The sequence below is a fragment of the uncultured Gimesia sp. genome (assembly GCF_963976445.1).
GTDB lineage: Bacteria > Planctomycetota > Planctomycetia > Planctomycetales > Planctomycetaceae > Gimesia.
This window is the reverse complement of record NZ_CAXBKP010000033.1, coordinates 1-57,327: the sequence shown is the minus strand read 5'-3', so window position 1 is coordinate 57,327 and position 57,327 is coordinate 1. Positions and strand designations below refer to the sequence as shown.

The window sequence follows — 57,327 nt, the reverse complement described above, 5'->3', positions numbered from 1 at the left end:
TCCTGCGGGCGGCCACATAGGGCCGCACCCTACCGCAACACGGGTCGGAAGTGTTGTTCTGGAGTTGAACCGAGCACCGTCGGACAAGCCGAGCGGTGGAACTATGTAGGAAGCCTCCGTCGGATCGACTGGAAAAATGGTACGTCTGCCCTGACGGTTTCCTGTTGCCCCGTGATTGTGTCCTGGCATACGAAGTTTTTTCGTATGCTTGCGTGTCTTATCAAAAATCCCGTGTGCCACGGACCGGCTCGTCCGGCCGTGCAAAGCGATTAACCGTCCCTACACCCTACATAAAGACAGCATCGGATTGAAAACAAGGCAACTACTCAGGAGAGGAGAACTTGAATCACACCAACATAAACTAATACAATGACGATTCTAATCACTTAGAGCAGGGCAACCATGCCCTTCAAAAATGGGGAGTCGCATGAGTATCAGCTACATTGTTGTCCCCGTCTCACAGCAGCTTCTCGAATGGGGGCGTGAGTGTGGCGTACCGATTTCGCTGGACACGCCTGACGGCCGTTCGGCTACGATGGCTGATCTCACTACGGAACTGGAATTTTTAGGCGGCTTCACTTTTACTATGCAGGGAACGGAAGACAAATTCAACGCCCAGGTCGATTCGATCGAAACGTACGACTAGGAATACGAGTCCCCCGACCCGCTCATGAATAAAGCCTTCGCCGGCACGCACACCAGCCCGAAGGAATCAGTCAGCATCGACCGGCTCAATTCCAAAAAGCAAAACCTGTCCCTCAACTTTCATGGCGAAATCAGACTCATACTTTCAATTAAATTCTAAACCGTCTCTCATAACTGTTGGGATGAAAGCCGAAAGCCTGTCGGGAGAGTTACTCGTTTTCAAGTTTCTTCTTGCGAAAATAAAAGTACAAAACGGCAACACCGAAAAGCAAAAGATTCACAGTAATAAGTATGTAGTAAGAGCGACTGCTTTGCGTTCGTCTGGAAACCTCAGATAAATGTGATGAAACCATATCATTTATAAGAATCGATACTCGAACCATTGCACTTTAAATCAACTCTTTCCGTGGTACAAACTTCTGGATATTAAAATGAATTCATCATTAATTCTAACACTAACACTCACAGTCATGTTGCAAATGACACTGCTTTCCCTGTTTTACTTCTGGTGGGGACCAAAATTAAAAACGAAACCAGATCAGGCTAAGACCTTGAGTTTTTCCAGGGTCATACCTTTCCTCATTTATATCGCCGGTGTTTCCATCATTGGGTTTCTGCCGATGCTACTCTTGAATTCAGGAACTCCTCCCCCATTGCGGCGCTCCGTTCCTCAAAATTCGCCACCGCCACCACCTTTAATCCCCTCCGAAATCGAGCCCACAACAGAAACAGACAAGGATACTCCTTTACCCAAACAGACCCAATAAGGTCTCCATTTCGAAGCAGCCTATGATCTCTCAGTTCAACTGATGACGGTCGGCTGCGAAAAGAAGTTCGGAATCTAACCGCGACCGTTTCAGTTGTCCTGCCGCCGCGTTTCGAGAAGCGATTCTTTCTTCTGAGCTGATTTGCATGCTGACTCATGCACGCGTTCTCAATGTGTATCTATTCTGCCCCGTGACCAGCGAATACACTTCTTCTCCGTTGCTCGGAGGAATGCCGCTCCCGTTGCTGGGAGTGGCTGCTGATTTTCAGCCGAGTCTGTTCCCACTTATTTGTGGGATGACGTTGGTTTTTGCAGGTTGAGAATTGTCATGGCTGCTGTTTCTATTTTTGTCTGGTGGATTATTTGGTTGGCTGTGGTGCCGTTGTATCTTGTGGAAGGACGCACTGGAGTCAAGCGGGGATCGGGAAACGATACCCACTTGAAGTCTCATGAAGACTCTGTGATGTCCCATGAGATGTCATTGAAGGGCTGCGAAGTCGATCGATGCGATAGGGAATATTCGGAAGCAGTCGCGGCGATTTTGAGAAAATGTGTCTCAACACAGAGACTTTTATGGTGCGAATATCAACAGGCTGCGGCGTGTTTAGCAGTGCTGATCTTGTTTGCTCGCGCACGCGACGCAATCTTCGGAATCGGCGCGGCTCTGTCAAGAAGCGTTCAAATACCACAAAACGGGGCTCAACGTGGTGCCTTCAAATAATCAAGCCGACTTTTTCGGTACGACACCAGAAGTCAGGCAGCGGAGCGCCGTTCAGGAGACGGTTCGTTCTGCTGCGCGTCTGCGGACTATCGGCGTTTATGCGATGTCGGCGATATCCTGCATCGTCAAGACCGAGCGCAGTTCCAGATTTTCAGCCTGGAGCGCTTCGGCTCCCCCTGTCTGGCGGTCAATCACACAAACGGCACAAACCGGTTCGATTCCCGAGGAGCGGAGTTTTGTCAAAGCGTCGAGGATCGCGCCGCCTGATGAAACGACATCCTCTACCAAAACGACGTTCTTTCCCGTCAGCTCGATGCCTTCCGCGAATTTGCAGGTTCCATACGTCTTGGCTTCTTTGCGAATGAAAGCAGCGGGCAAGCCTGTGACCTGGCTCAATAGGCTGACCACGGGGATCCCGCCCATTTCCAGTCCGGCGAGTACTTCCGTATTCTCCGGGAGCAGGTCTGCCATTGCTTCTGCAATCTGCTTCAGTAAAACCGGATCGGATTCGAACAGATATTTATCGAAGTACGTGTCTGATGTCACGCCGGAACGGAGTGTGAATGTTCCCGAGAGTTGCGCACAGTTTTTGATTTGCGTCGCGAGCTGCGATCGATTTGACATGAGCATCACCTTCCTGAGTTCAGCGGTTTCCGGGAAACGCTACGCGCTCCGCGATTCATCGACGGGGATCAATTTGGGAATCGGGATCTGCAAGCCAACCACGCCACCATGTTTTTTTTGTAGTGTCGAGAACCGGCATTTCAGAAACGAGTATAACGCCGACGGCGGATTCATTTTCAGATACTGTTTCACCAGGACCGCCATGTGGGCGTCGTATTCTTTCTGGCTATGCGAGTGCACGTGGTAGTGGCCTTCCAGGCGGCGGATGTCGCCGTCGAAGGCCGGGCTGATGTGATACAGTTCGTGGATGACGGTGATCAGCTTTTCCTCTAAGGAATGATTCAGAAAGCGAGGCAGATAAAATGTCAGGATATACAACATCTCCTGTTGGTCCTGGTAGATCCGTTGCACGGTCCACTTCCGGCCGTATCGGGTTGTCTGGAGATCGCCGTTATCGAATCGCAACGGCGTTAGTTTTGCCTGCATTCCGTAAGGCACATTGCGGCGGGCCTGCGCGAAGGCGACTGCGATGCGGTCCATATCCACGTGTTGAAATTCAGGCAGCCGCCTCGAAATATCATGGCACAGATGATACATGGCGTGACTGAAATTAAAGGGCGTTTTCGTTGACATGCTGGGCCAGCCTGGATCCAGGTTTACTTTAGTGTCTTGAGGACAGTTTGAATCTAGTATGAGAATGAGGAAGACGCTTGTTTCAGGCGTAAAAAAAGCTAAGAGCATGTTTAAAATACTCTTAGCTTCAGCATGTTAGCGAGAATCCTGAAATCAGGAAAGTCGAATTTATTTTCGACCCGGCTTACGCCTCTTTCTCTGTGTCTTCTTCTGTTTTGGCTGCTGCAGCTGATTCTTCTCCTGCTTCGTCAGCAGGAGCTTCTTCCGTCACAGCTGGTTCTTCTGTCGCAGCTTCTGAAGTAGAATCGAGTGACTCACTTCGCTTCGTTGGTTTGACGCGATCACGTTCGCCAACGAATTCGATAATGGCCTGCACGCCGGCATCACCCAGACGAACGGTTGCCAGACGAACGATGCGAGTGTATCCGCCGGTTCGTTCAGTGAATCGCTCTGCGAGTTCATTAAACAGAATATCAACGGCTTCATTGTCACGCATGTCAGCGAATGCCCGTCGGCGATAGCTCAATGCGGGAGCCATAGCCTGGTTCCACTGATTCCACTGCTCAGATTCGCGCCAAGTCTTCCATTCGCTGGAATTCTTTTCAGCCGAAGTCGCAAACTGCGCGGCATTCTCGGCGTGCGGCTGTGCTTTCTTGGCCAGTGTGATCAGCTTTTCGATGAGCGGACGCAGTTCCTTCGCCTTCTGAACGGTTGTTGTAATCCGTCCTGAGACCTTAGGAGCGTTTTCTGCTTCCTCATCAATTCGCACTGTCTTAATGAGGCTCACCGCCATATTGCGGAACATAGCCTTACGGTGTGATGCATTACGGCCGAGCTTTCGGCCTCTCATTCGGTGTCGCATGTCTTAACTCTGAATTATTCTGATTGCTAAGAGTAAATGACTCGTTGTTTATATTCTGGTAACGCGAAATCAATCAAGATTAACGCGATTGTGATGAGGAGCTTGGAATCTTCATTCCCAGACGCAGACCAATTTGACTCAGTCTTTCACGAACCTCAACTAATGTTGTTTCTCCGAAATTACGTACATGCAGCAAATGGTCTTCCGACTTGCCGACCAGATCGCGGACAGTGTTAATGCCTTCTGATTCGAGGCAGTTAGTCGCACGTACGGAAAGGTTCAGCTCAGCCAGGCTCTGGTTCAGTTTTTCTTCCAGTTCCAGGTCGATGGGAGCATAACCTGTTGTATCGAGCATTCCCTTGAGACCACCTTCAGGTGGCATTTCCGGACCTGGCTCGCGGTAGGTAATAAACGGATTGAGGTGTTTCCGGAGAATTTTGGAAGCTTCGACCAGAGCCATATCTGGTTTGACAGTTCCATTGGTCCAGATTTCCAGAATCAGCTTGTCGTAGTTTGTACGCTGTCCGACACGGGTATCTTCAATCCGATATCGCACACGAACGACGGGAGAAAACGTCGCGTCGAGTGGAATGACTCCCACTTCGGTTTCATGCTGTGAATGTTCTGAAGCAGGAGAGTAACCACGGCCGTTTTCAATAGTCAGTTCCATATTGAGTGGCACGTCATCGGTCATGGTGGCAATCACCAGATCTTTGTTGATGATATCAACTTGATCGTCGGTAATGACATCAGCGCCAGTGACCACACCACGTTGATGCTTTTCAATTCGCAGCGTCTTGGATGTAGAGCTGGAGTTCTTGACAATCAATGATTTCAAATTCAGGCAAATCTCAGTGATATCTTCAACGACACCGGGAATGGTCGTGAATTCGTGTTGAACGCCTTGGATTTTGACACGTGTTACAGAACTGCCTTCTAAACTGGAAAGCAGGATACGTCGTAAACTGTTGGCAATTGTTGCACCGAATCCACGCTCAAATGGTTCGGCTACAAACATACCATAAGTAGATGTCATTGAGTCCCGGTCAGGGATGACACGGCTTGGTAATTCCAGTCCTCGCCAACGGATTCGCATTGAAATAATCTCCAAAGAACACAGCAAATAGAACCTGATTTTGGAATCATCGTTCTAGTAATTTATTATAATCCAAGCTGTTTTTGCTTACGCAAAAATGGCTTTATATCGTCTGTAAGGTAACGATTCAGACTCTTCGTTTTTTCGGTGGGCGGCAGCCATTGTGAGGCAGCGGTGTGATGTCTTCGATTGCCCGGATGGCAATGCCAGCTGACTGCAGACCGGTGATCGCACTTTCTCGTCCGGAACCAGGTCCCTTGACGCGAATTTCCATCTCTTTCACACCAAACTTCGCTGCTTTTTCAGCACAGATTTCCGCTGCTCTTTGTGCAGCAAACGGAGTGCTCTTGCGACTGCCTTTGAAACCAGAGGTTCCCGCAGTTGCCCAGCAAAGCACATCGCCGTTCAGATCGGTCACTGTGACGGTGGTGTTGTTAAACGTTGCTTTGATATAAGCAATCGCTTTTGTGATGTGACGTTTCACTTTTTTTCGTTTGACTTTAGCCACTCTGCAACTCCTGATGTTTCTGTCAGCATGGAATCAGAAACTGAAACTCATTATTTTGTGATGTTGAAACATGTCGCGGATACTTACAACGACATTCTATTTATTGTTCTGATCTGTTTATGACCAAGTCTGGAGTATTCGAAACACTCAGGCCTAGTTTCGGGCATCCTTAACACCTTTTTTACCAGCAACGGTTTTCTTACCACCTTTGCGGGTTCGGGCGTTGGTTTGTGTATTTTGTCCGCGAACGGGAAGACCACGACGATGGCGAACTCCACGATAAGACTGGATGTCTCGCAAACGAGCAATATCCTGTTGTGTGGCGCGACGCAGTTGCCCCTCTACTGAATAGTCGGTATCCAGCATATTCACAATCCGACTCAACTCATCATCGGTCAGGTCTTTTGCTTTGAGTTGAGGACTGATACTTAATTTGTGGCATATGTCGAGTGCCGTCACGGTTCCGATACCATATAAATAGGTCAGGGAAACATAAACAGGCTTTTCGTTTGGAATATCAACACCGAGAATACGAGGCATTTTTATTTCACTCCGCTGGATGTAAAAACTGAGATCAAATCAATAAGACGCAATTCGAGACGATTACCCTTGTCGCTGCTTATGGCGTGGGTTGGAAGAGCAGATCACGTAAACGCGACCTTTCCGTCTGATGACTTTACAGCTTTCACAAATCCGCTTAACACTAGCTCGGACTTTCATCGTACTACGATTTCTCTATTACTATGGTTCATGATTTTCGAGCATACAATGAGCAATTCTGAACCGCTCATTAGTTGTAACTCGTGTAAAATTAAATAATTATGCCCATAAAATGAGCCAACTCCGGCTTCGTATCAAACCTGAACAATTTCCGAAGCGGAGCGAATTAGGAAATTATAAACGTCGCAAGCCTGAATCGACAAGCGAAACACCCCTTTTTTGGTGAATTTCGCGATGACTGGCCCGTTTATTCTTTACAGATCGCTCTCAAGTAGTCCTGAATAGTTCCGCATCACCAGATGACTGTCAATTTTATTGACCAAATCCAGTACCACGGAAACCACAATCAGTAATCCGGTTCCACCGTAAAAACTCGCCACCAGGAAGTCCACTCCCAACCAGGTCGAAACCAGAGTCGGAATAATCGCTACCAGTGACAGAAACGCTGCCCCTACATAGGTAATTCTTACCATTACCTGTTCGAGATAAGCGGCAGTTCTAGCCCCTGGTCGATAACCGGGGATAAAAGAACCGTAGTCTTTCAGGTTTTCTGCCATATCTTTCGGGTTAAATGTAATTGCCGTCCAGAAGTAACAGAAGAAGTAAATCAATACTACATAAGACATTGTGTAAACAAAGCCACGGCTCATTGGCTGAAAGGCTTCGTCCATCATCGCCCAGAATGTAATGGTGGGCCAATATTCGCTGATTGCATGAAACAGAAAATAAGGGAACATCAATAAACTGGAAGCAAAGATGATTGGCATCACCCCTGCCTGATTCACTCGTAGTGGAAGCGACTGACGTTGACCGCCAGAGACGCGTCTGCCGCGGACATGCTTAGCACTCTGAATTGGAATCCGTCTTTGGCCTTGTGTGATCGCAATCACCCAGACCACCACGAACACAAACACCAGAGCCAGGATCAACAACCGGTCGATACCCGTATCTGTACCGAGTGCGATTCCCTTTTCGAAGGCAGGTTCGATTAAACTCCAACCGGCCTGAGGCATCCGAGCCAGGATTCCTGCCATAATCAATAAGCTGATCCCATTGCCAATCCCGTAGGCGTCGATCTGCTCACCGATCCACATTAAAAACACGGTCCCGGTGGTCATGGTTATTGTCGCGATTATCTGATAGTAGAAGCCTTGATAGCCATCCAGAATCAGACTGGACCCCGAACCGAAACCACCGGCCAGCGTTCGAATCCAGAAATAACTTTGCACCAGACAAATGACAACTGTTGCATAGCGTGTATATTCATTAATTTTCTTACGGCCCGCTTCCCCTTCTTTCTGAAGGCGTTCCAGAGGTGGGTAGACTGTCCCCATTAACTGGAAGATAATCGAAGCAGAGATATAAGGCATGATGCCCAGGCCAAAGATGGTACTCTGGCCAATATTAGAAGCAGAAAATAGAGAGATGACCTGCATCACCTGCCCCAGTCCGCCTTGCTGACTTTGTAAGTCTTTTAGAGTTTCTGCGAGTTGCGCCTGATCCACAAAAGGGAGGGCGATCCAGAACCCCATGCGATAGACGGCTAACAATCCCAGAGTCAGTAGGATTTTATTACGAAGCTCGGGAATTTTGAACAGAACTAATAATTTACCGAGCATGGGTAGCGATCCTTTGTGTCATAATTCAGCAGAAGATTTTGTTTGATCAAATTCAGATCTGTTTCCAAACGAAAATTACGTGTGTTTTCAACTGCTGAAATCAAGTCCTTGAATGAATGCACTTATGACAAAATTCGACTAATCGTTCCCCCGGCAGCTTGAATCTTTTCTTCAGCTGACTGGGAAAACAAGTGAGCGGCCACAGAAAACTTTTTGCTGAGGTCGCCGTTACCTAAAATCTTCACCTGATCGAAACGTCCTTTTGCCAGACCTTTGGCAGACAAAACTTCGGGGGTGATTTCTGTACCACTCTCAAACGCCTGCTCCAGAGCAGCGACATTTACAACAGCCACTTTCTTAGCAAACTGCTTGTTGTTAAATCCACGCTTGGCTACCCGAATCGACAGTGGGGTTTGCCCCCCCTCGAAGCTGGTACGACGCGATGAACCAGAACGGCTACCATATCCATTTTGCCCTCGGCTGGAAGTTTTACCATGACCTGAACCAGGTCCCCGACCAACTCGTTTGCGTTTTTTATTCTTTTTAATTCCGCGATGGACGTCATCAATAAGCATTAGACTTCTACTCCTCTCAAGCGTGCAATATCATCTCGGGTCCGCAGTTTTGAGAGTCCATCAATTGTGGCTTTCACAACATTGATTGGATTATTGGAACCACGACTCTTTGTATAAATATCTGTAATACCGGCAGCTTCTACAACAGCACGCACGCCAGCTCCGGCAATAATACCGGTACCAGGACGAGCTGGTAAGAGCAATACGCGGGCAGAACCAAATCGTCCGACCACTTCATGTGGAACCGTGCGTTCCACAACGTGTACCTGAACCATGCTCCGATTAGCCTGCTTCACAGCTTTATCAACTGCCAAAGGTACTTCGATGGCTTTTCCATATCCCCAGCCAACACGGCCTTCTTTATCGCCAACAACTACCAGAGCAGTAAAACTGAACCGGCGTCCCCCTTTGACCACGCAGGCACAACGGCGGATTTGAATGACTGTTTCTGGCGTTTGCTTCGAACCTTCTTTTGACACGGTATCTTCTCCAACCCGTATTGAGTGTTGTCTCTATTAAAAATCCAGTCCCGCTTGTCGAGCAGAATCAGCCAGGGCAGCAACTCGCCCATGATATCGATACGGTCCACGATCAAAGGCGACTTCTTTAATCCCCTTTTCGACGGCCCGTTCGCCAATCAATTTTCCCACTTTCTCGGCGGCAGCGATGTTTCCACCATTTTTGATTTCACCAGCAATATTCTTATCTTGCGTGCTGGCGGAAGCCAATGTGGTACCTGCCGTATCATCGATCAACTGTGCATAAATATGGTTGTTGCTTCGATACACAGAAAGCCGATAACGACCAGTACGACGAACCGTATTGCGAATACGGAACGAACGTCGTTGCTTCTGCTTTTTCAGGGTTTTTTCTAATTTCATTTTACCGTCATTTTCTAAAAACAGCTCAGCCACAAGGCTAGACCACTAACAGACTGCTTAAAAACTATTAGCTAGCAAAGGCTTTACCAGCTTTACGCCGTACATATTCACCTTCATACCGAATTCCCTTACCTTTATAAGGTTCAGGAGGACGCACGCTACGAATATTCGCAGCAAACTGACCAACAGCATGTTTGTCTGTCGAGGTCACAACAATATTTGTACTGCTGGGAAGGTCGCAGGTGACTCCCTTGGGAACATCCAGAACGATTGTGTTCGCAAATCCGACTTGAAGACTCAGCTTCTGACCATTCAAAGTCGCCTGGTAACCAACACCTTGAATTTCCAGTTTCTTTACGAATGGAGTTTCAACACCTTGGACCATATTCGCAATCAAAGCCCGTGTTAATCCATGCAGGGCACGGCTCTGTCGATCATCGTCAGGACGAATGACATTAATCACGTTTGTTTCCGAATCAAGTTCCACCTTCATGGAAGGATGGCATGTAAACGATAACTCACCATGTTTTCCTTTGATGGAAATGGATCCGCCATCAATCTTGACTTCCACTCCGCTGGGAACAGGAATTGGTTTTTTACCGATTCGAGACATAAGTTCAAATTCCAGTTAAATTAAATGCGTGGCTCTTAACAAGCCAGCCTGTATACACTTTTGAATTACCAAATGGTACAGAGTAATTCGCCGCCCACACCCTCTTTTTTTGCTTCACGATTGCTGAGCACGCCTTTGCTGGTTGAGAGAATACTGACTCCCAACCCCTGCAGAACTTCCGGCATAGACCGTAAATCCTGATAAGCACGACGCCCAGGCTTACTGTCACGAACGATTTTTTGAATCACGCGTTCCCCATTGGGACCGTACTTCAAGTTCACTCGCAACACATTTTGTGGGCTGTTTTCAATGACTTCGTAGTCCCAAACATATCCCTCACGTTGTAAGGTAGCGGCGATCGCAACCTTAATTTTTGAGGCAGGGATATCTACAAAAGGTCGTTCAATCTGCAGTGCATTACGAATTCGTGTCAGCATGTCTGCAATAGGGTCTGTCATCATTAGCTGAATACCCTCACTGTTGTTCTCCGGCAATATACTTTATGGTTGGTATTTTATATAACTCAGTGACAATTCAAAACCGACTACTTGCGAAACGGCATGCCGAATTCTTTCAACAACAGAAAACCTTCTTCGTTGTTGGCAGCACTGGTTACAATTGCGATATTCATTCCCTGGGTATAATGCACGGAATCTGGATCAATTTCCAGGAAGACCATTTGCTCATTCAAACCCAGGCTATAGTTTCCGGCACCATCAAAGGCTTTAGGATTCACACCGCGAAAGTCACGCACACGGGGTAATGCCAGTGAAATCAGTCGTTCCAAGAACTCGTACATCCGTGTGCCTCGCAGAGTCACTCGGCAACCAATTTCCTGGCCTTCTCGTAGTTTGAAGCCAGCAACTGATTTACGTGCACGTGTAATTTGAGCTTTCTGCCCGGCCAGCAGAGTCATATGATCGGCGACTTCAACAAGCCGTTTGCGATCCTGACTTGCAGAGCCAATCCCCATGCTGATCACAACTTTTTCAATTTGTGGCAGTGAGTGTACATTGGCTCGTCCTAATTTATCTTTCAGGACGGGAACAATCTCTTCACGATATTGTTTTAATAATGTTGGTATTGCCATTGTTTTGTTTCAGATTGGCCGAATTTCGGAACAATCTTCCTTACTGAAAACTACAAAATCTGATTACTGTTTCTGGTATTTTGCTTTCGCGGGGCTGATGGTTCCTACAGCCGCACTGCATGACTTGCAAAACCGTTCCTTACTTCCATCGCTTGTATAGCGATAACCAATCCGAGTCGCCGAGCTGCAGGCTTCACAATAATATTTCACATTGGAAATATCGATCGGCATTTCAAGCTCTAAGCGTCCCCCTTGAGGACTTTTCGGATGCCCACGCTTCACGTGTTTAAACACACGATTGATATTTTCCACGGTTATTTTATTACCGCCGGCTACCACCTTCAACACGCGCCGAGGAGTATCGCCTGCATCTGCGCCCGTGATCACAATTACTGAATCGCCACGTCGTATCTTCATTCTCAGACTACCTCGTTTGCCAGGCTAATGATTTTCATGTATTTGCGTTCGCGAAGCTCTCGGGCGACAGCACCAAAAATACGTGTTCCCCGAGGGTTCCCCTCGCCATCAAGTAAGACCATGGCATTACTGTCAAATCTCACATAGCTTCCATCATCGCGACGACTAGGATACTTTGTGCGGACAATCACACCACGGAGCACCTGGCCTTTTTTGATGCCACTACCAGCCAGTGTCTTTTGGATGCTGACGACAATCACGTCGCCGATCTCAGCTGTTCGTCGTCCAGTACCGCCCAGCACTTTAATGCAGCGCGCGATCTTGGCCCCTGAGTTATCACACACATCCAGATCAGTTTGCATCTGAATCATGGCTTTGCCTGTTCCTTATCAACCCAAAAGATGAGGTAAACCTTATCTTTTAAACTTTGTACAACTAAAAGACACCGAATTTGCAGATCACGAGAAAAAGACGCTAGTCTTTCTTCTTCTCTACAACTCGGATCAAATCCCAACGTTTTGTTTTAGAACGAGGACGGCCTTCGACAATTTCGACGGTATCCCCTTCTTCTGCTTCATTTTTCTCATCATGTACGTGGCATACAGTACGTCCACGAATCGTCTTACCATACATTGGGTGACGATATCGTCTTTGGATTTCTACCCGTAATGTCTTGTCCATCTTGGAACTAGCCACGGTACCAGTCAATATTTTTCGCATTTTCTTACCTCAACGAGCTTGATTAAGCATCTTTTTGCTGACTTAATTCACGTTCACGACGAATTGTCTGAACACGTGCAATCTCACGCCTTAGCCGCTTAATGCTACTCGGTGCATCGAGCCGTTCGGTTGCTGCTTGAAATCGCAACTGAAACAACTCTTTCTGTGTTTCCTGGAGAGCAAATGATAATTGCTCATCATTCATCTCACGTAATTCGCTGGCTTTGGTCATCAGTAAAACCCAATGATGTTTTCAGCCTGGCTGTGTAATACAGACCAGACTGAAGTGTTTTAAAAATTTAATTACTCGTGATTGACCAGATTAAAGTGAAGGTCGACGTTCGACTAATCTCACATTAACCGGTAACTTATGTGCCACACGTGCAAAACAACGTTTTGCAGCTTCATGTGAAACTCCCGACAGTTCAAACAAAACTGTTCCAGGTCTAATCACGGCAACCCAGTGATCCGGTTCCCCTTTCCCTTTACCCATACGGGTTTCCAGAGGACGGGATGTTACCGACTTCTGTGGAAAGATGCGGATATAAAGTTTACCTTCACCTCGAACATATTGTGTCGCTGCAATCCGGCATGCTTCAATGGTTTGTGCTGTTATGTGCCCAGGGTCCAGAGATTGTAAGCCCCATTCACCAAAGGCAACAGTGTTACCACGTGTCGCATTACCTTTTATGCGTCCTCTTTGGCTTTTGCGGTGCTTGACCCGCTTTGGCATTAGAGCCATCGCGTTTCTCCTCATCTGAATAATCACCAAGGTCAATCCAAACTTTCACTCCGATGACTCCGAAGGTGGTGTGTGCCTCACGAAGTCCGTAGTCAACATGTCGTTGCAAAGTCGAGAGTGGAATTGAGCCACGGCTTGCTTTTTCACGCCGTGACATTTCTGCTCCACCCAATCGACCGGAAAGCTCGATTTTAATTCCATGAACGCCCGTTTCCATTACCTGGTCCAGGGCACGTTTAATTGTTCTTCGGAAGCTACCACGCTTTGACAATTGCTGCGCGATATCTTCTGCAACCAATGCTGCACTTTGCAGTGCATTATCAACTTCGATAATTTTCAATTCCATCCGACGACCGGTCAGGTCTTCCAGCTCTGCTTTGAGCCGATCCACTTCCTGTCCCTTACGACCAATAATGATACCAGGACGGGCTGTGAATAAATGTACGACAACCTGATCGCGAGTTCTTTCGATTTCGACTTTCGGAATGCCGGCAAACTTATACTTCGTATGGATAAACTTGCGTACTTTTTGATCCTCAATCAGCAAGGCTCCAAAATCTTTCTTGGAGGCATACCAGCGAGATCTCCAGTCTTCTACCACGCCGACTCGAAATCCGGTTGGTCGAACTTTTTGCCCCATGATACAGGTTATCCTTTAAGTATTTCTGGTTGAGTATTAGTGATTCTGACAACAGTGTTATAAAGTCGTTTCAAACTTACCCTAAGGCAGTTCAGGAGCATCAATCGAAACATGAATATGTGACATGCGACGACGAATCGTGTATGCCATTCCTCTTGCACGGGGCTGAATGCGTTTGAACATCGGCCCGCCATCAACGCGTGCTTCTGCGATTTTCAAACCTTCGACATTCCGAGCACCTCTGTCCTCAGCATTGGCCATTGCACTTTTGATGACTTTTTCGAGAAAACGAGCTCCACGGTTTGGGATATACTTCAATGAATCCAAACCTTCAGAAGCTGTCTTTCCACGAACCAAGTCTGCAAAAGGACGAACCTTAGTTGCTGAAATTCGTGCAAATCGATGCATTGCTCGAACTTGCCCCATGACAATTACTCCACTTCACTATTGCATAATTCTTATCGGTTATCGGTCATTTTGACCGAAATAACAACAAACACAAACGTTTATTTCTTCTTCATCGTATGACCGCGGAATGTGCGTGTCAGTGAAAACTCGCCCAACTTGTGGCCGACCATTTCTTCCGTAACATACACGGTTAAATGAGCGCGCCCATTATGCACCAGGAATGTATGACCTACAAATTCCGGAGCAATTGTTGAAGCCCGAGCCCATGTCTTGATCGGTGCTTTTTTACCCGATTGGTTCAACTTCTCAATCTTCTTAAGAAGTTTCACATCAACATAAGGCCCTTTTTTCAGAGAGCGACCCATAAAACTTGTCCTCAATTATCAAAAACTGATACTTAATTCTTTAAATTCAAACTACTTTATTTCAGAGCTTCAGCTGACCATATCGACGTGACTTACGGCGTCGAATGATTGCCTTCGAAGAAGCTTTCTTCCTCTTTCGTGTCTTTCCGCCTTTGGCAAGCTTACCAGTTGGGCTACAGGGATGACGGCCACCTGAGTTGCGACCTTCACCACCACCCATCGGGTGAGCTACCGGGTTCATACAGGTACCACGAACATGAGGACGACGCCCCATCCATCGTTTACGGCCTGCTTTACCCAGCACGACTTTTGTATGTTCTGAATTACCAATTTCGCCAATCGTTGCACGGCAGGAACTCGGGATACGTCTGACTTCCCCAGAAGGCAGAGTCACCTGAGCCCAGTTATCTTCACGTGCATTTAAAACAGCTGAAGTACCGGCACTCCGACACAGCTGACCGCCTCGGCCAGGCTGCATTTCAATATTATGAATTTCTGAACCCAATGGGATACTCGACAAAGGCATGCAATTGCCAATATTTGGCTCAACCTTGTCTCCACTGATCACAGTGTCTCCGGCAGCCAAACCTTCTGGAGCCAGAATATATCGTTTTTCACCATCAACATAATGCAACAGTGCAATTCGAGCTGATCGGTTGGGATCGTACTCAATACTATTTACCTTAGCTGGCACACCATCTTTGCCACGACGAAAATCAATCAGACGATACATCCGCTTGTGTCCGCCGCCACGATGACGGGCAGTAATCACACCCTGGTTATTCCGTCCGCCTTTTTTCTTATACCGTGTCAGCAAGGTTTTCTCAGGAGCTTTTTTACGATCTGTGATCGCTGCAAAATCGCTCACCGATGCACCACGCCGACCTGGTGTTATTGGCTTATAGAACCGAATTCCCATAATATACTCCCTCGATTTTCTGCTGGCTTCAAAACCACGTATTAAATGTCTTCGCTCGAACTCTTCTTAAAGTACCATCTTAGAAGAATGAAATACGATCATCTTCATGAAGCTCAACAATTGCTTTTTTCCATGACTTTGTATAACCAATTTTGTGCTTATGACGACGTGGTTTTCCGAGCCGATTCTGAGTACGGACAGAAACCACACGCACATTCCACAAGTCAGCTACTGCATGTTTAATATCTGTTTTTGTTGCCGACTTATCGACAACAAACGTGTATGCATTGAAAGACTCAGAAAGATGAGTCCCTTTCTCTGTCACCAAGGGCCGGATGACGACCTGATACGGCTCCAGCTGAACGCCTTTTTTTAAACCATCCGACATAACAACTAACCTCAATACTCAGACTGGATGACTAAACTACAAACTTTACCGAACTAACCTTCAACCCGACCAAGTAACTGGTCTAAAGCCGACTTGGTCAGCACCATCTGCCGCTGACGCAAAACATCATAGGCATTCAAGTCACTCGCAGGTGAAACCTGCACTTTTTCAATATTTCGAGCAGACTTCCAGACAACCGGATCATGTCCATCGGTTGTCAACAGACAACTGATATTAGACAAACCCAAGGCAGCCAGGGCTCCAGTGACCTCTTTGGTCTTAGGCACCTGCATTACGAGCTCATCAAGCAGTGTCACCTGCTCGTCTTCAAATTTACTTAAAATCGCCATTCGAGTTGCCAGCTTAACTGCCTTTTTGGGCAAGCGGTAACTCCAATCCTTAGGGGTCTTGGCAAAAGTGTGACCACCGCCGCGACGCACGGGAGATCGAGCACCACCAGCACGGGCACGACCTGTCCCTTTTTGTCTATATAACTTTGCGGTACTACCTCTTACCATGCCGCGTGTTTTGGTTTTTGAAGAGCCAATTCGCTTGTTTGCCTCATACATCACCACAACATCGTGCAACAACTGGCGATTGACACCGTTGGCTAATTCAGTGGAGTCAAACTCATATTTGCCCACTTCTTTTCCAGCTTTATCTTGAATTGCAACAGAAATCATTTTGACACCATTTATATAAGGCAGAACTGTCTAACTACTTCAAACACTCAAAAAACTAATACTTATTGGTTTGACGAATCACCAGGTCTCCACCATTGGGTCCTGGAACCGCCCCTCGCACTAAGAGAACGTTATTCTCCTCATCAACGCGAACCACTTTCAAATGTCTGACAGTAATCTGCTTGCCGCCATATCGACCACCCATTCGCGTTCCCTTCATAACTCGGGAAGGATCCGCACTCTGACCAATTGAACCACCATGACGGTGGACTCGCTTAACACCATGTGAAGCACGTTGACCAGAAAAATTATGTCTCTTCATTACACCGGCAAATCCGCGGCCCTTGCTGGTGCCGATTACATCAATGAAGGCCACGTCAGCAAAGACGGAAACCGTCAATTCGTTACCAACCTCACATTCATGGTTTTCGCCATCTGTGCGAAACTCTTTAATAAACCGCTTAGGTTCGCAACCGGCTTTTTCAACAACAGCTACGCCTGATTCGGCTCGTTTTTTCTGTCGCTTGCTATCTAAGGCAGCAACATGGCCACGCTCACTACGGGCCGACAGCCGGCGAGGCTTGTCTCCAAAACCAACCTGAACCGCTTCGTACCCATCTGTGTCTACCGTACGAATCTGTAGAACATGACAAGGACCAGCCTGAATCACAGTAACAGGGACCATTACCCCATTATCATAAACTTGTGTCATTCCGACTTTTTTACCCAGCAGACCGACAGGCATACTCATCACCCTTAAAACAACGGGAACAAAGCTTCCATGAAATCTGCCAGTCACGGCAGCAGGAAGCATAGCACCACCAGCGAAAGCTGGATCCCTAACCTAATCAAGCAGAACCGATAATACACCGGCACCGCGAGCATCATAACGAAAACTTAAAAAGACTAGTTTCCGCCAGCGGACGCCTTAATTTTAATATCAACCCCTGCAGGCAAAGACAACTTATTCAAAGCGTCAATCGTCTTACCAGTCGGGGACAAAATATCAACCAAACGTTTATGAGTCCGAATTTCAAACTGCTCACGGGACTTCTTGTCGATATGCGGTCCCTTTAGAACCGTATATCGTTCAATCCTTGTGGGCAATGGAATGGGGCCATGGACGATCGCACCGGTTCGTTTCGCCGTATCAACAATATCTGCTGCTGACTGGTCCAACACGGAGTGATCATAAGCTTCCATGCGAATTCGGATTCGCTCTTGACTCGCAACGGCCACCAATAAATTCCTTCGCTAAAATAAGACTCTAGCCCTGCTTAGATGAAATCCTAAACAGGGAAGCGGGCAATAGTAATGAGACCTTCACTGCTTGTCAATAACCCGGGCAAAGCTTAAGACGCTTTTTTCCAAATTCTGACATTCTCATATGGAAAGCCTGCCGTGTACTGTTCATATGGAAACCGGCGTTCCGGTTTCTAAATCAGCAGAGGAGACAAGTTACACACTCATTCGCAGGATACCAAGCGTGGAGCCCTATGAATTTCAAAAAATTATCCAATCATCTCTTTTAATACACTTGCGGGAGCAGCTGCATACTTCAAAGGCTCCATCGAGAATGATGCTCGCCCCTGGGAAAGGCTCCGAATCTGGGTAGAATAGCCAAATAACTGTGATAAGGGTGCCTCGACTTCCATTACACACAAATCACTCCGCCATTCTGTGTTTAATACAGCTGCGTTCCGTGAGCTGAGGTCTGCCTGGATGTTCCCCCGGAATTCATCTGGAGTTACCACCTCGATTTTCATGATCGGCTCCAGCAGTTGGATTTTTGCATCCATAATGCATCCATGTAACGCCTCTGAAACAGCGGCCTCCACAGCGACTTCACTGGTTTCCCCCTCATGGGTCTCGGCTGCCAGGACAACAAACTGTATATTCATCAATGGAAAACCGACCTGCCCTCCCCCTTCGATCCCCATCTTCAATGTTTCCATTACGATTTTATGCAGGTTCGGATCCAGGTCTTCCGCCTTCAGGTTGCTGATGATCGAAACGGGGGTATCGCCTTTGTATGGCTCCAGCCGTAGTTTCACCTTGAAGTAAAGATCACCCCCTGGAGAAGGGCGACTGAATTCGACTTCTTTTTCAACTGCGGCGGTCACTGTTTCGCGATAGCTGACACGCGGCTTATGCACTCGCACGCTTAGGTTGAACTCTTTTTGCATTCGATTGCGTAGCACCTCAAGGTGGAGTTCTCCCATTCCGGAAACAATTGTCTGGCCGGTCTCTTCATTGGTCATGGCTTTAAACGTGGGGTCCTGCCGAGACAGCTTCTTCAGTGTCTCCTCCAGCTTCTTTCGATCCGCACTGGAGTCGGGCTCCACTGCCATCGAAATTACAGTTTCAGGAAACGAAATGCTTTCCAGTAGAATTGGATGTTTGATATCACACAACGTGTCTCCCGTAGCGGCTTCTTTGGGGCCAATCACTCCGGCGATATCGCCAGCGTCAATGCTGTCGGTTTCCACTTTTTCCCGCGCATCCGCATGCACGCGCCATAGCTGGCTGATTAACTCTTTCTTGCCGGTCCGTGCATTCAATAGTCGGGTACCACTCTTTAGCTGCCCGGAGTAGACGCGAACAAAACACAAATCGCCGTGCTTGTCCGTCTGGATTTTAAAAACCAGGCCACACATTGGCTCATTCACCGAAGTTGCCCGCGACTCTGGTTCACCCGCTTCCCCGCCCCGCTTTTTCGGCTGAGGGTTGATGCCTTCTACTGGCGGGCGATCCAGTGGGCTGGGGAGGAACTCACCAACCGCATCCAGCACTGGCTGCACTCCGATATAGTTTAAAGAAGAACCACAAAACGTCGGTTGCAGGCTACCATTGAGGGTTGCCTCTCGCAGCAGGCGCAGCAGGTCCTCTTCGGGGATATCCTCGGTCTCGTAGTATTGTTCAAGTATGTCATCATCCATCTCGGCTACGGCCTCCAGCATCTTGCTGCGCCATTCCTGGGCCTGCTCGAGGTATTCGTCTGCAATCTCCCTGACCTCAAATTTTGACCCCATTGATTCCGGGTCGTAATACAGGGATTTCATTTTGATGAGATCAATCACCCCTTCGAAAGAGGTGCCCGTTGAGGTTGTCCCCTCGCCGATGGGTATCTGCAGTGCTACTGGGTTGGCCCGCAGGCGCTTTCTGATTTCTTGGAATGTGCGCTCAAAGCTGGCACCAATGCGATCCATCTTGTTGATAAAGCAGATGCGCGGTACATTGTATTTATCTGCCTGTCGCCACACTGTTTCACTTTGTGCTTCCACGCCTTCCATTGCGCTGAACACTACGACGGCGCCATCCAGAACTCGCAGGCTGCGCTCAACCTCAGCCGTAAAATCGACGTGCCCTGGCGTATCGATAATGTTGATCGAATGCCCTTTCCAGTGACAGCTAATTGCGGCTGAGTAGATCGTGATGCCACGCTTCGCTTCTTCCGAATCGAAGTCGGTCGCCGTCGTGCCTTCATCAACACCGCCGGGCCGATGCACAACGCCTGCGTAATACAAAATTCGTTCGGTCGTCGTTGTTTTACCGGCATCAATATGAGCTATGATTCCGATGTTTCTGATTTTCTCTATTGAAGCTGACATCTTTCCCTGCAATCCCATCTGTAAAATCATCAACTTAACGCCACTCAGGAAAACGGTCATTCCTGGTTAAAGCCAAACACAAATAGTGTTCTCTATTCAACGCCGTAGATCATATCGTTTACAAATCAGTCTGAATCCACAATATCAAAAAAAAAGACGCACGAAGTAATAGCCCCAAAGCCATACCAGTGCGTCTTAATGGTCGTAATAATTGTCTTAGCGAGAGAAGGCGAAATGTGCAAACGCCTTGTTCGCTTCAGCCATTCGGTGAATGTTCTCGCGGGTCGTCATTGCGGTGCCTTCCCGCTTGTGAGCAGACAGGATCTCATCAGCCAGCCGAACATCCATTGGACGTCCTTTTTTTCCACGAATCGCAGCCAGGAGCCAGCGAATCGCCAGCGTCTGCTGACGCTTGGGGCTTACGGGAGTTGGGACCTGATAGGTCGCTCCACCCACTCGCTTCGATCGTACTTCAACACTAGGCTTTACGTTTTCAACAGCCTGGGTAAACACTTCGATCGGTTCGATATCAGGAACCCGGTCCTTGATACGATCCAAGGCATCATAAAAAACGTTTTGTGCAACGCTCTTCTTGCCATCGTGCATCAGGCAGTTAACAAACTTGGAAGCCAACAGTGAATTAAACCGGGGATCTGGTTTAAGCTGTGTCGTACTGGCTGTAAACTTCTTGCCCATTCCAACATTTCCTCTGACGTTATTCTCAATGCTCTCAGCGAGCACTGACTTGTGAAATCAAATATCTGATAATTGAATTAAATTAAGTGAACGACTATTTGGGGCGTTTCGTACCGTAGCGGCTACGTGCCTGTCGGCGATCACTTACACCAAGCGTGTCGAGTACACCGCGGATCACTTTGTAGCGAACACCAGGTAAGTCGCGAACACGGCCACCACGCACCAGGACGATCGAGTGCTCCTGCAGGTTATGCCCTTCACCCGGAATGTAAGCAGTCAGCTCTTTCCCGTTAGAGAGGCGGATACGTGCCACTTTACGCAACGCGGAGTTTGGCTTTTTCGGTGTAACCGTTTTCACATTCAAGCAGACCCCACGTTTTTGAGGGCAACCCTCTAACAGGGGAGTTTTGCTCTTGGAAATCGGCTTTTTTCTTGGTTTACGGATTAATTGATTAATCGTTGGCATTGAGACAATCCATCTTCGTCCATATCTTGAACTACAATAAACACTTTATTCAAATTAGCCATCAATACATATGGCCACTTATTATGTATTATTTCGCGCCCCTCAGCAGTGAGAGGAACGAGACAATGTATCCAGCCCGAACTGATCCGTCAAGTCTCACAACAAGTCCATTTCAGGAACCAGGTCAAGAGAGTTCAACCAGAAATCAGGCTGGATCATTCTGCTTACTCATCAAAGGGATTTGGGCTGGGGGGTGTAATTTCTATCGAAGAATCTGTTCCCCCCTGACCATACTCCTCAGTTTCCTGACCGCCGCCCAATGGAACGGGTTTATCAGGTTGAACTTCATTCAACAGGCTCATCCGAGCCGCCAGAATACGTTCTTTTTCAGCCTTCAGCTCTTCTAACGCTTCGGGGCGAATGCGAACTTCTGCATTCTGGTGCTGATAGAATCCAGTTCCTGCTGGAACCAGGTGACCGAGGATCACATTTTCTTTCAGACCCACCAGATAATCGACACGGCCGGCGAGTGCCGCCTCGGTCAATACCTTTGTCGTTTCCTGGAAACTGGCAGCAGAGATGAAACTTTCACTCTGCACTGATGCTTTCGTAATCCCCAGCAGCTGTGAGCTGGCAGATGCCGGCTTCGGCTTGGTAAAGCTGGCAGGAGCCTGTCCTGCTAATTCTACCTGGGCATTCACTTCTTCAATCGTTGGCAATGGTACCAGGTCATCTGGCTGGAAGTCAGTGTCACCTGAATCAACCACTTTTACACAGACAATGGTCTCTTCATTGATCCTCTGGAAGGTCAACTTGTCGAGTACAATTCCTGGTAGCAGGTTCGTATCACCCACATTTTCAACCATCACTTTACTTAACATGCGGGAAATAATGATTTCAAGATGTTTATCATCGATCGTCACGCGCTGAGCACGGTACACACTCTGAATTTCATGCAATAGATACTGTTGAACTGCTTCCGTACCACTGACGCGTAAAATATCGTGTGGCACTAGAGGACCACGAACCAGTGCATCACCGGCTATAACCAGGTCTCCTGCATGAACCAACAGATGCTTACCATGCGGAATCACATGTTCAACTTCGGTCCCATCCTCTCCGCGAACGATAACAATTCGTTTTCCACGTTTCTTCTCAGGAACAAATTCTACTTCGCCATCGATCTCAGCCAGAACAGAAGGATCCTTAGGACGTCTTGCTTCGAACAACTCAGTCACACGAGGCAAACCACCGGTAATATCCTGCGTACCTGAAGATTCACGAGGGTTCTTGGCAACAATAGTTCCCGCTGTGATCTGCTGACCTTCTTCGACTTCGATACTTGCCTTTTCAGGAAGATAATAGAAGTCCAGAATTTTGCCGGTAGCATCTTCGATGATAATCTGCGGATGCAGTTCACCTTTATGCTCAATAATCGAACGACGGATGTGACCACTAGGGTCTTTGTCGGTGCGAATGGTTTTCCCTTCCACACACTCTTCAAATCGAACACGACCGCCTACTTCTGCGAGGATGGAGATTGAGTGAGGGTCCCACTGACAGATCACTTGATCTTCTTTCAGCTCGTCTCCCTCATTGACCATCAGAGTCGCACCGTTGGGAATGGTATAGCGTTCCAACTCACGGCCTTTCGGGTCGTTGATCACAACTTCACCATTTCGCGTCAAAACAACGCTGAAACCTTCGTTGTTTACAACCGACCTGATGCGGGCGAATGTCGCTTTACCGGCACGGCGGGTCTTAATTTCATGCTCTTCCACTTCATGGGAAGCAGTTCCCCCAATGTGGAACGTACGCATTGTCAACTGAGTACCGGGCTCGCCTACACTTTGTGCGGCGATAATTCCGACTGCCAGACCTTCTTCGACAAGCGAACCGGTTGACAGGTCCATCCCGTAGCACAGGCGGCAGATCCCCAGTGATGACTCGCAAGTCATCGGGCTGCGAACCTGAATCTTTTCTAGGCCCATCGCTTCAATACGACGCGAAATTTCCACGGTGATCAATTCGTTCTCGCGTACGATGACTTCGTCGGTAATCGGATCGACGATGTTGGTTCGGCTGACACGACCACGAATCGCGTCGGTCAAACTCATTTCCACCTTTTCGCCGCGATAAACAACACCGCGTGTCATACCCTGAGCGGTACCACAGTCATGTTCCGTGACAACAACGTTCTGACAGATATCTGCCAGCTTACGTGTCAGGTAACCACTGTCTGCCGTTTTAAGAGCTGTGTCTGCTAGACCTTTGCGGGCACCGTGTGTCGAGCTGAAGTACTCCAGCACGGTCAAGCCTTCACGGAAATTCGCCTTAATGGGAGTTTCAATAATTTCCCCACTCGGCTTGGCCATCAACCCACGCATACCACCAAGCTGACGCATCTGTTCGATACCGCCACGAGCACCGGAATTCGACATCAGATAAATTGGGTTCACGTACTTACCATCATCACGGTAGTCGTTTTCCAACTCATGCATCATGGACGTCGTAATCAACTCGCGGGCTTTCGTCCACGTGTCAAGCACTTCGTTATAACGCTCTTCGGCTGTAATCAGACCACGCTCATAAAGCTTGGACTTCTGCAGGACCATTTTCTCCGAATCACCAATTACCTTGGCTTTATTGGGAGCCGTCTTTAAATCGCTGGTTGCGAAAGAAAGACCACTCGCCGTTGATTCACGGAAACCAGTTTCTTTCATTTTGTCGAGCAGGTTAATCGTTTCACGACGTCCGAGCTCCAGATAACAGTCAGAAATCACGTTCGAAAGATCGCGACCTTTCATTGTCAGGTTATAGAAGGCCATCTTCTTCGGCAGAATATCATTGAATATGACGCGTCCTACCGTCGTTTCAACTAATCCTCCCATCTTAAAATCTTCGGACCCATCTCCTTTGACCCGTTTATCACGTGGCATTCGCACTTTGATGATGGCATGGCGATCCAGCTTGCGTTGCTGGAATGCAGCGTGTACTTCGTCCACGCCAGAGAAGATCATGCCTTCCCCCACTCGCTCCGTCTTCTTCAGGGTCAAATAGTAGCAACCCATCACGATGTCCTGAGAAGGACGAATAATCGGTGCACCATCAGAAGGGCTGAAAATGTTATTCGTTGCCAGCATCAACGTGGTTGCTTCTACCTGTGCTTCGATTGAAAGTGGCAAGTGTACCGCCATCTGGTCACCATCGAAGTCAGCGTTAAATCCACCACACACCAGCGGATGGACGCGAATTGCATTTCCTTCTACGAGAGTTGGCTCAAACGCTTGAATCCCCATACGGTGCAACGTCGGGGCACGGTTCAGAAGTACAGGGTGATTCTGGATTACTTCATCAAGAATATCCCACACATCTTCGTCTTTACGTTCCAGCATGCGTTTCGCCGACTTGATCGTATCGGCGTGACCGCTATCTTTCAGACGGCGAATAATGAACGGCTGAAACAGCTCGAGTGCAATTTTCTTGGGCAGACCACACTGATGTAATTTCAGTTCCGGACCAACCACGATCACACTACGTGCAGAATAATCGACACGTTTTCCGAGCAAATTTTCACGGAAACGTCCCTGCTTCCCTTTAATCATATCAGTCAATGATTTCAGGGGGCGATTGGAAGAACCAAGCACTGGGCGCTTACAACGATTATTATCAAACAACGCATCTACTGACTGCTGTAACATTCGCTTTTCGTTACGCACAATCACTTCGGGGGCGTTCAAGTCAACCAGTTTTTTCAAACGGTTATTACGGTTGATAATTCTGCGATAGAGGTCGTTCAGGTCGCTGGTTGCGAAGTTACCGGAATCCAGCAGAACCAGCGGACGCAGGTCGGGGGGAATCACGGGAATCACTTCCAGCACCATCCACTCCGGACGGTTATCACTGTCGCGTAATGACTCTACGATTTTCAACCGTTTGATGTAGTCCTTCCGCTTTTGCTGGCTGGCAGTTTCAAACAACTCTTTGCGAAGCCGTTCCGAAATTTCGACCAGATTCAGGCTCATCAGAAGCTTTTTAATGGCTTCTGCTCCCATCTCAATTTCGAATGAACCGGGGCCATACTTGGCCTGATTCTGACGAGCCTCTTCTTCGGTCATCGTCTGGCACATTTCCAGCGGTGTATCGCCGGGGTCAGTCACGACGTAGTCCTGGAAGTAAACTACTTTTTCCAGCGCCGTGGTCTTCATGTTCAACAACGCACCCAGGCGGCTGGGCATCGATTTAAAGAACCAGATATGCACGATCGGTGCAGCTAATTCAATATGCCCCATTCGCTTTCTACGAACACGACTATGTGTCACTTTGACGCCACAACGGTCGCAGATCATGCCTTTGTACTTCATGCCCCGGTACTTACCACAGGCACATTCCCAGTCTTTTTCAGGACCAAAAATTCGCTCGCAGAACAATCCGTCGCGTTCGGGCCGATAGGTTCGATAATTGATCGTTTCCGGTTTCTTAACTTCACCGAATGACCAACTCCGAATATCGTGTGGACTAGCCAAACCAATTTTTACGGAACCGTAATCGTTAATTCGCTCGTAAGCTGTCTGTGCAACACTCACTGTGCACGCTCCTTATTTTCTGAACTGTTTATGATCAGACATTGATCCTGAAAAAAATATCGCCTTTGACACAACTCTCTAATCCCTGAGAACGCATCAACCGGGATTTTTTTCCAGCTGTAGATTCAAACCAAGTCCACGAATTTCGTTATTTAGCACGTCAAAGCTGGCTGGCGTACCGGCCTCTAATGTATTTTCACCGTTTACCATTGATTCATAAATCTTGGTACGGCCTTCGACATCGTCACTCTTCACTGTCAGCAGTTCCTGCAGAATATAAGCCGCACCATAAGCTTCCAGTGCCCAGACTTCCATTTCCCCAAATCGCTGACCACCAAAGCGGGCTTTTCCGCCCAATGGTTGTTGAGTAATCAGTGAGTAAGGTCCTGTCGAACGGGCATGTACTTTATCATCCACCAAGTGATGCAGCTTCAGCATATAAATCTGACCCACCGTGGTTTTCTGCTCGTATGCTTCACCCGTACGACCATCAAACAATTGTGCCTTACCATCTTTAGGTAAACCGGCTGACTCGAGGTACTCGTGAATCAGTGACTCCATCGCACCATCAAACACTGGGCACACAGCACGGAAACCATGCTTTTCGGCCGCCCAGCCAAGGTGGGTCTCTAGAATCTGCCCCACATTCATACGACTCGGAACCCCTAGTGGATTCAACATGATGTCGATCGGAGTACCATCTTCAGTGAAAGGCATGTCTTCGATCGGCAAGACTTTGGAAATCACACCCTTATTCCCGTGACGACCAGCCATCTTGTCACCCACGGAAATCTGACGCTTCGATGCCACGTAGACTTTGACCATCTGCAGCACGCCGTTCGGCAATTCTTCGCCGCGTTTCATACTGTTGACACGTTGGTCGCAGGTATCAATGACATCCTCGATGTTGGCCCACAATTCGTCGATTACCGCACGGCAGTCTGCCTTTTTCTGCGGGCTGCGAATATCAAGGTCATCCAGATGTGACAGAAAATCATGAGCATATTGAGAAATAAATTTGTCTTCAGTAATTTCGCGAATCTTGCGGCCATCATCGTCAACCAGGGGCTGGCCTAATGCCGCTTCAAAGGTCTTCAGGAATTCACGGAACTCAGTAGCGATTTCCTGATCGCCTTTTTCTTCGACCTGTTTGAGCTCTTCGTCATACTGCTTTCGCTCATAATCAGTCAGGCTCATTCGTCGTGCAAATTTCTCGGTGTGAATCACAATCCCTTCCACACCACTGGATGCTTCTAACGATTCGTTCTTGACATCCTCACCGGCGCGACCAAAGATCGCGTGCAGCAGCTTTTCTTCCGGTGTCAGTTCAGCCTTGGCTTTCGGCGAAACCTTTCCGACCAGAATATCACCTTGGCGAACGCGGGTTCCTACTTTGATAATCCCGTCTTCACTAATGTGGCGTAACGCCTTTTCACTGACGTTAGGGATATCACGTGTGAACTCTTCACGACCCAGTTTCGTCTCTCGGATTTCAACATCAAATTCATCGATGTGAATTGAAGTGTAGACGTCTTCTTTCACCAGACGTTCTGACAAAATGATCGCGTCTTCAAAGTTGTAACCGTCCCAGGACATGAAACCTACCAGCACATTACGTCCCAAGGCCAATAGGCCGTCTGAAGCAGCAGCACTGTTGCAGAGAATCTGGCCTTTCTTGACCGTATCTCCCATACTGACGGCAGGAGTCTGATTCAGACAGGTGCGTTCGTTGAGTCCTTCGTACTTTCGCAGACGATATTTTTTGCCGTTGACTTCAACCACATTTCCGTCAACGTAAGTCACCTTGCCGGCTTTCTCAGCCCGGATCACCATGCCCGAGTTCTGAGCGACAGCCACTTCCATCCCGGTACCTACCAGCGGAGGTTCGGCGATTAACAGAGGCACGGCCTGGCGTTGCATGTTAGAACCCATTAAAGCGCGGTTCGCATCGTCGTGTTCCAGGAAGGGAATCAGGCCAGCAGAAATTCCGACCATCTGTGCGGGGTCGACATCGATGTAATCGACATCACTGCCGGCAATCCAGACCACGTCATCACGGAACCGTGCCATTACGCGGTCTTCCCTGAATTTACCATTTTCGACGGGGGTGTCGGCGGGAGCCACATGGACTTCCGCTTCTTCATCAGCCCGCATCCAATGCACTTCGTCAGTCAGTTTTCCATTTTTCACTTGACGATAAGGAGTTATCAGGAACCCGTAATCGTCTACCTTTGAGAAAATACTCAAACTGGAAATCAAACCAATGTTGGTACCTTCAGGAGTTTCAATTGGACAGATACGTCCGTAGTGAGAAATATGTACGTCGCGGACTTCGAAGCCGGCACGCTTCCGGTTCAAACCACCAGGCCCCAATGCACTCAGACGACGTTCGTGTGTTAACATCGAAAGTGGATTCGTCTGGTCAACCACCTGTGACAATTCACTACGACCAAAGAAGAAATCAATCGCCGCTGAAACACTCTTGGGGTTGATCAGCGTACGAGGAGACATCTCTTCCACGTCTTTTTGCGTCATGCGTTCCTGAACGGTCCGCCGCAGCTTAAGAAACCCTTTTCGAATTTCATCCGAAGCCAATTCATCGATCGTACGCAAACGCCGGTTACCGAGGTTATCGATATCATCCACGTATGCGGAGCCATCACCAATTCGCAGACGAACCAGGTAACGAATGGAATTGATAAAGTCTTCCGGACGCAGCGTCATTTCTGTATCGGGGACATCCTGCTTGAATTTACGATTGATACGAAAACGACCAACGCGTCCCAGTCGATACCGATTCACATCAAAGAATTTTTCTCTGAACAGGTCAATGGCACGTTCCAGTTGCGGCGGATTACCAGGACGCAGTCTCGAATAAATTCGCAGTAGTGCTTCTTCGTGGGTTACCGTGGGATCTTCAGCAATACTTTGCAGAACCAGCACGTCGTTGACTTCCGGAACGATTTCTACTTTTTTCAGGCCAGTGTCAACGATTTCTTCAATCATCTCTTCCGTAATCGTGCCGCAGCAATCCAGAATGACCTCACCACAACGATCATGGCCAGCTGGATATACAATGTCTTCAGCGACAATTTTACCGACTAGCTTTTCAGTAGCAGAAGCGGCGACAATTTTTTCTGACTTGGTTTCATAGAAGAGATTTACCAGATCCGTGTCAGAAGAATAATCTTTCGACATCGCACGCAACAGGGTCATTGCCGAAAACTTACCGCTCTGGTCAATTCGCACGCCCAGGGTATCTTTTTTGCCGACTACCAATTCGATCCAGCTGCCCCGCTCGGGAATCACGCGGCAGGAATACTCTTTCTTTTCACCAGGCTCTGAACTGAGCACAAAGTCGACACCGGGAGAACGGTGCAACTGACTGACGATACAGCGCTCTGCACCGTTAATGATAAATTCACCACCGCCAATCATGACGGGTAAATCACCGAGGTAAACTTCCTCTTCAATCGGCTGTTCTTTTACAAGACGCAGCCAGACACGAAATGGCCGACCGTAGGTCATCCGCAACTGACGGCATTCTGTCGGAGTGTAACGGGGCTTTCCCAACTCGTATTTAACGTACTCGAGCTGGTATTGGCCTTGATAACTTTCAATGGGAAATATTTCGCGTAAGATTTCTTCGAGTCCCTGATTCTTTCGCTCGCGAGGCGATTTATCAGCCTGAAGAAAACTAGCATAGGAATCTGTCTGAATCTGTGTTAAATCGGACAGCTCAAAACTGTGTTCAATCTTACCAAAGTTTTTGACGGATTGAGTGGGAATCGTTCGCTGTGCTGGAATCGGCATTAAGATGATCTTTTCTACTTACCTGGTGCCAGATGTGGAAATGCCCTGCGCAAACAACAATGTCGAACAGACAGAGCACAAACCAAGAATAGCGAGGAACAGCAGCGCGTACCTCGAGAGAATACAGCCTCGAATGCTGCATTGAAAGCGGATCGCTCGACTAATTTAAAGCCTGATAAATCGCTCAATACTACTTTGCTATTCAAAAGAGAGTGCAATGAGTCGATTGCTTAGACCAAATGGGACTGAAACGATGACTGATCGAAGCAGATAAACTTACGGAAACAAACATAAAGCAGTAGTGCAACATGCAATGAAGAATACACGCCCTGAAGAAACAGCCGGAAACAAAGATTGCCGCATCCGACGGAACAAAACCGGAAGCAGCCAGTGACTTATTCTAAGCGGTGTAACGAAACACTTCAATTGCACACAGAAAAAAACCAAAAAATAAACGCCTGTGCAGGCAGAAGTCAACCTGTGCCAAAACAAGTTTCGGCACAGGTGATTTCGAGATGGCTTTTTTCTACGACGACTTACTTCACTTCAGCAGAACCACCTGCTTCTTTGACTTCTTTAACCAGTGCTTCAGCATCTTCTTTCGAGACACCTTCTTTCATTGGCTTAGGAGCACCTTCAACCAGATCTTTGGCTTCTTTGAGGCCAAGGCCTGTCGCAGCACGAACGATTTTAATCACAGGAATCTTGCTGTCACCGAATCCAGTCAGAATGACGTCAAATTCGGTCTGTTCTTCAGCAGCTTCACCGCCACCGTCACCGGCACCAGGACCAGCCATCATGACAGCGCCACCAGCGGCAGCCTTAATACCATGTACTTCGTCAAGGTATTCAGCCAGATCTTTAGCCTGGAGCAATGTTAATCCAGCAATTTTGTCACCCAGTTCTTTGGTCTCTTCGCCAAATTCAGTTGTAGCTTCGGCTGTCGCCATCTTCTCTTTCCTTTCGCACGAATGCGTAAAATAGAATCTCTTATTAGTGTAAATCAAACCAACGCTGCATTGTCTCAGCAGCAGTTGCTACAAATTTCAAGACACAAACCATCTGTCTTGAAACGGGTCAACGACTTATGACTCATCCCCTTCAGAGATTGTCTTAATCTGCCCGGCAAGGGTCCCGCCGGGACCTTTGATTGCCCCTGCTAATTGTGCACCAGGTCCGAGGATCCGGGAGACAATTTCGCCAATCAATTCCATTCGACCAGGGCTCTTACTTAGTTTTGCCACATCTTCTGATGTGAGTGCAGTTCCTTCAGTGGTCCCGCCTTTAATCGACAGGCTTTCAATGTCAGAGGCCCATTTCGCCATCTCTTTTGAGAGAGCGACGATATCTTCGCCACCCCACACGAGAGTCGAAGGTCCCTTTAGGACATCTTCCAGACCTTCTACTCCAGCATTGGCAAAGGCACGACGGGCCAGTGAATTCTTTACCGTCAGAGTCGTAATCCCTTTTTCCTGCAACTTGAGACGAAAACCATTATCAGTAATCGCATCCATCTTCGCAGAATCCATGATAACGAAATCTCGAACTTCGCCAATCTGGGATTCGATCTCCGAGATGATCATTTCTTTTACAAATTTACTCATTAGATCTCTTCCAGCTCATTAAACGCCGAAAACAGTGATTTGCTATTATTTTTGGCTACAAAATACAATCAGTGTGACCACGATTATTAAAGTGCGATCCCAATTCCGGGACTCATCGTCGATGAAATGGCAATGTTTCGCACATAAGCGCCTTTCACCGAAGAAGGCCGCAATGATTCCAGATACTTCAGCATCGCTTGAATATTATCTACCAGTTGGTTCGCCTCGAACGACAGCTTGCCAACGCGGCAATGCACATTGCCGCCAGCGTCAACGCGAAACTCGACCTTACCAGCCTTGTAGTCCTTAACGGCATTCGCGATATCCTGAGTCACAGTTCCAGCACGCGGTGAAGGCATTAAACCTCGCGGTCCCAGAACACGACCCAGTGGACCAACAACACCCATCATATCCGGTGTTGCAATCGCCACGTCAAAATCAAGCCAGCCACCTTTGACCTTATCTGCCAGATCTTTACCGCCAACCACATCAGCGCCGGCTGCTTCAGCCGCTTCCAGATTGGCACCCTGGGCAAACACAACAACCCGCTGTGTCTTACCAATGCCGTGTGGCAGAATAATTGAACCACGCACCAACTGGTCTGCCTGACGGGGGTCAACACCCAACCGCACAGCCAGCTCTACAGTCTGGTCCATTTTAACCTGCTTGATTGCTGCAGGTAGATCAGTCTCCAGAGACTTTAAAGCCCCCACAGCCTCTTCCAGGCTAACGGAGCTAAGTCCAGCCAGCTTTTGATTATAAAATTTGGTTCGCTTGGATTGTTTTCCCATGACTCTTCTATCCGAAAAACGTTTTTTGTTTATTTAATTATTGTCTGAACCCAGCCATGACAATCATTGCCACTAAGAGCAAACGACTATTTCTCGACTTCAAGACCCATACTACGGGCAGTTCCGGCAATAATCTTGGCTGCCTGATCAATATTGGGAGCATTCAGATCCTCAAACTTGGTCTTGGCAATTTCTTTTAATTGATCGACGGTCACTGTTCCCACTTTATCCTTCTTGGGATTTCCGGATCCTTTAGCAATCTGGGCGGCCTGCTTTAACAGTACGGCAGCAGGAGGGCTCTTCAGTACAAAATCAAAAGAGCGATCATTGAAAACACTGATCACAACCGGAATGGTTGTGCCGGCCATGTCTTTGGTGCGCTCATTAAACTGTTGAACAAACTGACCAATATTCACACCGTGAGGTCCGAGTGCCGTACCCACTGGAGGAGCGGGAGTTGCTTGACCACCGGGAATCTGAACTTTTACTTCTGTAACAAGCTGCTTAGCCATTTGACCGACTTTCAAAACACTTTACAAACACGTGAATCAATATATTTTTACACTGAGCCTGAAAGACAGATTAGACCTTTTCAATCTGCCAGTACTCTAACTCCGTTGGAGTAGGTCGGCTGAAAATTTCAATCAGAACAGTTACTTTGCCACTGGCTTCATCAATATTATCGATCGTACCTTCGAAACCTTCAAAAGTACCATCTTTAATTTTGACAACATCACCGGTCTGAAAATCTAATTTAATCTTAACAGGAGTTTCTTCCTTGGATTCTTCCCGGCCCAACATCCGAGCAATTTCATGCTCTTGCATGGGAATCGGCTTACCTGACGCTCCAGTGAAGTCTCCGACTCCATTTGTGGATCGAACCAGGTACCAGCTGTCATCATTCAGTTCGACCTGAATCATGAGGTAGCCAGGATAGAGCTTTCGCTCAAAAACCCGCTTTTTACCACCTTTTGTTTCCACAACCTTTTCGGTCGGTATAATGATTTCCCCAAAATACTCTTCCAGGTCGTCTCTCTTAATTCCTCTCAGCAAAGCTTCCCGAATTGACTTTTCCCTATTGCTCTGCACCTTTAAGACATACCAAAGGCGTTTTTCAGAAACCTCTGGGTTTTCAGAGCCCTCTGGATTTTCAGAAGCTAGTTCAGAATCCGAATCATTACTCATGAGACACCTTATAAGAGGAACCGTTACATACGGACACCTGATATTTACCCTGAAGCTAAAACAAAGAGACTGCCAAAAGCAGGAATCGCCCATAATGAGCAGAAATTACAATTTATTCAAGAAGCAGAGATTAAAAAATCTCTGTTATCTACTGAAAGCTGGACTGCCGCTTCCTCAAATCTGCAGAAATCCGATCCATTTCCACTTGAAGAGAAACTGCCAAAACATGTCAAATGCCAGCAGTAGAAACGACAGAAAAAACATTATCACAATCACGACCGCTGTTGACCGCCATAGCTGGTCCCAGGTTGCCCATGTTACCTTGCTGATCTCGGCTTCAACGGAAATCAAAAAGTCGGCAAACCGTGGGAAATTCACCACTCGATACGCTAGCCAAGTTGAAATCGCCACAATTCCTACTGCAATCCCCTTTTGCATTCCGGCGGACATTCCCAACGGTAAAACATTATAAAGAGAATAGGCACCAAAAATCGCCACTGCGATCAGGCCGATTGCCGTCAACTGACGTACAAGCCGCCCTTGATTTCTTTTATATAAACCACCACTCACTAAAGTGGCAGAAAACGCTTGTCCTGTCTTGGATTTAGCCATTGAACCAATTTACTAAATAATATAAAGAACAGAAGCGAACTGAAAATCGCAAATCTGCTATTCAAACCTAGGGTGAAGAAGTAAGAGGCGCTAGCCACTCAGCTGCTTCAGCAGCAGATGCAACACAAAAACACGGGCGGAGGGACTTGAACCCCCAACCGCTGGATTTGGAATCCAGTGCTCTGCCAATTGAGCTACACCCGTCCAAACTGATGAACTGACCAAACATTTTGACCACCGGAAGCAACTCAAAAAACTGACACCAGTCACAAAATCCAGGCCAGTAGAACCTACTTCTTGCGAGACTCTTTATGCAAAGTGTGCTTTCGCAACTTAGAGCAGTACTTCATTAGCGAAAGTCGCTCTGTGCCGCGAGTCTCTTTGCTGACCCGATAGTTTCGCATCCCGGTTTCAGTACATTCTAACCATACATATTCGCGTGCCATAACAGCCCTCAGTCCCGACAGACAACAAATCAACTATAACTTTAAGGTGTCCACTCCATCACAAGGCGGAGTGGACACCGTATAAATCACAAAATGTAGCGTCTCTAATTACTCAACAATCTTGACAACAACGCCAGAGCCAACAGTACGGCCACCTTCGCGGATCGCGAAACGGCTTCCTTCTGACATTGCGATTGGCTTGCCGAGTTCCACTTCAACTTCCACGTTATCGCCAGGCATACACATCTCTGCACCGCCTCGCAATGTGGTTGAACCAGTCACGTCAGTTGTACGGAAGTAAAACTGGGGACGGTAACCGTTGAAGAATGGAGTGTGGCGTCCACCTTCATCTTTGCTCAACACGTAAACCTGACCTTCAAATTTCGTATGAGGAGGGATGGAGTTAGGGGCAGCCAAAACTTGACCACGCTCTACGTCTTCTTTTCTGGTTCCACGCAGCAGGATACCAACATTGTCGCCAGCAATTCCCTCATTCAGGGTCTTCTGGAACATTTCAACGCCAGTACACGTTGTTTCCTGCGTATCACGCAGACCAACAATTTGAACCTTATCGCCAACGTTAATTTTACCCTGTTCGATACGGCCAGTTACCACGGTACCACGACCGGCGATAGAGAACACGTCCTCAATCGCCATTAGGAATGGCTTGTCAGATTGACGTTCAGGGGCGGGGATATTGGCATCCAAGGCATCCATCAGCTCGCCAATACAGGCATTAAACGCTGGGTCAGCAGGATGATCGAGTGCACCTTTAGCGTTTCCGCGAACGATAGTAATATCGTCTCCAGGGAAACCATACTTGGTCAGCAACTCACGAACTTCCATTTCAACCAGTTCGAGCAATTCTTCATCGTCGACCAGGTCGCACTTGTTCAGAAAGACAACCAGTGATGGTACATCTACCTGACGAGCTAACAGAATGTGCTCTCGCGTCTGAGGCATTGGGCCATCAGCAGCGGAGACCACCAAAATGGCGCCGTCCATCTGGGCAGCACCGGTGATCATGTTTTTGATATAGTCGGCGTGACCAGGACAGTCGATGTGGGCGTAGTGGCGAGTGTCGCTTTCGTACTCCACGTGACTCACAGCAATTGTTACAGTTTTGGTGGCGTCGCGAACGGTTCCCCCCTTCGCAACGTCAGCATAACTCTTCATCTGGGCAAGGCCCTTTTCACTTTGCACTGCGAGCAAAGCGGTTGTCAGGGTTGTCTTACCATGGTCGATGTGTCCAATCGTACCAACGTTTACGTGCGGCTTTGTTCGCTCAAAGACTTCCTTAGCCATCTCTCTTTAAAACCCCTTTTTTAGGCCTGGTACACAACCAAACCTAAACAATAAAACCAACAAAACATAATGGCGAGGTAAAAACAGGAGTCACCCCTCGCACGCAAGAGGCACACACCTCCTGAAATTCACATTTTTATACACTCAAAAAAGCTGCTGATGGGATTTGAACCCATGACCTCGTCCTTACCAAGGACGCGCTCTACCAACTGAGCCACAGCAGCATTTTCTGTCTTAATTTAAAATCAATACGCGTTTATACTCAAAAGCGGGTGAAGGGAATCGAACCCTCACAACCAGCTTGGAAGGCTGGGGCTCTACCATTGAGCTACACCCGCAAAACTGTGACTCAGTCAAATTACAACTCAAAAAATGGGGGAAGCAGGATTCGAACCTGCGAAGGCGTAGCCATCAGATTTACAGTCTGACCCCTTTGGCCGCTCGGGAATTCCCCCTCCCAAACCAGCCGAAGCTGGGTCTCATAAGCCGCTTACCGACCCCGCTTTACAGTAAAAGAAGGGTTCGGAAGTTTAGGCTAAAGAGCTAGCGGTGGGAATCGAACCCACAACCTTCGGTTTACAAAACCGATGCTCTGCCGATTGAGCTACGCTAGCCTGTCAAATTAAAACTAAGCTAGCAGGCTTCAAGCCTCATGCAACCTGAACGACTCGCTTGGCTGAAGAGGTACTTTCCCCGCCGAAACTCAGTAAGCAGCTCAATATAGCAATCAGGCACTTGCTTGCAAGTGTGAACGACTGGCTGATTCCAAAAAATGTTATCTTTTCTTAATGCTGTATGCCTATGTGGCCTATGAATTTCCATCTCAATGCAATCTACTTTTCATCCTTGGGCGACCTGATTTACGATACACAAGTGGTAAGACACAATTTCTGACACAAAGTTCAAATAAACCAGTCATAGACACGGGTATTTCCAGACGCTGCAACACGCACACGTACGCAAGAAACAAAACACGAAAAAACAGGCATGGTTCTACGAACCATGCCTGTTTAAAGGGAGGACTCACTAATAAGCCCGAAAAACGGACTTGATCAGTCTGCTTCAAATTCCCGGTATTTCAACTCGTTCTACTTGGGTGATTCTCCGTAATTTCTTCAGGGCACGCGACTCCAGTTGCCTGATCCGTTCCTTGGTTACACCAAATCGATTGCCAACCTGTTCAAGTGTCTGCGGCTCGTTACGTGCATTCAACCCATAGCGATAGATCAGGATATCTTTCTCACGGCCATCCAGTTGATCCAGAATACTCATAATCACAGCATGCTGTTTCTGATTGATCAGCTCTTCACGGTACTGGCTTTCCCGCTCATCGGTTGACTGGAAGAAGAGCTCTTCATTACCTGTTCGGAACCGATCGAGTACCTTGTACTCGGCAGGAATCGAACGTGCGTAATTCTTCATGATCGCCCAACTGGCGTAGGTGGAAAACTTGTTCCCTTTTGTGTAATCGAATTTTTCGATCGCACGAATCAGCGACATGTTACCGTCACTGACCATTTCAAAGAAATTGTTTCCCGGTCTGATGTGGCGCTTGGCAATCGAAACCACCAACCGCAGGTTGCTGCGAATCAAAAAGTTTTTTACATCCGTACTCTCATCGAGCAGCTTTTCGATCTGATCCATATCCCGTGCTTTGGGTCGGTTTGGATCCAGATGTTCCTGAATGTGAAATGCTTTGTACTTCAGATAATTCAGTTTTCGGAAGTAGTAAGCCTCTTCTTCTCTTGTGAGCAATGGAATGGAATACAAGCTTGCCAGATAAGGAGGTAATCCGGGGGGAGTACGAACTTTATCCTTTGACTTATCCACTTCCGGAGGTGGCCCTAGAATCAGTTTGTCTGCATTTGTTGGTTCAAACTCATCACTGTGCATGTAGTCGATCGTCTGGGCATGCAGACGCGCTGCCCGGGCTTCGGAAATGATGCGATAAATACTGGCCTTAGTGCGGCAGTAACGACGCGCCAGCTTTTCAACGGGAATACCACGCCGAAATGTGTTGTAAATATCACGTTTCTGTTGCTCGGTAATTTTTTCGGGAGCATTCGGAAATATAGCCAACTCCGGGTTCTCCCGATCAAAATTTTTCAAAGTGTAGCGAATGGTCTCTGGCGAACGATTCATGTGCCGGGCAATACGCCGACTGATCTCAGCAGGACATCCTCCATACCGAGCCAGACGCCGGGCGCGACGCAAAATCTCTTCGCGATCCTGTTCACTTAGCTGGCTGAAATTCATGCTGCGTGTGATATGACCTTGATTCTTCTCCAGAAAACGATCCACTGACGACTTCAGGAAGCCAACGCGTTTCCGGCCGTTAAACCGAAAACGACGACTGACCAAACCTTTGTCTCTCCAACGATCAACGGTCTTCGTGGAAATGTTGAACTGTTTACTGAGATCCTGGACTGTCAGGACCTGCTCTTGGACATCGTCAACGTTAATCTCAGCGCTGTCAGACAGGTCTTCAATAAAGCAACGCAAATCATGCAGCACATCCGAGCCCGAAATTACCAGGTCTGGATAAATTTCAGAGCGGTAGGTTGTAATTTCCTTGCAGAGTTCCGGATACGGATAATCCTGCTCCTGCTCTATATTCGCCAGGAATTGCTCCGTGCGGCTGATTTGCTCAAGCTTCACCTCTCGCGGTGCGTACTTTACCTGCTGCTCAGCTAATTGTTTCATCGCCGGGTTGTTGTATTTTGAACTGATCATAGCTTCCCACCCTCATTTTTTTGACTCTTCCCAGTAACCACAGTGTCCATCACGTGCGTCGTCCCCAGGTTCTGTCACTAGTACGTGTTATTAGACGAATTTGAGAAGAAAAAGTTCACACGTAAATAATTTTAGTCAAACATCTCATATTTCTGCCAAAAGCTTGAATCTGACCGGGTTAAACCAATGACGTAAATGACGATAAACCATATCTATAAAATAGCTTACGGTCTGTTCTGTCAAAATAAGACTAGGATCCTCTCTCCTGATTAAACACACAAAACTAACTATGATTCGGTCCAAACTCACTCTTCTTAGAAATAAAAATATGTGAAATAGCTCACATCTGCGCGTCACGCCGGCTTGGCAAGTATGGTATACAAAAAGAAATCATCCAGGCCGAATTATACGGACATGATCTGAGATTGATTTCCAAATCCGCACCGGACTAGTAAACGTTTGCTCTGTGGTGGGTGAATAATTCAGTCTGTCCTGATTCGAATCCATCAAATTCTATTTACCTTTGCACTAGCGCAGATACCATTTAAGGAAAGTAAGTTAAGACTCTACTTTCAGCTGAAAGTGACCGTTTCAACGGCTCATCTCTAAAATACAATACGACAAATACATTTACTTCATTTGACGCATCTCTAATTCGGGTCTCCGAATCTCTCTTTCAGTAGCGGGTAGTATTATGCTGAAGCGTGGTCAAAGTTCTTCATTCAGGCCCCATCAATGGATCGTTTTCATCACATTGATTTGTCTATTTCTTACAACAACTTTAGTGGCTGCACCCAGAAAAAGAGTAAAGCAGAAATCGCCGGCGTTGAACCTGCCCCCTCTGAAAACTCAAGAGCAGAAGATGCAACTTCTGGGATATATTCGATCAACGATGCCGACGCGCCGAATTGCCCGTAGCGTCAGCTTCAGTTCCGCTGATCTGGATCAGGCCCTCGAGCAGGAGCTAGGCCCGAATGCCGAGGCATCCCTCGCCAAAACAGTCGATGACGAAACCTTTATTCGGCGCGTCTATCTCGACCTGACAGGCACTTTGCCGACGCCGCAGAAAATCGAGTCGTTTCTTGCCAGTCAAAACAGAAATAAACGAGCGGCGTTAATCGACGAATTACTGGAGACTGAAGAGTACGCACGTAAGTGGGCCCGCTATTGGACCTCGGTCATTTTTTACGATAGTGTTGCCAACAAAAATCGCGTCAAGCCTCAGGCGCTGGAGGACTGGCTGGCTGAACAATTCCAAAAAGGTGCTCCCTGGGATTACATTACCGTAATGCTGATTTCAGCAACCCCGCAGCGCAATAAAGCGGTGCGCAACGATTATGGTCAGAAGCTTGGTTACAATAACTTTGTGCTGGCTTGCGAAAATAAATCGACCGAACTTGCCTCGCAGACCGCTCGCATCTTTATGGGCATCAGCATCAAATGTGCGGAATGTCATGACCATCCGTTTGATAACTGGAAACGCGCGCAATTCCATGAGCTCGCTGCTTTTTTTCATCCTTACACTTATAAGATGCCTGACGCAGATGATCCGACGGTCAAAACAGTCGTCAAACCTCGCTTTCTACTGGGCGAAAAACCACACGAGAAAATGAAATCAGATGCCCGGCGCGTTTCTATCGCAGCGTATCTGGCATACAACCCGAAAAACTACTGGTTCGCTCGCGCTTATGTAAACCGTATCTGGAGCGAACTGATCGGCGACGGGTTCTATGATGTCGACAGTTTGGGGCCTGACAGCGATGTGATACACAAGCCGGTCGTCAACCGCATCGCCGCCAATTTTCGCTACAAAAATTTTGATCCCAAGTGGGTTTTTCGGCTGATTATGAACTCGAAAATCTATCAGCGGGAAATGCGGACCATGTCTTCTGCATCAGAATTGTTTACAGCAGTCCGGCCTTCCCGATTGCGCCCGGATGTTGTTGCAGACTCGATCGAAAAATTAGCAGGATATGACAAAAAACTACACCAGGAAATCATACAGGTCTTCGATATGAACCCCTCTCTACCACAAGGGTCACTGGAGGGTTCGATCCAGCAGGCACTGCTCCTGATGAACAACGCCACCCTGCAGTCCAGACTCTCCCAAAGCGATCTCAAGCAACAATTAATCAAGCTTAGCTCGCACGAAGAACTGGTCCAGAAACTCTATCTGAACGTACTGGCCAGACATGCAAATGAGCAGGAAGTACAGCGAAATATCGAATATTTGAAAGAGTCGGCAAACCGCGAAGAAGCCATCGATGATCTGCTCTGGGTCCTCGTCAATTCCACAGAATTTCGCACGAAACGCTAGCCATTTTGAAGCATAGGAATCATCACATGCAGGCAGATGCGCTCTTACATCTGAATTTAAATCGTCATGGCGGGATCTCCCGAAGAAACTTTTTGCAGTCTGCCTCGCTAGGAATCGCCGGCTCTGCGCTGCTGAGCCAGTTCCGCTTAAACGCGGCTGAATTGAAGAAAGAAGGCCGTTCCTGCATCCTGGTCTGGCTAGCCGGTGCCCCAAGCCAGATGGAAACCTGGGACCCCAAACCGGGAACTCCTAATGGGGGTGAAACCAAAAAGATCGCAACGCAAACTCCGGGAATCGAAATCGCCCATTATTGGCCCAAGATCGCAGCAGTCATGAACGACATCGCGGTTATCCGATCCATGACCGGCAAAGAAGCTGCCCACGAACGCGGCACCTATCACCTGCATACCGGACACCGCATGCTCGGTATTGAAAAGTTTCCGCACTTCGGTTCGGTCGTTGCCAGAGAGATCGGTGATCCTCAGTCTGATATCCCCAATTTTGTCAGCATCGGTCAGACGCTCAGTTCGGGCTTTCTGGGAGTTCAGGTGGCCCCGTTTATTATCGATCGTCCTGGCCAACTTCCAGATAATGTTTTCAACAACACTCCCGCATCACGGCAGCAACGCCGACTCGCGTTGTTAAGTCAGCAGGAAAGTGACTTTGCAGACGCAGGCGCCGCAGCGCTCGTCAAAGAACAAAGTAAGCTGTATCAGAAAGCGAACTTGATGATGCTATCACCTCGACTGAAAGCATTTGAATTTGATAATGAACCGACGGCGATGAAAGAGGCCTATGGGAAATCGCAACTGGGACAGGGATTGCTGGTAGCACGCAGGCTCGTGGAAGTCGGCGTGCCCTTTGTTGAAGTGCGCAGCGGAGGCTGGGACATGCACAGCAATGTTTTCAAGGGAATGGAACGACGTGCCCCTGACGTCGATCAGGGCTTGTCCCAACTCCTGATCGATCTGAAACAGCGCGGCTTGCTGGAAAAAACGCTGGTGCTCTGCATGGGTGAATTCGGGCGCACCCCAAAAATCAATGCGCGCCCGCCGGCCCCAGGCCGTGATCACTGGGTCAAAAACTTCAACCTATTGATGGCAGGGGCCGGCATCAAAGGGGGACAAGCTATCGGCAAAACAGATGAAAATGGACAGAAAATCGTTGATTCCCTGGTCGAAGTAGACGACCTCTTCCGCTCCATGTGCCATGCCATGAAAATCAATGCCGACCTGGAATTACATACGCCCATCGGACGCCCTGTAAAACTCGTCGAAAGCGGCACTGTGATTAAAGGCCTCTTCGGCTGACAGTGATTCTCAGGACTTGATCTCGATCACCAACTGGTTCTCACCATCTTTCACAGCCACGGAATAATCACTGGAAGTTTCGCTCATATATTTGACGGGCATTCCTCTTAGAGGTTGTCCATTGCCTGACAGAAAATAGATCCGGTAGTCACCGGGAGCAATTGGATCAGAGAGTTTAAATTTTCCATCCTTATCGAGTGCCGCCTGTCCGGCCATTCCAAATTGAAGCGAGAAGAAGCCCACTTCTCCTCCACTCACGGGTTTACCGTTCAGGGTGACTGTTCCGGATACTGCTGAGTTGTCCGCAGGCTTTTCAGGCACCGCGATTGAGGATTCACAACCACTGACCGTGAATGCCAAGCACACGAAGTAGGTAATCAGCAAAGTGAATTTGAATTGAACAGAGCAACGACAGCAATTTTTCAAGTGGAGCATGCTTGGAAGATCCTTCAGAATTAAGCTTGAGGGTACAAAGAGGGCGGCTACCGGGAAGCCGATTTGAAGCAGGTACTGCACCAAATCGGCTTCCGGTTGGTCACTATTAAGCATTAAAGAAAGCAGAACTGTGAATCATGAATTAGGGAAATTCAACAACATTCCCATCTGCTTTGTCACTGAGGTTTTGGTAGAGCTCAAAGTCCATGTTTTCAGAAAGAAAATGAACCGAACCATCGGCGAAGACAAAGTGGGCGCCGCCGACATGGTCACTACCAAAGTTCGCCGTGTTGTCATCCCATGTCCTCACCGGTGATGTTGTGATGACGGTTTCGTTGATTCTCGCTTGCTGAGTATTGCGAGCACCGTGCCAACCCCAACGATATTGAGGACTGGTAAGTGACACTTCAACCGTTCGTTTTTCTCCAACAGCAAATGTATTAGAGGCTCCATCTGTCACATCTCGCAATCTGGTATTCGAATTCTGATTAAACATCCCTTTCCAGTTACTGTGACTTGCTGAATTCGAATGTCCAGTTCCTGTGCTGACGGCATAGTCGCCATAGGCCTGGTTACTGTCATTTAGACTGGAACGTGGTTTTGAAGGGCAGAAGTACGATGTAACGGGAGCACTATTCGCTTCTCTGTTGTTCGCATGGTTTTGGACCAAACTAAAGTTCCACTTATTGTATAGTGCAGATTGTTCCATAAAGGGGAGGATAAACGCCCAGACGCTGTGCGCGTTTGTTGATGGTCCAACGCTACCAGGAGGAAAGATAGTGTGTGTTTCGTTGTAGTTGTGTAAGGCTAGTCCAATCTGTTTCAGGCTATTCTTACAACTACTTCGGCGAGCTGCTTCTCGGGCCTGCTGAACTGCGGGTAATAAGAGGGCAATTAAAATTGCAATGATGGCGATCACCACCAGGAGTTCAATCAGAGTGAAGCCTTTACGAGAGTAGAACCATTTCTTTTGAGTCACGAGCACGTTATTTCTCCTCAAATATATGAATAATACCTGGGTTGCGTGATGAAAATTCACGACGATTTAACATTGTACTAGTCAAAAAAACAATCGAATTCCGAGAACACGTAATTTTACTCAGGTTTTGCAGCAGGATGGTGAGTTCAAAATTCAAGATGAAATCGGCTCATTAATTCAGAGACATCTTTTGAAAAATGATGCGTTGCGGGTTGGGAAGAGAGAGGGACTGATCTGGTTTTTGGGTACTTACTACCGTCATAATGTGTCTATTGGGACGCGCATTACTTAAAAGCCACTCGTTGTTTTGAGGGGAGCCGCGTGTTGGGCCAGCACAAACCACAATTACTGAGAAACCGGTCTTAATCCAAAACAAGCCTCAAAAAGACTTGGCAGTACTCCTCGACAAAACGTATGATAAAGGAAAGCGCTGCTCCTGCGTGTGGTGACATGCTGCCGCTTTACTCCTTACCACGATTCATCTTACGAAAACAACATACTCACAGGCGGATTCATGACAAGCATTGCTGTCCCTTGTCCTCAATGTAAAAAAAAGCTCAAACTCCGGGATAAGAGTCTGCTCGGAAAGAAAGCGCGCTGCCCTAATTGCAAACATGCGTTTGTGCTGGAACTTCCGGTCACCTCACCGGCGATCCCGGAAGCGGGGCCTGAGCAAATTCAAATTGAGACAGTTCCCCCTGCAGCACCGCAGCATAATGAAGAAGTGAAAATCGAGTTGGCACAACCCGTCACTCCAGTTGTGGGGACTTCTGCCAAATGGGTTCCCGACGAACCGGCAGAATCGCCGCAACCTGCAGCATTCACAGCGCCCGTTGAGAGCCCCGGCTCATTCCCACAGATCGATACATCATCAGACGCTTCAAAAGCGGTGGAACCGTCGGCACCCGTCATTAACACAGATGCCCCCGGCTCCGTGGTTCCTAATATTGCATTAGAGTCAACAGAGCACGCGGGCGTGGCGCGCCTCCGCGAACTGCGTCGAAAAAACGCGAAGCGGCGAAATATCTCGATACTCATCGGTTTGACATTGATCCTTGTGATCGGCGTCGGTGCCTTTTTTGTCTGGCCAAGAGTCGAACAAACGATTTCCGCAAAACCTGCGACTCCTGCTGCCGCGAGCTCTGTCCCCGCAAAACCAATGCTGCCTGGCAAGCTAGTCAGCCAGACTCAGGAAAAGATTCCCAGCCCTACATCGGGGGAACCGATCCGTCTACTGTATGTCCCCGCCGGTACCCGCGTCTTGTTTCACTTGAGACCAGCCGAACTCTGGGCACCCGGTTCTCAAGGCGAAGAATTTCGCGCCTGTCTGGGACCGATTGGAATCTGGGCCGAGCAGAAAATCAAAGAAATCTGTCTTCGAGACCCGGCGCAAATCAAAGAGCTCACCTTCTGCCTGATGCTGGGAAGTCCCGGCGCACCACCAGAGTACGCGGCCGTCGTTCGTCTCACCGAACCCGTGAAGCGTTCAGAATTGATCACACAGTTCGATGGCCAACAACTGGATAGCTATAGTTTTCCCATCTATTCCGGTGACAAACATTCCTACATGATCGTGGATGGAACCACCTATGTCATAGGTCCTCCCGGAACCGACCGTGCTACAGAAATGGCAGAATCGCGTGAATACGAAAGCAGTACTTCTCCTGGTATCGAATCGATCCTGAAACAGACCGACCGCGACCGCCATCTGACTGTCGTCTTCGATCCCGATGAAGTCCGCCGTCAGCAGGATGTGCTGATTCCCGAAAAAGCACATCCCTTTTTAAACCAGCTACTGGACTGGATCGGCGATGGCGTCGAAACTGTTGCCTGGAGTGTTCATCTGGGGCAGGATGATTTTTATTCCGAAATGACCTTCCGCAATACCACCATGATTCGGCCTCCCAAACTGGCAATCAATTTAAAGGAACGACTCGACCAGCTTCCGCATGAAATGCTGACAGGGGTGGAGAAAATGAATCCGGGAACGGTAGGCAGCCGCAAAGTCATTGGCCGCTTCCCCGCGATGCTCAAAGCCTTCAGCATGGCAAATCAACAGCAGTCTGGTGAGCGCTACGCTCAGTTAACCAGTACCTTGCCAGAACGTGCGGCGCCAAACCTGGCGCTTGCCAGCTTGCTCGCCTGGGATGAATCAACGCGAACCGATTTTTCCGCCAAAGCGAAAATCAAGCCCTCTGCTGGTCCCAAGTTGCCTGATAAGGTGGTGGATCGTTTGAAGCAAAAAGTCGAAATCGATTTTCGTCGGATGCCGCTCCAGGAAGCGTTCGCGTATATTGCTGACGAAACGAAAACGAATATCATTCTCGAAGGGGAAGCGCTCAAACTTGTTGGTTATACCAAAAACATGCCACAGACGATGAATCTGGGCCTGGTTTCCGGACTCGATGCGATTCAGGCGATTTTCAATGTCAAAGACCAGGATCAAATGTGTCTGGTCATTGATGAGGCCAAGAAGACAGCGACGATCACCAGTAAGCCTTATGCGAAGCAAAATAATTTGAAGCAATTTGAATTTCCGCCCAAAAAATAACGTTCCACGTCGGATTCAATCCAAAGGTGATTGCTGATGGATGTCACCACCTTTCAATGCCCTCAGTGTCAGGCTCTGCTCAGAATGCGCAGCAGGCAGACAGCTGGTTCTACGTTTCACTGTCCCGACTGCGATCATCCGCTTCAACTGACACAGACTCCCGACGGGCAATGGACGGTCCGCCAGATTTCCACGCCACCTGTCCGAGATCGTTCCCCCGGCTTTTCTCACAAAATGCGAGCAGGCTGGAACTCGGTACGCCGTTGCGGGGCGTTATTACTTGCCAGCCCCGTATTGATGTCCTGGATTGTCGCGGGCACCGGCGCGGTCCTGATTCTATTGATGATGTTGTTGGATCGGTCCCCTTCTGCAAAAGTTCAAACAGAGGAACCGGTTGCCACCGTCTCAGAAATATCCTCGCCCGATGCAACAAAAGTAGAAGCTTCTGCCTCCACAGAAGTTGATATGCTACAGCCTCCTGCTGAAGATGTCGAACCCACACCAGCTCCGCCACAACCAGTCGTTGAAGCCCCACCTGTCAAAGCAGTTCCTCTGGAGCACGTTCGGGAATTAATCGCCGTCAAACCGGAACACATTCCTCCTCTGATTGCGCAGAAACCGCTCCCGCCTGCACCGCTACCAGTGCCGGCAACAGACGTCACCGTTGCGCTGCAAATTCCGATCGTGGAGTTTCGCCAGCGGGAAGAAGTTCCGCTGAAGACACTGATTACACAGTTTGAAGAAATACTGGATACGGAATTTCAATTCGCGGAAAATATCGAAAATGACCCGCAGTTGATGGAAACGGCTGTCGCTGTCTCACGCAAAAATACGACTCTGGAAAAATTATTAACACTGATATTAAGCAAAGGTGCCCTGACATATACTGTCAAATCAAATAAGATTCACATCGAGAGAGCGGTAGTTCCCTGAATTTCAGCGAGCATCGTTCGCATTCATTCAACCGATTCCAGACGAAATTAGAATCCACCGTGAAACCTGACGACAAAGTCTGTTACTGTTTTCATATCAGTAAGCGGAAAATTATTAACCATCTTCGCATTCACCGTCCGAAGCGCGCCAGCCAGTTGAGTGAATGTGGCGGGGCCGGCACTGGCTGTGGGTGGTGTGTGCCTTACTTAAAGCAATACTTTTCCGAGTTCGAAAAAAGTAGCGTTCCCGATTCTGGTGAGTCTGCCCCAACGGGAGACGAAACTATCACCGCCGAAGAATACGCTCGGCAACGAGATAAGTACATTCAAAGTGGCAAAGGGACTCCCCCTGCTTGATTCCAGCGACCAACTTCAATCTGCTCAGAGACCACTATCATGCCTGCCCCCGATGCTGACGCACTTCAACCTCACCTCCCCGGCGAGAGCCCAGTTCTGCTGTCTCTGAAATCCATTTCCAAAACATACATCACTGGAGATGTTTCCGTCCCCGTGCTGCATCATGTAGACCTGGAAATCTATGATGGCGAGTTCCTGGTCATCGTCGGCCCGTCCGGGTCTGGCAAGAGTACCCTGCTGAATATTGTCGGCGGCATCGATCTCCCGACCGAAGGCAGCGTCTCTTTTCAAAATCAGAATATTTCAGAATTCAACGAACAGCAACTCACCCGCTACCGTCGTGAGAATATCGGTTTCGTCTTTCAGTTCTACAATTTGGTGCCGACGCTCACTGCCCGGGAAAACGTGATCGTCGCCGCGGATATCAGCGATTCCCCCATGTCGCCCGACGACGCTTTGGAGCTCGTCGGCTTGTCATCGAGGGTAAATCACTTTCCTTCCCAGCTCTCGGGTGGCGAACAACAGCGCGTCGCGATCGCCCGCGCACTGGTCAAAAATCCGGAACTGCTGCTCTGTGACGAACCGACCGGCGCCCTCGACCTGACTACCGGCCGCATGATCCTGGGAGTACTGGGAAACCTGAATCGAGAACTGGGAAAAACAGTGGTCATCATCACGCATAATTCCGCCATCGGGCAAATGGCACAGAGAATTGTGCGCATCGGTTCCGGGACGATTGCCGAAACGAGCGTTAACCCGCATCCCATCGCTGCGCAACAGGTGACCTGGTAATGAAAGTCCTGCACCGAAAATTGCTGCGTGAGCTGTTCGCTGCGAAAGGGGTTCTGGCAGCGATCATCAGCATCATCGCCGTAGGTATCGGCTGTTTCATCGCGATGTCATCGACCTACGACAATCTGGAGTATTCACGGAAAAACTATTATCGGCTGTGCCATATGGCTGATTTTTCTGTTGAACTCAAAAAAGTCCCCATTGGTGATCTCGCCACACTGACTGATGTTCCCGGCGTGATAAACATCTTACCCCGCATCATCTTCGAGGTGACCGCGTCGCTGGAGGGAGTCGAAAAGCCGCTCTCGGGTAAAGTGGTCTCTCTGCCCGCACATGAAAACGCCCCGATCAACAGCATCGTCATTAAACAGGGAAGCTACTTCACTGATCAGAGGCAGGAAGAGGTGATCGTGAATGATGCGTTCGCACGCGCCCACAACCTGCGTCCCGGCGATCGTATTCAGTTAATTCTGAACAACCGCCTGCAGGATCTCCTGATTGTTGGCACCGCCATCAGCTCCGAATATGTCTATCTCATCGGCCCGGGTGGCCTCGTGCCGGAACCGGAAACCTACGGGGTGTTTTATCTGAAACACAACTACGCGGAAGATGTCTTCGGCTTCGAAGGAGCCGCCAATCAAATCCTGGGACAGCTGGCTCCTGAATTTCAAAACGCGAATCGAGTGCGACAGGTGCTTGACCAACTTGAACTCAACCTCGACGATTTCGGCGTGTTTTCCACAACACCGTTGGAACAACAATCGTCGCACTGGTTTTTAAAAAGTGAAATCGACGGCCTGAAAGTCAGCGCCACGATTCTGCCCACCATCTTTCTGATCGTCGCCGCTCTGGCGCTGAACTTACTTATGTCGCGGATGGCCGAACAGCAACGGACGGTCGTCGGCACCTTCAAGGCACTTGGTTATTCCAACCAGGAAATGTTCCTGCATTTCATTCAGTTCGGTCTTTTGATCGGTATCGCGGGGGGCATTTTCGGAACGCTCATCGGTTATTCGTTGGCAGGTGCGATGACGGCGCAGTACCGCAACTTCTTTGAATTCCCCTCGCTGACGAATCAGATGTATCCGCGTGTCATTCTCCTCGGCATGCTGATCAGTGTGTTCTTTGCTGTTTTGGGAACGTTTCGCGGTGTTCGCTCGGTCGTTCGTTTATCGCCAGCGGAAGCCATGCGTCCCAAGCCACCACTGCGTGCCAGGCGAATCCTGCTGGAGAAAATTCAGGTATTCTGGAACGCACTCGATTTTCGCTGGCAACTGGTTCTGCGGGACATCTTTCGCAATCGGACACGCACGCTGGGAGGATTGTTGTCTGCCACCGTTGGCGCGATGCTGCTCTTGGTGACGTTCTCCATGTATGACAGTGCGTTTGCGCTACTCGATTTCCAATACGATAAGTTGCTTTTAAGCGACATCGATATCGGCTTCAAAGACGACCATGATTATTCTGCCTTTTATGAATCGCAGCAAATCCCGGGCGTCGATTATGCAGAGCCGCTGTTTCAGGTTGGTTGTACCTTGAAGAATGGCATTCATGAAAAGAAGGTCGGCATCATAGGGATTCTCAGCGATGCGCGGCTGACCATTCCCCGCGATACAGCCGGAGCTCGTGTGGAAGTACCTCAGACCGGCATCCTCGTCACGCGCAAACTGGCCGACATCCTGCAGGTTCAGGCGGGCGACTCGATCAAAATGATCCCGGTCTCCGGGGACCGCATCGCCAGACAGGTGCCGGTGATGAAAATTATCGACAGCTATTTGGGATTAAGCGTGTATGCCGACTTTCACTATCTGAATCGGCTGATGGGGGAATCAAGTTCGCTCACCAGCGTGCAACTCAAGACCAACCCCCGCCCGGCGGTCACGCGGCAGATTTATCGAGAGCTCAAACAGGTTCCCGCGATTCAATCGGTCAATTCGATCCGAGACCAGAAAGACAAGTTGCAGGAAGTTCTCGTCGAACAGATGGTTGTGATGATCGTCGTCGTCATCATCTTTTCCTGCCTGATATTTTTCGGCAGCATTTTGAATGCTTCATTGATTTCTCTCTCTGAACGGCAGCAGGAAATCGCCACGCTTCGCGTTTTAGGCTATACTCCGGCCGAAGTCGGTTCGATCTTTCTGCGAGAAAGTCTTTGTATTAATCTGCCGGGCATCCTGCTGGGACTTCCAACCGGTTACTGGGCAGCCAAAGGTATTAACATCGCCTACGATACCGAATTATTTCGCATGCCTTTCACCATCGGAACGATGAGCTGGGTCTACACCGTTCTGTTGGGAATATTATTTACACTGATTTCACATTGGCCGGTACAAAAAGCAATCCAGAAGATGGACTGGTTAACGGCGTTAAATGTAAAGGAATAAACATGTCCCGAAAAGCCATTATCATTACGGCAATTTTGTTTTGTGGATTGGGAGTCGCCTACTTTTTTGCGGGTACCCCGCTCCCCGTTGACGTGACAGTCGCAGAGACAGGCGAGGTCAAAGCCTTTGTGGAAGAACGCGCCAAAACCACGCTGCCTCGCATCTATCGCCTCGCCATGCCTTTAAATGGTCGCATTCTGCCGATCACTGTACGGGAAGACCAGAAAGTCGCTAAAGGTCAAGTCGTGGCTCAGATGGACACATCCGATCTGGATGCGGAAGTGGCTAAAGCAAAGTACCGAGTCCAGCAGTTCTCTAAAAAAATTATTGAGCAGGCAGATAACCGACTGGAAGACAACTCTCTCATTCAGTTTGACGAGTTCCTGAAGTCAATGGATCTGACGGTCGAAGCCGCAAGCAAACAGCAGGAAGCCAGCAAAGCCAAATGGGAATACGCCCGCTCTGAGTTTGATCGCAAGTATCAGCTCTCGAAACAAAACGCGATTTCGGAAAGCGAACTGAATGAAGCGGATCTGTTTAAGAAACAGAGCGAAGTGGATTATCAGAAAGACATTTTAACCTGGCGTTCCCTGCAGGCAGTTCAAAGTGCGATGCAGGTCGGGAAGATTTCGATTCAGAAATACAAAGAGAAGAAAGTGCTTTCCGAAGCCGTGCTGAAAGAAGAACAAAAAGAGGCGATCTCGCAACTGGAGCAGCTACAGCGCGATCGCAAGCGGGCCACAATGCAGAGCCCGATTGACGGGACGATTTTAACAAAGAATTATGAAAACGAACGGACTCTGCCAGCCGGCGAAATCTTACTGGAAATCGGCCAACTGGAAGAGCTGGAAGTGGAAGTCGACGTGCTGTCTCAGTATGTGGGCAATATTCGGATTGGCACGCCCGTTGATATTGAAGGCCCTGCGATTGGCAACCAGGTTGCCAAGGGAAAAGTCAAACGCATCTACCCCAAAGGCTTCACCAAAATTTCGTCTCTCGGCGTCGAACAGCAGCGGGTCAAAGTCATCATCGGCTTCGAGAACAATATCTGGAAAGAGTTGCAAAAGCAGAAACGGAACCTGGGAATGGACTTCCGAGTGCGGGTTAAAATCTACACCGACATCATAGAGAATGTTGTCAAAGTTCCCCGGTCAACGCTGTTTCGCAATGGTTCCTGCCAATGGCAGGCCTTTCTCGTTAGAAACAATAAGACCATTCTGGTAGACGTTGAACCGGGTGTGATGAACGATTTCGAAGCCGAAATCCAAACAGGCATTCAAGCGGGAGATCGACTGATTGTCGCGCCCAGCATGAACCTCACGCCGGGGCAATCGGTCGAAGCCCACGTCATTGAAAGTCTATAAGAGAGATCGTTATGAGATTCTCTCTAGGATGCAAAGCCGGCACCGGATGCACTGTTAATCGGAATCTGGCGTGACTTCTCGGTGGACGATTTTTCCAGTACGACACTTAGGATTCCGTTCTGAACCGATGCGGTGACCTTATCGGGATCGACGGCGACCGGCATGGGAACCGAACGGCGAAACTGTCCGGAAGGTCGCTCACTCATCCGCACGGTTTGACCGGCAGTGGTCGCTGTTCCGGTGCTGCGCTTGCCTGTCACCGTCAGCATATTTCCTGCCAGCGTAATATTGATCTCTTCAGCCGTCACGCCAGGTAAATCAAAATAGACCTGAACCTGTTCTTCCTGCTCCAGAAGGTCGACACGTGGCATCCAGACCGCTTCATTTCCAAACAGACCCAACTTGTCCAACGCGCGTTCTCCCTGCTCGACGGCGATGCCTAATAGCTTATCGAATTCCGTGCGCAAGCGATCAATCGATTTATTCGCTCCCGAAGTCTCACTTTGACTGCTCTGTTCAGCCTGGGGTTGTTCGCTGGCTTCTTCTTCCGTAGAAACAGGAACGGGTTCAGGATCGGCTTGATTATTTTCCGTTGTTGACATGGCAACCTCCTCTCGAGATCGATAGATGTATCTCGTTGCGATTAATTTCAGATGGCTTATTCAGAAAAGACGGCTATTCTTCCAGGAATAGATCGACCTTAGTATCATTGTCTCACATCTGATTCGATCTACCAAGAAAAACATTGAAATATTTCCGGCACGTTTTCTTGGAAACGACAGCTTTTCCGAAATCAGTGCAATTTGTGGATTTACTCTTCATCCTCAGCGGCACAGGAATTAGCAGCGGTAACCTGATCGTTTTTCTGCTTCTGATCGGAAACAGAACAGCCTCCACATTGTGAGCAGTCCTCGGCACCTTCCAGATTCGCAAGGCCGCCACAGGAACCCTTGATACAGCGATTACTGAAGATCACGCCCACGGCCATCCCTGCAAAAGCAAGGACAAAAATACCGAGAGCGAACAAGACGGTTGTCATCATAATTTGTTTTCCTCTCCCAATAATTCGTGCCAGCGTGGGGAATAACGTTCTTGAAAGCCATTGCCTGTTTTTACAATGAAATAAGCGGCGATCTTCCGTTCCTTTGCCCAATTATACCCCTCTTCAGGGCCTAATACCATCAGGCAAGTTGCCACCGCGTCACAGTTCATACAAGTTTCTCCCACCACAGTGACTGATGCCAACGTGTGTTTCACAGGCCAACCTGTACGGGGATCAATTGTATGGGAATAGCTGACGCCATCCACCTCAAAAAAATTGCGGTAATTGCCGGATGTTGCCATCGACAGGTTAGAGAGTGGCACGACACTCTGCACAACCCGTGTTTCACTGACCGGCTTTTCAATACCGACTTTCCAGGGCAGCCCCTGGTTATTGTGTCCTCGCGCTCGCATCTCACCACCAATTTCCACCAGATAATTTTCAATCGAGTGAGACTCGAGCAACTCTGCAACCATATCAACGGCATACCCTTTGGCGATGGCAGACAGATCCACATACACCTCGGGAATCAACTTCTTCAACGCAGGCGGGTCATGCTGCACTTCAATGTGTTGGTAACCTACACTCTTTCGAGCTGCTTCAATCCGGCTGGCTGCGGGCAATGTTTTTTTGCCGGGATTCGGACCAAAGTGCCATATATTCACCAAAGGTCCCACCGTCATATCAAAAGCGTCTGCACTGTCTTTGCTGAGCTTGAGGCTTGCGTCAACGACCTTCACGACAGACGGCGAAACGTTAATCCATTGATCCGGCTCTGACTGATTGAACCGCGAAAGCTCCGACGTTTTGATGTACGTCGACATCTGCTGGTTGATCTCTTGCAGAAGTTGATCGACTTCCTGCTGGAGCGCAGGTTCTTCGACTGCGTTGTCGGGTTTGGTGCAGACCGTAATATGATACGAAGTCCCCATCGTAGGGCCTTCAATCTGCTGCTTATTGAACGTGTCTGTAACAGAAGCGGTTTGGTCTGATTCACATGCAGTTTGCATCAAGCCGAGCAGCAGTAATGCTGCTGCTCGACAGAGCAGAGTTTGTGTCTGTTTAACCGAAATCATCGTACCTGATGTTCTCAGGCTCGACACCCAGATCATCCAGCATGTTACGCACTGCGGACAACATCATTGGCGGACCACAAATATAATATTCGCAGTCTTCGGGTGACGGATGCTTGCTTAAATACTCATTCAGTAACACCTGATGAATGAACCCTTGCAGTCCAGACCAGTTATCTTCCGGCATCGGGTCAGATAATGCGATATGCATTTTGAAATTCGGGAACTGTTCTTCAATCGCCCGGAATTCATCTTCATAGAACATTTCCCGCATGCTGCGAGCACCGTACCAGTAAGAAACTTTCCGATCAGTCTTACGTTCTTTGAACAATTCATAGATATGTGATCGCAGCGGAGCCATACCAGCACCACCACCGATGTAGATCATTTCTGCTTCGGTGTCTGCGATGAAGAATTCCCCATAAGGACCGGAGATGGTCACTTCATCGCCCGGTTTCAAATTGAAAATGTAGGAAGACATTTTACCCGGAGGTGTATCCTCTGGTGAGCGAGGAGGCGGGGAGGCAACACGCACATTCAGCATGATGATCCCTTTTTCACCGGGGTAGTTGGCCATCGAATATGCGCGAATCGTTTCTTCATCGACTTTGGATTCGAAACGCCATAAGTTGAACTTATCCCAGTCTTCTTTGTATTCGTCGGGAATATCAAATTCGCTGTATTTCAGATGATGTGGTGGTGCTTCGATCTGAATGAAACCACCGGCTTTAAAGGCAACGTCTTCGCCTTCTGGAAGTTCCAGGACCAGCTCTTTAATGAAGGTCGCCACGTTGTCATTGGATTTGACTTTGCAGACCCACTTTTTGGTTTCGAAGACTTCCGGCGGTACTTCGATATCCATGTCCGCTTTCACGGGCACCTGACAGGAGAGACGACAGCCTTCTTTGACTTCGCGGTTATTAAAGTGTGATCGTTCGGTAGGCAGAATGTCTCCGCCCCCTTCCAGAACCTTCACTTCACATTGAGCACAGGTCCCCCCCCCACCACAGGCCGAGGAAACGAAGATCTGGTTTTCGGCGAGTGCGCTCAGCAGCTTGCCTCCCACTGGGACTTCGATCTTTTTCTGTTCGTTAACAGTGATCGTCACGTTACCAGAGGCAACCAGTTTTGATTTCGCAATCAGAATGATGGCGACCAGGGCTAATACAATGCCCGTGAACATCAACACGCCGAACAAAATTTCTATAATCATGATAAAACGTTGACCGCTCTAAAAAACCAGTAAAATGTAAAAGTCTTATAGTTGAATTCCGGAGAACGCCATAAAGGCCATCGCCATTAAACCAACGGTGATAAACGTGATTCCCAGCCCGCGTAATCCGGGGGGAACATCGCTGTATTTCATTTTTTCTCGAACGCCCGCCAGTGCGACAATCGCCAGCGCCCAGCCGATTCCCGATCCGAGACCAAACACGCAACTTTCAGCAAAGTTGTAATCGCGTTCAACCATGAACAGAGTTCCGCCGAGGATCGCACAGTTCACAGTAATCAGCGGGAGGAAAATTCCCAGCGAGTTATAGAGTGATGGGAAATATCGGTCCAAAATCATTTCCAGGATCTGAACCATCGCCGCAATCACGCCGATATAGCAGATCAATCCGACAAACGTCAGATCCACATTTGGGTATCCCGCCCAGGTGAGAGCTCCTTTTTTCAGCAGATGCTGAAAGATGATATTATTCACGGGAACAGTAATGGTCTGAATTACGACCACGGCGATTCCCAGACCAAAGGCCGTTTTTACATTCTTGGAAACAGCCAGGAAGGTACACATTCCCAAGAAGAAGGCCAGTGCCAGGTTCTCGACAAAGAGACATTTAATAAACAGGCTCAGGTAATGTTCAAACATGTTATGCCTCCTCCAGTTGATCGGTCTTCCACGATCTCAATGCCCAGATGGCAAAGCCGATGATGAAAAATGCGCTGGGGGGCAATAGCATCAGGCCGTTTGCTTCATACCAGCCACCGTCGCGACTTAATTTTAGTAGTTGTACGCCGAACAGGCTTCCCGATCCGAATAATTCGCGGAAGAAAGCCACCAGCATTAGAATCGCACTATATCCCAGGCCGTTTCCAATTCCGTCGAGGAAACTGATGCCCGGTTCGTTTTTCATAGCGAAGCCTTCCGCCCGTCCCATCACGATACAGTTGGTGATGATCAGCCCCACGAATACGGAGAGCTGTTTACTGATGCCAAAGGCAAATGCTTTCAGGAACTGATCGACGAGAATCACCAGCGAGGCAATAATCGTCATTTGCACGATGATGCGGATACTGCTGGGAATCTGCAGGCGGATCGAAGCGACCGCGGCATTCGAGCAGGCGGTTACCAGAGTCACCGCGATACTCATCACGAGTGCGGTTTCCATCTTGGTGGTTACCGCCAGCGCCGAGCAAATTCCAAGAATCTGCAGAGCAATCGGATTGTTATTCAAAATCGGCCCGGTCAGGACCTCTTTTTGTCTTGAATTCATTATTGTTTTTCCTCCTTTTCTCGAATGTCTTCGAGATAAGGCCTAAACCCTAAATCACCCAGCCAGAAATCCAGCAGATGAGTTACGCCACGTGATGTAATCGTTGCCCCTGAGAGCCCATCTACTTCATGGATCGCATTGGAAGATTCCGGATTCACTGATCCTTTGATGACTTCAATATCAGGCTCGAATTCTTTGTTATAGACTTCTTTGCCTGCCCACTGCGCTTTCCACTTGGGGTTATCAACTTCGCCCCCCAGGCCGGGTGTTTCACCCTGTTCGTAGAATGTCAAACCGGCAACAGTCGTTAAATTTGTTTCGAGTGCAATGAAGCCCCACATGGTGGACCAGAGTCCTTTGCCTCTGACGGGCAAAACATACTGAGTGAGCTTGCCGTTCTCATCATTGATCAGATAGACCCAGGAATAATTTTCGCGGCGTCCGATTCCGGCGATATCTTCGCTCGACTTAATCTCGATGCTCAATTTGGGATTGTCGATCGCTGCCTTCTGATCATATTCAGCAGGATTGGGGAATAGTTCTTTGTCGTCAGTAACGACCTTGCCCGAATCCAGATCGACAATGATTCCTTTCACCCGCTCTTCGTAAATCTGCCTGATGTCAGCAGACTCGCCGGGTTTAATCAAACCGGCAACCGAGAGGATGTTTTTTTTACGCTCATTCTCTTTATTCAGCTCCTGGCGACCGCGTAAACCGACCGCCGCCCCGGAGACGAGAATTGAGCATGCCACGCATAACGCGGCCGATACCAGAAATGTGAATCCTATTGAATCACGCGACATTTCGCGCCAA

At 48.5% G+C, this 57,327-nt stretch carries 62 protein-coding genes and 5 tRNA genes; 12 read left to right on the top strand and 55 right to left on the bottom strand.

Going from position 1 to position 57,327, the window contains the following annotated elements:
• From AAC022_RS24705 to AAC022_RS24690, 4 genes are all read left to right on the top strand, one after another.
• Window positions 1–273: hypothetical protein (locus tag AAC022_RS24705; protein ID WP_339735516.1), on the top strand; the 273-nt coding region annotated here is incomplete at its 5' end.
• Window positions 274–427: 154 nt separating this feature from the next.
• Complete coding sequence (locus AAC022_RS24700) at window positions 428–646, top strand: hypothetical protein (RefSeq protein ID WP_339735514.1); 219 nt, start codon at window positions 428–430, stop codon at window positions 644–646.
• Window positions 647–1,076: 430 nt separating this feature from the next.
• Window positions 1,077–1,412 carry a hypothetical protein gene (locus tag AAC022_RS24695; RefSeq protein WP_339735513.1) on the top strand — a complete coding sequence of 112 codons (336 nt, stop codon included), beginning with the start codon at window positions 1,077–1,079 and terminating at the stop codon, window positions 1,410–1,412.
• A 327-nt stretch (window positions 1,413–1,739) separates the two neighbouring features.
• Window positions 1,740–2,132, top strand: coding sequence for a hypothetical protein (locus tag AAC022_RS24690; RefSeq protein ID WP_339735511.1), 393 nt, complete (start codon window positions 1,740–1,742; stop codon window positions 2,130–2,132).
• A gap of 96 nt (window positions 2,133–2,228) precedes the next feature.
• Here the strand turns inward: AAC022_RS24690 and pyrE are convergent, their stop codons facing one another.
• The 46 genes from pyrE to AAC022_RS24460 all read right to left on the bottom strand — a co-directional run bounded on the left by pyrE (window position 2,229) and on the right by AAC022_RS24460 (window position 38,483).
• Entirely contained in the window at window positions 2,229–2,756 is a 528-nt protein-coding gene (pyrE, locus tag AAC022_RS24685) for an orotate phosphoribosyltransferase (RefSeq protein ID WP_339735509.1), read from the bottom strand.
• A gap of 39 nt (window positions 2,757–2,795) precedes the next feature.
• Window positions 2,796–3,389, bottom strand: coding sequence for a putative metallopeptidase (locus AAC022_RS24680; protein ID WP_339735507.1), 594 nt, complete (start codon window positions 3,387–3,389; stop codon window positions 2,796–2,798).
• Window positions 3,390–3,573: 184 nt separating this feature from the next.
• Window positions 3,574–4,251, bottom strand: a complete 678-nt coding sequence (locus AAC022_RS24675; RefSeq protein ID WP_339735505.1) for a L17 family ribosomal protein — start codon at window positions 4,249–4,251, stop codon at window positions 3,574–3,576.
• 79 nt (window positions 4,252–4,330) lie between these two features.
• Window positions 4,331–5,347 (bottom strand): DNA-directed RNA polymerase subunit alpha, encoded by a 1,017-nt coding sequence (locus AAC022_RS24670; protein ID WP_339735503.1) that lies wholly within the window; start codon window positions 5,345–5,347, stop codon window positions 4,331–4,333.
• A gap of 127 nt (window positions 5,348–5,474) precedes the next feature.
• On the bottom strand, window positions 5,475–5,855 hold the full coding sequence (gene rpsK, locus AAC022_RS24665) for a 30S ribosomal protein S11 (protein WP_339735501.1): 381 nt from the start codon (window positions 5,853–5,855) through the stop codon (window positions 5,475–5,477).
• Window positions 5,856–6,008: 153 nt separating this feature from the next.
• Window positions 6,009–6,395 (bottom strand): 30S ribosomal protein S13, encoded by a 387-nt coding sequence (gene rpsM, locus AAC022_RS24660; protein WP_339735499.1) that lies wholly within the window; start codon window positions 6,393–6,395, stop codon window positions 6,009–6,011.
• Between the two features lie 63 nt (window positions 6,396–6,458).
• Window positions 6,459–6,575: a 50S ribosomal protein L36 gene (gene rpmJ / locus AAC022_RS24655; protein ID WP_144980856.1), complete on the bottom strand. Its 117-nt coding sequence runs from the start codon at window positions 6,573–6,575 to the stop codon at window positions 6,459–6,461.
• Window positions 6,576–6,829: 254 nt separating this feature from the next.
• Window positions 6,830–8,194, bottom strand: a complete 1,365-nt coding sequence (gene secY / locus AAC022_RS24650; RefSeq protein WP_339735496.1) for a preprotein translocase subunit SecY — start codon at window positions 8,192–8,194, stop codon at window positions 6,830–6,832.
• Between the two features lie 122 nt (window positions 8,195–8,316).
• On the bottom strand, window positions 8,317–8,769 hold the full coding sequence (rplO, locus tag AAC022_RS24645; protein ID WP_339735494.1) for a 50S ribosomal protein L15: 453 nt from the start codon (window positions 8,767–8,769) through the stop codon (window positions 8,317–8,319).
• Entirely contained in the window at window positions 8,769–9,248 is a 480-nt protein-coding gene (gene rpsE / locus AAC022_RS24640) for a 30S ribosomal protein S5 (protein WP_339735492.1), read from the bottom strand. Before rpsE ends, rplO begins: the two co-directional genes overlap by 1 nt.
• 36 nt (window positions 9,249–9,284) lie before the next feature.
• Window positions 9,285–9,650, bottom strand: a complete 366-nt coding sequence (gene rplR / locus AAC022_RS24635) for a 50S ribosomal protein L18 (protein WP_339735490.1) — start codon at window positions 9,648–9,650, stop codon at window positions 9,285–9,287.
• Window positions 9,651–9,717: 67 nt separating this feature from the next.
• On the bottom strand, window positions 9,718–10,263 hold the full coding sequence (gene rplF / locus AAC022_RS24630) for a 50S ribosomal protein L6 (RefSeq protein WP_339735488.1): 546 nt from the start codon (window positions 10,261–10,263) through the stop codon (window positions 9,718–9,720).
• 65 nt (window positions 10,264–10,328) lie between these two features.
• Window positions 10,329–10,724, bottom strand: a complete 396-nt coding sequence (rpsH, locus tag AAC022_RS24625) for a 30S ribosomal protein S8 (RefSeq protein WP_339735486.1) — start codon at window positions 10,722–10,724, stop codon at window positions 10,329–10,331.
• A gap of 83 nt (window positions 10,725–10,807) precedes the next feature.
• Window positions 10,808–11,353, bottom strand: coding sequence for a 50S ribosomal protein L5 (gene rplE, locus AAC022_RS24620; RefSeq protein WP_339735484.1), 546 nt, complete (start codon window positions 11,351–11,353; stop codon window positions 10,808–10,810).
• 63 nt (window positions 11,354–11,416) lie between these two features.
• The gene (rplX, locus tag AAC022_RS24615; RefSeq protein WP_339735482.1) at window positions 11,417–11,770 is read right to left on the bottom strand and encodes a 50S ribosomal protein L24; all 354 of its coding nucleotides are present in this window, start codon (window positions 11,768–11,770) and stop codon (window positions 11,417–11,419) included.
• 2 nt (window positions 11,771–11,772) lie between these two features.
• Complete coding sequence (gene rplN, locus AAC022_RS24610; protein WP_339735480.1) at window positions 11,773–12,141, bottom strand: 50S ribosomal protein L14; 369 nt, start codon at window positions 12,139–12,141, stop codon at window positions 11,773–11,775.
• 103 nt (window positions 12,142–12,244) lie between these two features.
• Entirely contained in the window at window positions 12,245–12,490 is a 246-nt protein-coding gene (gene rpsQ / locus AAC022_RS24605) for a 30S ribosomal protein S17 (protein WP_339735478.1), read from the bottom strand.
• Between the two features lie 22 nt (window positions 12,491–12,512).
• Window positions 12,513–12,722, bottom strand: a complete 210-nt coding sequence (gene rpmC, locus AAC022_RS24600) for a 50S ribosomal protein L29 (RefSeq protein WP_145222079.1) — start codon at window positions 12,720–12,722, stop codon at window positions 12,513–12,515.
• 90 nt (window positions 12,723–12,812) lie between these two features.
• On the bottom strand, window positions 12,813–13,232 hold the full coding sequence (gene rplP / locus AAC022_RS24595; RefSeq protein WP_339735476.1) for a 50S ribosomal protein L16: 420 nt from the start codon (window positions 13,230–13,232) through the stop codon (window positions 12,813–12,815).
• On the bottom strand, window positions 13,171–13,872 hold the full coding sequence (gene rpsC, locus AAC022_RS24590) for a 30S ribosomal protein S3 (protein ID WP_339735474.1): 702 nt from the start codon (window positions 13,870–13,872) through the stop codon (window positions 13,171–13,173). Before rpsC ends, rplP begins: the two co-directional genes overlap by 62 nt.
• Before the next feature lie 81 nt (window positions 13,873–13,953).
• Window positions 13,954–14,298, bottom strand: a complete 345-nt coding sequence (gene rplV / locus AAC022_RS24585) for a 50S ribosomal protein L22 (RefSeq protein ID WP_339735472.1) — start codon at window positions 14,296–14,298, stop codon at window positions 13,954–13,956.
• 80 nt (window positions 14,299–14,378) lie between these two features.
• Window positions 14,379–14,645, bottom strand: coding sequence for a 30S ribosomal protein S19 (gene rpsS, locus AAC022_RS24580; protein WP_339735470.1), 267 nt, complete (start codon window positions 14,643–14,645; stop codon window positions 14,379–14,381).
• Between the two features lie 61 nt (window positions 14,646–14,706).
• Window positions 14,707–15,564 carry a 50S ribosomal protein L2 gene (gene rplB, locus AAC022_RS24575; protein WP_339735468.1) on the bottom strand — a complete coding sequence of 286 codons (858 nt, stop codon included), beginning with the start codon at window positions 15,562–15,564 and terminating at the stop codon, window positions 14,707–14,709.
• Window positions 15,565–15,643: 79 nt separating this feature from the next.
• Window positions 15,644–15,952, bottom strand: coding sequence for a 50S ribosomal protein L23 (gene rplW / locus AAC022_RS24570; protein ID WP_339735466.1), 309 nt, complete (start codon window positions 15,950–15,952; stop codon window positions 15,644–15,646).
• A gap of 53 nt (window positions 15,953–16,005) precedes the next feature.
• On the bottom strand, window positions 16,006–16,635 hold the full coding sequence (rplD, locus tag AAC022_RS24565; protein WP_339735464.1) for a 50S ribosomal protein L4: 630 nt from the start codon (window positions 16,633–16,635) through the stop codon (window positions 16,006–16,008).
• A 55-nt stretch (window positions 16,636–16,690) separates the two neighbouring features.
• Complete coding sequence (gene rplC / locus AAC022_RS24560; RefSeq protein WP_339735518.1) at window positions 16,691–17,380, bottom strand: 50S ribosomal protein L3; 690 nt, start codon at window positions 17,378–17,380, stop codon at window positions 16,691–16,693.
• Window positions 17,381–17,541: 161 nt separating this feature from the next.
• The gene (gene rpsJ, locus AAC022_RS24555) at window positions 17,542–17,874 is read right to left on the bottom strand and encodes a 30S ribosomal protein S10 (RefSeq protein ID WP_002649712.1); all 333 of its coding nucleotides are present in this window, start codon (window positions 17,872–17,874) and stop codon (window positions 17,542–17,544) included.
• Between the two features lie 272 nt (window positions 17,875–18,146).
• Entirely contained in the window at window positions 18,147–20,246 is a 2,100-nt protein-coding gene (gene fusA, locus AAC022_RS24550) for an elongation factor G (RefSeq protein WP_339735462.1), read from the bottom strand.
• Between the two features lie 216 nt (window positions 20,247–20,462).
• Window positions 20,463–20,942, bottom strand: a complete 480-nt coding sequence (rpsG, locus tag AAC022_RS24545) for a 30S ribosomal protein S7 (RefSeq protein ID WP_339735460.1) — start codon at window positions 20,940–20,942, stop codon at window positions 20,463–20,465.
• A gap of 94 nt (window positions 20,943–21,036) precedes the next feature.
• Window positions 21,037–21,408, bottom strand: a complete 372-nt coding sequence (gene rpsL, locus AAC022_RS24540) for a 30S ribosomal protein S12 (RefSeq protein WP_339735458.1) — start codon at window positions 21,406–21,408, stop codon at window positions 21,037–21,039.
• Window positions 21,409–21,632: 224 nt separating this feature from the next.
• Window positions 21,633–25,994, bottom strand: coding sequence for a DNA-directed RNA polymerase subunit beta' (gene rpoC / locus AAC022_RS24535; protein WP_339735456.1), 4,362 nt, complete (start codon window positions 25,992–25,994; stop codon window positions 21,633–21,635).
• Between the two features lie 96 nt (window positions 25,995–26,090).
• Window positions 26,091–29,807: a DNA-directed RNA polymerase subunit beta gene (gene rpoB / locus AAC022_RS24530; RefSeq protein ID WP_339735454.1), complete on the bottom strand. Its 3,717-nt coding sequence runs from the start codon at window positions 29,805–29,807 to the stop codon at window positions 26,091–26,093.
• A gap of 536 nt (window positions 29,808–30,343) precedes the next feature.
• Complete coding sequence (gene rplL / locus AAC022_RS24525; protein ID WP_339735452.1) at window positions 30,344–30,757, bottom strand: 50S ribosomal protein L7/L12; 414 nt, start codon at window positions 30,755–30,757, stop codon at window positions 30,344–30,346.
• Window positions 30,758–30,892: 135 nt separating this feature from the next.
• Window positions 30,893–31,411: a 50S ribosomal protein L10 gene (gene rplJ / locus AAC022_RS24520; protein WP_339735450.1), complete on the bottom strand. Its 519-nt coding sequence runs from the start codon at window positions 31,409–31,411 to the stop codon at window positions 30,893–30,895.
• 86 nt (window positions 31,412–31,497) lie between these two features.
• The gene (gene rplA / locus AAC022_RS24515) at window positions 31,498–32,202 is read right to left on the bottom strand and encodes a 50S ribosomal protein L1 (protein ID WP_339735448.1); all 705 of its coding nucleotides are present in this window, start codon (window positions 32,200–32,202) and stop codon (window positions 31,498–31,500) included.
• Window positions 32,203–32,288: 86 nt separating this feature from the next.
• On the bottom strand, window positions 32,289–32,714 hold the full coding sequence (gene rplK, locus AAC022_RS24510) for a 50S ribosomal protein L11 (RefSeq protein ID WP_339735446.1): 426 nt from the start codon (window positions 32,712–32,714) through the stop codon (window positions 32,289–32,291).
• 70 nt (window positions 32,715–32,784) lie between these two features.
• Window positions 32,785–33,387 carry a transcription termination/antitermination protein NusG gene (nusG, locus tag AAC022_RS24505; RefSeq protein ID WP_339735444.1) on the bottom strand — a complete coding sequence of 201 codons (603 nt, stop codon included), beginning with the start codon at window positions 33,385–33,387 and terminating at the stop codon, window positions 32,785–32,787.
• 174 nt (window positions 33,388–33,561) lie between these two features.
• The gene (secE, locus tag AAC022_RS24500; protein ID WP_339735442.1) at window positions 33,562–33,999 is read right to left on the bottom strand and encodes a preprotein translocase subunit SecE; all 438 of its coding nucleotides are present in this window, start codon (window positions 33,997–33,999) and stop codon (window positions 33,562–33,564) included.
• Between the two features lie 131 nt (window positions 34,000–34,130).
• Window positions 34,131–34,203, bottom strand: a tRNA-Trp gene (locus AAC022_RS24495).
• An 86-nt stretch (window positions 34,204–34,289) separates the two neighbouring features.
• Window positions 34,290–34,445, bottom strand: a complete 156-nt coding sequence (rpmG, locus tag AAC022_RS24490; protein WP_339735440.1) for a 50S ribosomal protein L33 — start codon at window positions 34,443–34,445, stop codon at window positions 34,290–34,292.
• Window positions 34,446–34,553: 108 nt separating this feature from the next.
• Window positions 34,554–35,750 carry an elongation factor Tu gene (gene tuf / locus AAC022_RS24485; RefSeq protein WP_339735438.1) on the bottom strand — a complete coding sequence of 399 codons (1,197 nt, stop codon included), beginning with the start codon at window positions 35,748–35,750 and terminating at the stop codon, window positions 34,554–34,556.
• Between the two features lie 151 nt (window positions 35,751–35,901).
• Window positions 35,902–35,974 (bottom strand) — tRNA-Thr (locus AAC022_RS24480).
• A 43-nt stretch (window positions 35,975–36,017) separates the two neighbouring features.
• A tRNA-Gly gene (locus tag AAC022_RS24475) sits at window positions 36,018–36,088 on the bottom strand.
• Between the two features lie 35 nt (window positions 36,089–36,123).
• A tRNA-Tyr gene (locus AAC022_RS24470) sits at window positions 36,124–36,205 on the bottom strand.
• A gap of 86 nt (window positions 36,206–36,291) precedes the next feature.
• Window positions 36,292–36,364, bottom strand: a tRNA-Thr gene (locus AAC022_RS24465).
• Between the two features lie 448 nt (window positions 36,365–36,812).
• Complete coding sequence (locus AAC022_RS24460) at window positions 36,813–38,483, bottom strand: sigma-70 family RNA polymerase sigma factor (RefSeq protein WP_339735436.1); 1,671 nt, start codon at window positions 38,481–38,483, stop codon at window positions 36,813–36,815.
• An 862-nt stretch (window positions 38,484–39,345) separates the two neighbouring features.
• On the opposite strand from AAC022_RS24460, the gene AAC022_RS24455 reads away from it, so the two are divergent.
• Window positions 39,346–40,800, top strand: a complete 1,455-nt coding sequence (locus AAC022_RS24455; protein ID WP_339735434.1) for a DUF1549 domain-containing protein — start codon at window positions 39,346–39,348, stop codon at window positions 40,798–40,800.
• A gap of 26 nt (window positions 40,801–40,826) precedes the next feature.
• Window positions 40,827–42,110 carry a DUF1501 domain-containing protein gene (locus tag AAC022_RS24450; RefSeq protein ID WP_339735433.1) on the top strand — a complete coding sequence of 428 codons (1,284 nt, stop codon included), beginning with the start codon at window positions 40,827–40,829 and terminating at the stop codon, window positions 42,108–42,110.
• A gap of 9 nt (window positions 42,111–42,119) precedes the next feature.
• Here AAC022_RS24450 and AAC022_RS24445 read toward each other — a convergent pair whose 3' ends face one another.
• Both AAC022_RS24445 and AAC022_RS24440 read right to left on the bottom strand, forming a co-directional pair.
• Window positions 42,120–42,545 (bottom strand): hypothetical protein, encoded by a 426-nt coding sequence (locus AAC022_RS24445; protein WP_339735431.1) that lies wholly within the window; start codon window positions 42,543–42,545, stop codon window positions 42,120–42,122.
• A 142-nt stretch (window positions 42,546–42,687) separates the two neighbouring features.
• Window positions 42,688–43,530: a DUF1559 domain-containing protein gene (locus tag AAC022_RS24440; RefSeq protein WP_339735429.1), complete on the bottom strand. Its 843-nt coding sequence runs from the start codon at window positions 43,528–43,530 to the stop codon at window positions 42,688–42,690.
• Window positions 43,531–44,038: 508 nt separating this feature from the next.
• Between AAC022_RS24440 and AAC022_RS24435 the strand changes: the two genes are divergently transcribed.
• From AAC022_RS24435 to AAC022_RS24410, 6 genes are read left to right on the top strand one after another with little or no spacing between them, the layout of a single operon-like run.
• Entirely contained in the window at window positions 44,039–46,075 is a 2,037-nt protein-coding gene (locus tag AAC022_RS24435) for a hypothetical protein (RefSeq protein ID WP_339735427.1), read from the top strand.
• Between the two features lie 36 nt (window positions 46,076–46,111).
• Window positions 46,112–47,008, top strand: a complete 897-nt coding sequence (locus tag AAC022_RS24430; protein WP_339735425.1) for a DUF4974 domain-containing protein — start codon at window positions 46,112–46,114, stop codon at window positions 47,006–47,008.
• Between the two features lie 59 nt (window positions 47,009–47,067).
• On the top strand, window positions 47,068–47,364 hold the full coding sequence (locus AAC022_RS24425; RefSeq protein ID WP_339735423.1) for a (2Fe-2S)-binding protein: 297 nt from the start codon (window positions 47,068–47,070) through the stop codon (window positions 47,362–47,364).
• Between the two features lie 39 nt (window positions 47,365–47,403).
• Window positions 47,404–48,156: an ABC transporter ATP-binding protein gene (locus AAC022_RS24420; RefSeq protein WP_339735421.1), complete on the top strand. Its 753-nt coding sequence runs from the start codon at window positions 47,404–47,406 to the stop codon at window positions 48,154–48,156.
• Window positions 48,156–50,540, top strand: a complete 2,385-nt coding sequence (locus AAC022_RS24415) for an FtsX-like permease family protein (protein ID WP_339735419.1) — start codon at window positions 48,156–48,158, stop codon at window positions 50,538–50,540. Before AAC022_RS24420 ends, AAC022_RS24415 begins: the two co-directional genes overlap by 1 nt.
• A gap of 2 nt (window positions 50,541–50,542) precedes the next feature.
• Window positions 50,543–51,904 (top strand): efflux RND transporter periplasmic adaptor subunit, encoded by a 1,362-nt coding sequence (locus AAC022_RS24410; RefSeq protein ID WP_339735417.1) that lies wholly within the window; start codon window positions 50,543–50,545, stop codon window positions 51,902–51,904.
• A 23-nt stretch (window positions 51,905–51,927) separates the two neighbouring features.
• Here the strand turns inward: AAC022_RS24410 and AAC022_RS24405 are convergent, their stop codons facing one another.
• The 7 genes from AAC022_RS24405 to AAC022_RS24375 all read right to left on the bottom strand — a co-directional run.
• Window positions 51,928–52,506: an Hsp20/alpha crystallin family protein gene (locus tag AAC022_RS24405; protein ID WP_339735415.1), complete on the bottom strand. Its 579-nt coding sequence runs from the start codon at window positions 52,504–52,506 to the stop codon at window positions 51,928–51,930.
• A 209-nt stretch (window positions 52,507–52,715) separates the two neighbouring features.
• The gene (gene nqrM / locus AAC022_RS24400; protein ID WP_339735413.1) at window positions 52,716–52,946 is read right to left on the bottom strand and encodes a (Na+)-NQR maturation NqrM; all 231 of its coding nucleotides are present in this window, start codon (window positions 52,944–52,946) and stop codon (window positions 52,716–52,718) included.
• Window positions 52,943–54,022 carry an FAD:protein FMN transferase gene (locus AAC022_RS24395; RefSeq protein ID WP_339735411.1) on the bottom strand — a complete coding sequence of 360 codons (1,080 nt, stop codon included), beginning with the start codon at window positions 54,020–54,022 and terminating at the stop codon, window positions 52,943–52,945. Before AAC022_RS24395 ends, nqrM begins: the two co-directional genes overlap by 4 nt.
• Window positions 54,009–55,232 (bottom strand): NADH:ubiquinone reductase (Na(+)-transporting) subunit F, encoded by a 1,224-nt coding sequence (nqrF, locus tag AAC022_RS24390; protein WP_339735409.1) that lies wholly within the window; start codon window positions 55,230–55,232, stop codon window positions 54,009–54,011. Before nqrF ends, AAC022_RS24395 begins: the two co-directional genes overlap by 14 nt.
• 45 nt (window positions 55,233–55,277) lie before the next feature.
• Complete coding sequence (nqrE, locus tag AAC022_RS24385; protein ID WP_339735407.1) at window positions 55,278–55,889, bottom strand: NADH:ubiquinone reductase (Na(+)-transporting) subunit E; 612 nt, start codon at window positions 55,887–55,889, stop codon at window positions 55,278–55,280.
• A gap of 1 nt (window position 55,890) precedes the next feature.
• Window positions 55,891–56,514, bottom strand: a complete 624-nt coding sequence (locus AAC022_RS24380; protein WP_145222176.1) for an NADH:ubiquinone reductase (Na(+)-transporting) subunit D — start codon at window positions 56,512–56,514, stop codon at window positions 55,891–55,893.
• On the bottom strand, window positions 56,514–57,327 hold an 814-nt coding region (locus tag AAC022_RS24375; RefSeq protein ID WP_339735404.1), incomplete at its 5' end, for a Na(+)-translocating NADH-quinone reductase subunit C. The genes AAC022_RS24380 and AAC022_RS24375, both read right to left, overlap by 1 nt.

Coding starts and splice junctions, on each gene's coding strand:
- AAC022_RS24700 (WP_339735514.1), top strand. CDS start 428: ATGAGTATCAGCTACATTGTTGTCCCCGTCTCACAGCAGCTTCTCGAA.
- AAC022_RS24695 (WP_339735513.1), top strand. CDS start 1,077: ATGAATTCATCATTAATTCTAACACTAACACTCACAGTCATGTTGCAA.
- AAC022_RS24690 (WP_339735511.1), top strand. CDS start 1,740: ATGGCTGCTGTTTCTATTTTTGTCTGGTGGATTATTTGGTTGGCTGTG.
- pyrE (WP_339735509.1), bottom strand. CDS start 2,756: ATGTCAAATCGATCGCAGCTCGCGACGCAAATCAAAAACTGTGCGCAA.
- AAC022_RS24680 (WP_339735507.1), bottom strand. CDS start 3,389: ATGTCAACGAAAACGCCCTTTAATTTCAGTCACGCCATGTATCATCTG.
- AAC022_RS24675 (WP_339735505.1), bottom strand. CDS start 4,251: ATGCGACACCGAATGAGAGGCCGAAAGCTCGGCCGTAATGCATCACAC.
- AAC022_RS24670 (WP_339735503.1), bottom strand. CDS start 5,347: ATGCGAATCCGTTGGCGAGGACTGGAATTACCAAGCCGTGTCATCCCT.
- rpsM (WP_339735499.1), bottom strand. CDS start 6,395: ATGCCTCGTATTCTCGGTGTTGATATTCCAAACGAAAAGCCTGTTTAT.
- rpmJ (WP_144980856.1), bottom strand. CDS start 6,575: ATGAAAGTCCGAGCTAGTGTTAAGCGGATTTGTGAAAGCTGTAAAGTC.
- secY (WP_339735496.1), bottom strand. CDS start 8,194: ATGCTCGGTAAATTATTAGTTCTGTTCAAAATTCCCGAGCTTCGTAAT.
- rplO (WP_339735494.1), bottom strand. CDS start 8,769: ATGCTTATTGATGACGTCCATCGCGGAATTAAAAAGAATAAAAAACGC.
- rplR (WP_339735490.1), bottom strand. CDS start 9,650: ATGAAATTAGAAAAAACCCTGAAAAAGCAGAAGCAACGACGTTCGTTC.
- rplF (WP_339735488.1), bottom strand. CDS start 10,263: ATGTCTCGAATCGGTAAAAAACCAATTCCTGTTCCCAGCGGAGTGGAA.
- rpsH (WP_339735486.1), bottom strand. CDS start 10,724: ATGATGACAGACCCTATTGCAGACATGCTGACACGAATTCGTAATGCA.
- rplE (WP_339735484.1), bottom strand. CDS start 11,353: ATGGCAATACCAACATTATTAAAACAATATCGTGAAGAGATTGTTCCC.
- rplX (WP_339735482.1), bottom strand. CDS start 11,770: ATGAAGATACGACGTGGCGATTCAGTAATTGTGATCACGGGCGCAGAT.
- rplN (WP_339735480.1), bottom strand. CDS start 12,141: ATGATTCAGATGCAAACTGATCTGGATGTGTGTGATAACTCAGGGGCC.
- rpsQ (WP_339735478.1), bottom strand. CDS start 12,490: ATGCGAAAAATATTGACTGGTACCGTGGCTAGTTCCAAGATGGACAAG.
- rpmC (WP_145222079.1), bottom strand. CDS start 12,722: ATGACCAAAGCCAGCGAATTACGTGAGATGAATGATGAGCAATTATCA.
- rplP (WP_339735476.1), bottom strand. CDS start 13,232: ATGGCTCTAATGCCAAAGCGGGTCAAGCACCGCAAAAGCCAAAGAGGA.
- rpsC (WP_339735474.1), bottom strand. CDS start 13,872: ATGGGGCAAAAAGTTCGACCAACCGGATTTCGAGTCGGCGTGGTAGAA.
- rplV (WP_339735472.1), bottom strand. CDS start 14,298: ATGGGGCAAGTTCGAGCAATGCATCGATTTGCACGAATTTCAGCAACT.
- rpsS (WP_339735470.1), bottom strand. CDS start 14,645: ATGGGTCGCTCTCTGAAAAAAGGGCCTTATGTTGATGTGAAACTTCTT.
- rplB (WP_339735468.1), bottom strand. CDS start 15,564: ATGGGAATTCGGTTCTATAAGCCAATAACACCAGGTCGGCGTGGTGCA.
- rplW (WP_339735466.1), bottom strand. CDS start 15,952: ATGTCGGATGGTTTAAAAAAAGGCGTTCAGCTGGAGCCGTATCAGGTC.
- rplD (WP_339735464.1), bottom strand. CDS start 16,635: ATGATTTCTGTTGCAATTCAAGATAAAGCTGGAAAAGAAGTGGGCAAA.
- rplC (WP_339735518.1), bottom strand. CDS start 17,380: ATGCCTGTCGGTCTGCTGGGTAAAAAAGTCGGAATGACACAAGTTTAT.
- fusA (WP_339735462.1), bottom strand. CDS start 20,246: ATGTCAGCTTCAATAGAGAAAATCAGAAACATCGGAATCATAGCTCAT.
- rpsG (WP_339735460.1), bottom strand. CDS start 20,942: ATGGGCAAGAAGTTTACAGCCAGTACGACACAGCTTAAACCAGATCCC.
- rpsL (WP_339735458.1), bottom strand. CDS start 21,408: ATGCCAACGATTAATCAATTAATCCGTAAACCAAGAAAAAAGCCGATT.
- rpoB (WP_339735454.1), bottom strand. CDS start 29,807: ATGCCGATTCCAGCACAGCGAACGATTCCCACTCAATCCGTCAAAAAC.
- rplL (WP_339735452.1), bottom strand. CDS start 30,757: ATGGCGACAGCCGAAGCTACAACTGAATTTGGCGAAGAGACCAAAGAA.
- rplJ (WP_339735450.1), bottom strand. CDS start 31,411: ATGAGTAAATTTGTAAAAGAAATGATCATCTCGGAGATCGAATCCCAG.
- rplA (WP_339735448.1), bottom strand. CDS start 32,202: ATGGGAAAACAATCCAAGCGAACCAAATTTTATAATCAAAAGCTGGCT.
- rplK (WP_339735446.1), bottom strand. CDS start 32,714: ATGGCTAAGCAGCTTGTTACAGAAGTAAAAGTTCAGATTCCCGGTGGT.
- nusG (WP_339735444.1), bottom strand. CDS start 33,387: ATGAGTAATGATTCGGATTCTGAACTAGCTTCTGAAAATCCAGAGGGC.
- secE (WP_339735442.1), bottom strand. CDS start 33,999: ATGGCTAAATCCAAGACAGGACAAGCGTTTTCTGCCACTTTAGTGAGT.
- rpmG (WP_339735440.1), bottom strand. CDS start 34,445: ATGGCACGCGAATATGTATGGTTAGAATGTACTGAAACCGGGATGCGA.
- tuf (WP_339735438.1), bottom strand. CDS start 35,750: ATGGCTAAGGAAGTCTTTGAGCGAACAAAGCCGCACGTAAACGTTGGT.
- AAC022_RS24460 (WP_339735436.1), bottom strand. CDS start 38,483: ATGATCAGTTCAAAATACAACAACCCGGCGATGAAACAATTAGCTGAG.
- AAC022_RS24455 (WP_339735434.1), top strand. CDS start 39,346: ATGCAACTTCTGGGATATATTCGATCAACGATGCCGACGCGCCGAATT.
- AAC022_RS24450 (WP_339735433.1), top strand. CDS start 40,827: ATGCAGGCAGATGCGCTCTTACATCTGAATTTAAATCGTCATGGCGGG.
- AAC022_RS24445 (WP_339735431.1), bottom strand. CDS start 42,545: ATGCTCCACTTGAAAAATTGCTGTCGTTGCTCTGTTCAATTCAAATTC.
- AAC022_RS24435 (WP_339735427.1), top strand. CDS start 44,039: ATGACAAGCATTGCTGTCCCTTGTCCTCAATGTAAAAAAAAGCTCAAA.
- AAC022_RS24430 (WP_339735425.1), top strand. CDS start 46,112: ATGGATGTCACCACCTTTCAATGCCCTCAGTGTCAGGCTCTGCTCAGA.
- AAC022_RS24420 (WP_339735421.1), top strand. CDS start 47,404: ATGCCTGCCCCCGATGCTGACGCACTTCAACCTCACCTCCCCGGCGAG.
- AAC022_RS24415 (WP_339735419.1), top strand. CDS start 48,156: ATGAAAGTCCTGCACCGAAAATTGCTGCGTGAGCTGTTCGCTGCGAAA.
- AAC022_RS24410 (WP_339735417.1), top strand. CDS start 50,543: ATGTCCCGAAAAGCCATTATCATTACGGCAATTTTGTTTTGTGGATTG.
- AAC022_RS24405 (WP_339735415.1), bottom strand. CDS start 52,506: ATGTCAACAACGGAAAATAATCAAGCCGATCCTGAACCCGTTCCTGTT.
- nqrM (WP_339735413.1), bottom strand. CDS start 52,946: ATGATGACAACCGTCTTGTTCGCTCTCGGTATTTTTGTCCTTGCTTTT.
- AAC022_RS24395 (WP_339735411.1), bottom strand. CDS start 54,022: ATGATTTCGGTTAAACAGACACAAACTCTGCTCTGTCGAGCAGCAGCA.
- nqrF (WP_339735409.1), bottom strand. CDS start 55,232: ATGATTATAGAAATTTTGTTCGGCGTGTTGATGTTCACGGGCATTGTA.
- nqrE (WP_339735407.1), bottom strand. CDS start 55,889: ATGTTTGAACATTACCTGAGCCTGTTTATTAAATGTCTCTTTGTCGAG.
- AAC022_RS24380 (WP_145222176.1), bottom strand. CDS start 56,514: ATGAATTCAAGACAAAAAGAGGTCCTGACCGGGCCGATTTTGAATAAC.